This is a genomic window from Streptomyces sp. NPDC057137 (genome assembly GCF_042670825.1).
GTDB lineage: Bacteria > Actinomycetota > Actinomycetes > Streptomycetales > Streptomycetaceae > Streptomyces.
This window is the reverse complement of sequence record NZ_JBHUUW010000014.1, coordinates 1-56,058: the sequence shown is the minus strand read 5'-3', so window position 1 is coordinate 56,058 and position 56,058 is coordinate 1. Positions and strand designations below refer to the sequence as shown.

51 protein-coding genes (1 of these 51 only partly in view) are annotated in these 56,058 nt (G+C 71.2%); 28 read left to right on the top strand and 23 right to left on the bottom strand.

Annotated elements, in window-relative coordinates; genetic code table 11:
- Window positions 1–448 carry the 3' portion of a kynureninase gene (gene kynU / locus ACFT9I_RS14590; protein WP_382564132.1) on the top strand. Its footprint begins 755 nt before the window's first position, so only the last 448 of its 1,203 coding nucleotides appear in the window; its start codon lies beyond the left edge, outside the window; the stop codon is at window positions 446–448.
- 88 nt (window positions 449–536) lie between these two features.
- Here the strand turns inward: kynU and ACFT9I_RS14585 are convergent, their stop codons facing one another.
- Both ACFT9I_RS14585 and ACFT9I_RS14580 read right to left on the bottom strand, forming a co-directional pair.
- Window positions 537–1,457, bottom strand: coding sequence for a hypothetical protein (locus tag ACFT9I_RS14585; RefSeq protein WP_382564130.1), 921 nt, complete (start codon window positions 1,455–1,457; stop codon window positions 537–539).
- Window positions 1,457–1,873: a hypothetical protein gene (locus tag ACFT9I_RS14580; protein ID WP_382564128.1), complete on the bottom strand. Its 417-nt coding sequence runs from the start codon at window positions 1,871–1,873 to the stop codon at window positions 1,457–1,459. The genes ACFT9I_RS14585 and ACFT9I_RS14580 overlap by 1 nt, the downstream gene beginning before the upstream one ends.
- Window positions 1,874–1,995: 122 nt before the next feature.
- On the opposite strand from ACFT9I_RS14580, the gene ACFT9I_RS14575 reads away from it, so the two are divergent.
- The 8 genes from ACFT9I_RS14575 (at window position 1,996) to ACFT9I_RS14540 (ending at window position 14,390) form a co-directional block, all read left to right on the top strand.
- Entirely contained in the window at window positions 1,996–6,414 is a 4,419-nt protein-coding gene (locus ACFT9I_RS14575) for a CHAT domain-containing protein (RefSeq protein WP_382564126.1), read from the top strand.
- Window positions 6,415–6,530: 116 nt separating this feature from the next.
- Entirely contained in the window at window positions 6,531–7,790 is a 1,260-nt protein-coding gene (locus ACFT9I_RS14570) for a serine hydrolase domain-containing protein (protein ID WP_382564124.1), read from the top strand.
- On the top strand, window positions 7,790–8,974 hold the full coding sequence (locus tag ACFT9I_RS14565; protein ID WP_382564122.1) for a serine hydrolase domain-containing protein: 1,185 nt from the start codon (window positions 7,790–7,792) through the stop codon (window positions 8,972–8,974). The genes ACFT9I_RS14570 and ACFT9I_RS14565 overlap by 1 nt, the downstream gene beginning before the upstream one ends.
- 118 nt (window positions 8,975–9,092) lie before the next feature.
- Window positions 9,093–9,998 carry an alpha/beta hydrolase family protein gene (locus ACFT9I_RS14560; protein WP_382564120.1) on the top strand — a complete coding sequence of 302 codons (906 nt, stop codon included), beginning with the start codon at window positions 9,093–9,095 and terminating at the stop codon, window positions 9,996–9,998.
- Between the two features lie 67 nt (window positions 9,999–10,065).
- Window positions 10,066–10,917, top strand: a complete 852-nt coding sequence (locus ACFT9I_RS14555; protein WP_382564118.1) for an NmrA family NAD(P)-binding protein — start codon at window positions 10,066–10,068, stop codon at window positions 10,915–10,917.
- A 132-nt stretch (window positions 10,918–11,049) separates the two neighbouring features.
- Window positions 11,050–12,408 carry a sensor histidine kinase gene (locus ACFT9I_RS14550; RefSeq protein WP_382564116.1) on the top strand — a complete coding sequence of 453 codons (1,359 nt, stop codon included), beginning with the start codon at window positions 11,050–11,052 and terminating at the stop codon, window positions 12,406–12,408.
- Window positions 12,405–13,064, top strand: a complete 660-nt coding sequence (locus ACFT9I_RS14545; RefSeq protein ID WP_382564114.1) for a response regulator — start codon at window positions 12,405–12,407, stop codon at window positions 13,062–13,064. Before ACFT9I_RS14550 ends, ACFT9I_RS14545 begins: the two co-directional genes overlap by 4 nt.
- An 81-nt stretch (window positions 13,065–13,145) precedes the next feature.
- On the top strand, window positions 13,146–14,390 hold the full coding sequence (locus tag ACFT9I_RS14540; RefSeq protein WP_382564112.1) for a cytochrome P450: 1,245 nt from the start codon (window positions 13,146–13,148) through the stop codon (window positions 14,388–14,390).
- A 33-nt stretch (window positions 14,391–14,423) separates the two neighbouring features.
- Here the strand turns inward: ACFT9I_RS14540 and ACFT9I_RS14535 are convergent, their stop codons facing one another.
- Window positions 14,424–16,082: an ABC transporter permease gene (locus tag ACFT9I_RS14535; RefSeq protein WP_382564111.1), complete on the bottom strand. Its 1,659-nt coding sequence runs from the start codon at window positions 16,080–16,082 to the stop codon at window positions 14,424–14,426.
- Window positions 16,079–17,092: an ABC transporter ATP-binding protein gene (locus tag ACFT9I_RS14530; RefSeq protein WP_382564109.1), complete on the bottom strand. Its 1,014-nt coding sequence runs from the start codon at window positions 17,090–17,092 to the stop codon at window positions 16,079–16,081. Before ACFT9I_RS14530 ends, ACFT9I_RS14535 begins: the two co-directional genes overlap by 4 nt.
- 112 nt (window positions 17,093–17,204) lie before the next feature.
- Here ACFT9I_RS14530 and ACFT9I_RS14525 point away from each other — a divergent pair, with 112 nt between their 5' ends.
- Complete coding sequence (locus ACFT9I_RS14525; RefSeq protein WP_382564298.1) at window positions 17,205–17,687, top strand: GbsR/MarR family transcriptional regulator; 483 nt, start codon at window positions 17,205–17,207, stop codon at window positions 17,685–17,687.
- 84 nt (window positions 17,688–17,771) lie between these two features.
- Here the strand turns inward: ACFT9I_RS14525 and ACFT9I_RS14520 are convergent, their stop codons facing one another.
- Window positions 17,772–18,623, bottom strand: coding sequence for a diacylglycerol kinase (locus tag ACFT9I_RS14520; RefSeq protein ID WP_382564107.1), 852 nt, complete (start codon window positions 18,621–18,623; stop codon window positions 17,772–17,774).
- A gap of 208 nt (window positions 18,624–18,831) precedes the next feature.
- Here ACFT9I_RS14520 and ACFT9I_RS14515 point away from each other — a divergent pair, with 208 nt between their 5' ends.
- Window positions 18,832–20,115, top strand: coding sequence for an adenylosuccinate synthase (locus ACFT9I_RS14515; RefSeq protein WP_382564106.1), 1,284 nt, complete (start codon window positions 18,832–18,834; stop codon window positions 20,113–20,115).
- Between the two features lie 132 nt (window positions 20,116–20,247).
- On the opposite strand, the gene ACFT9I_RS14510 is transcribed toward ACFT9I_RS14515, so the two are convergent.
- On the bottom strand, window positions 20,248–21,774 hold the full coding sequence (locus ACFT9I_RS14510; RefSeq protein ID WP_382564104.1) for a substrate-binding domain-containing protein: 1,527 nt from the start codon (window positions 21,772–21,774) through the stop codon (window positions 20,248–20,250).
- 212 nt (window positions 21,775–21,986) lie between these two features.
- On the opposite strand from ACFT9I_RS14510, the gene ACFT9I_RS14505 reads away from it, so the two are divergent.
- The 4 genes from ACFT9I_RS14505 (at window position 21,987) to ACFT9I_RS14490 (ending at window position 25,178) form a co-directional block, all read left to right on the top strand.
- Entirely contained in the window at window positions 21,987–23,156 is a 1,170-nt protein-coding gene (locus ACFT9I_RS14505) for a permease (RefSeq protein WP_382564103.1), read from the top strand.
- A gap of 261 nt (window positions 23,157–23,417) precedes the next feature.
- Window positions 23,418–24,359 carry a hypothetical protein gene (locus ACFT9I_RS14500; RefSeq protein WP_382564102.1) on the top strand — a complete coding sequence of 314 codons (942 nt, stop codon included), beginning with the start codon at window positions 23,418–23,420 and terminating at the stop codon, window positions 24,357–24,359.
- Window positions 24,360–24,462: 103 nt separating this feature from the next.
- Complete coding sequence (locus tag ACFT9I_RS14495) at window positions 24,463–24,729, top strand: hypothetical protein (RefSeq protein ID WP_382564100.1); 267 nt, start codon at window positions 24,463–24,465, stop codon at window positions 24,727–24,729.
- Entirely contained in the window at window positions 24,726–25,178 is a 453-nt protein-coding gene (locus ACFT9I_RS14490) for a hypothetical protein (protein ID WP_382564098.1), read from the top strand. The genes ACFT9I_RS14495 and ACFT9I_RS14490 overlap by 4 nt, the downstream gene beginning before the upstream one ends.
- A 58-nt stretch (window positions 25,179–25,236) precedes the next feature.
- Here ACFT9I_RS14490 and ACFT9I_RS14485 read toward each other — a convergent pair whose 3' ends face one another.
- Genes ACFT9I_RS14485 through ACFT9I_RS14475 form a run of 3 tightly spaced genes read right to left on the bottom strand, consistent with a single transcriptional unit; the run spans window position 25,237 to window position 26,113 of the window.
- Window positions 25,237–25,446, bottom strand: coding sequence for a hypothetical protein (locus ACFT9I_RS14485; RefSeq protein WP_382564096.1), 210 nt, complete (start codon window positions 25,444–25,446; stop codon window positions 25,237–25,239).
- A complete protein-coding gene (locus ACFT9I_RS14480; protein WP_382564094.1) occupies window positions 25,443–25,709 on the bottom strand; it encodes a hypothetical protein in 267 nt (88 codons plus the stop codon). The genes ACFT9I_RS14485 and ACFT9I_RS14480 overlap by 4 nt, the downstream gene beginning before the upstream one ends.
- A 29-nt stretch (window positions 25,710–25,738) precedes the next feature.
- Window positions 25,739–26,113, bottom strand: a complete 375-nt coding sequence (locus ACFT9I_RS14475) for a PadR family transcriptional regulator (protein WP_382564092.1) — start codon at window positions 26,111–26,113, stop codon at window positions 25,739–25,741.
- Between the two features lie 338 nt (window positions 26,114–26,451).
- On the opposite strand from ACFT9I_RS14475, the gene ACFT9I_RS14470 reads away from it, so the two are divergent.
- Window positions 26,452–27,162: a hypothetical protein gene (locus tag ACFT9I_RS14470; protein ID WP_382564090.1), complete on the top strand. Its 711-nt coding sequence runs from the start codon at window positions 26,452–26,454 to the stop codon at window positions 27,160–27,162.
- A 592-nt stretch (window positions 27,163–27,754) separates the two neighbouring features.
- On the top strand, window positions 27,755–28,147 hold the full coding sequence (locus ACFT9I_RS14465) for a Dabb family protein (RefSeq protein ID WP_382564088.1): 393 nt from the start codon (window positions 27,755–27,757) through the stop codon (window positions 28,145–28,147).
- A gap of 32 nt (window positions 28,148–28,179) precedes the next feature.
- Here the strand turns inward: ACFT9I_RS14465 and ACFT9I_RS14460 are convergent, their stop codons facing one another.
- On the bottom strand, window positions 28,180–28,977 hold the full coding sequence (locus ACFT9I_RS14460) for an inositol monophosphatase family protein (protein WP_382564086.1): 798 nt from the start codon (window positions 28,975–28,977) through the stop codon (window positions 28,180–28,182).
- 357 nt (window positions 28,978–29,334) lie between these two features.
- Here ACFT9I_RS14460 and ACFT9I_RS14455 point away from each other — a divergent pair, with 357 nt between their 5' ends.
- Entirely contained in the window at window positions 29,335–29,976 is a 642-nt protein-coding gene (locus tag ACFT9I_RS14455) for a DUF4232 domain-containing protein (RefSeq protein ID WP_382564085.1), read from the top strand.
- A 72-nt stretch (window positions 29,977–30,048) separates the two neighbouring features.
- Here ACFT9I_RS14455 and ACFT9I_RS14450 read toward each other — a convergent pair whose 3' ends face one another.
- Both ACFT9I_RS14450 and ACFT9I_RS14445 read right to left on the bottom strand, forming a co-directional pair.
- On the bottom strand, window positions 30,049–30,285 hold the full coding sequence (locus ACFT9I_RS14450) for a DUF397 domain-containing protein (RefSeq protein WP_382564082.1): 237 nt from the start codon (window positions 30,283–30,285) through the stop codon (window positions 30,049–30,051).
- Window positions 30,282–31,118, bottom strand: a complete 837-nt coding sequence (locus ACFT9I_RS14445) for a helix-turn-helix domain-containing protein (RefSeq protein ID WP_382564296.1) — start codon at window positions 31,116–31,118, stop codon at window positions 30,282–30,284. Before ACFT9I_RS14445 ends, ACFT9I_RS14450 begins: the two co-directional genes overlap by 4 nt.
- A gap of 228 nt (window positions 31,119–31,346) precedes the next feature.
- Between ACFT9I_RS14445 and ACFT9I_RS14440 the strand changes: the two genes are divergently transcribed.
- Window positions 31,347–31,757 carry a hypothetical protein gene (locus tag ACFT9I_RS14440; RefSeq protein ID WP_382564080.1) on the top strand — a complete coding sequence of 137 codons (411 nt, stop codon included), beginning with the start codon at window positions 31,347–31,349 and terminating at the stop codon, window positions 31,755–31,757.
- Here the strand turns inward: ACFT9I_RS14440 and ACFT9I_RS14435 are convergent.
- Complete coding sequence (locus tag ACFT9I_RS14435; RefSeq protein ID WP_382564078.1) at window positions 31,720–32,148, bottom strand: pyridoxamine 5'-phosphate oxidase family protein; 429 nt, start codon at window positions 32,146–32,148, stop codon at window positions 31,720–31,722. The two genes, ACFT9I_RS14440 and ACFT9I_RS14435, sit on opposite strands and share 38 nt — an antisense overlap.
- On the bottom strand, window positions 32,145–32,978 hold the full coding sequence (locus ACFT9I_RS14430; RefSeq protein WP_382564076.1) for an NAD(P)H-binding protein: 834 nt from the start codon (window positions 32,976–32,978) through the stop codon (window positions 32,145–32,147). The genes ACFT9I_RS14435 and ACFT9I_RS14430 overlap by 4 nt, the downstream gene beginning before the upstream one ends.
- Before the next feature lie 95 nt (window positions 32,979–33,073).
- Here ACFT9I_RS14430 and ACFT9I_RS14425 point away from each other — a divergent pair, with 95 nt between their 5' ends.
- Both ACFT9I_RS14425 and ACFT9I_RS14420 read left to right on the top strand, forming a co-directional pair.
- A complete protein-coding gene (locus ACFT9I_RS14425; RefSeq protein ID WP_382564074.1) occupies window positions 33,074–34,048 on the top strand; it encodes an AraC family transcriptional regulator in 975 nt (324 codons plus the stop codon).
- 34 nt (window positions 34,049–34,082) lie between these two features.
- On the top strand, window positions 34,083–34,514 hold the full coding sequence (locus tag ACFT9I_RS14420) for a hypothetical protein (RefSeq protein WP_382564072.1): 432 nt from the start codon (window positions 34,083–34,085) through the stop codon (window positions 34,512–34,514).
- A 79-nt stretch (window positions 34,515–34,593) separates the two neighbouring features.
- On the opposite strand, the gene ACFT9I_RS14415 is transcribed toward ACFT9I_RS14420, so the two are convergent.
- Both ACFT9I_RS14415 and ACFT9I_RS14410 read right to left on the bottom strand, forming a co-directional pair.
- A complete protein-coding gene (locus tag ACFT9I_RS14415) occupies window positions 34,594–35,784 on the bottom strand; it encodes an RCC1 domain-containing protein (protein ID WP_382564070.1) in 1,191 nt (396 codons plus the stop codon).
- Between the two features lie 171 nt (window positions 35,785–35,955).
- Window positions 35,956–36,870 (bottom strand): helix-turn-helix transcriptional regulator, encoded by a 915-nt coding sequence (locus tag ACFT9I_RS14410; RefSeq protein ID WP_382564069.1) that lies wholly within the window; start codon window positions 36,868–36,870, stop codon window positions 35,956–35,958.
- Between ACFT9I_RS14410 and ACFT9I_RS14405 the strand changes: the two genes are divergently transcribed.
- Window positions 36,836–37,597, top strand: a complete 762-nt coding sequence (locus ACFT9I_RS14405) for an SDR family oxidoreductase (RefSeq protein ID WP_382564067.1) — start codon at window positions 36,836–36,838, stop codon at window positions 37,595–37,597. The two genes, ACFT9I_RS14410 and ACFT9I_RS14405, sit on opposite strands and share 35 nt — an antisense overlap.
- 116 nt (window positions 37,598–37,713) lie before the next feature.
- Here the strand turns inward: ACFT9I_RS14405 and ACFT9I_RS14400 are convergent, their stop codons facing one another.
- From ACFT9I_RS14400 to ACFT9I_RS14385, 4 genes are all read right to left on the bottom strand, one after another.
- Window positions 37,714–38,529: a polysaccharide lyase family 7 protein gene (locus ACFT9I_RS14400; protein WP_382564065.1), complete on the bottom strand. Its 816-nt coding sequence runs from the start codon at window positions 38,527–38,529 to the stop codon at window positions 37,714–37,716.
- Between the two features lie 336 nt (window positions 38,530–38,865).
- Window positions 38,866–40,044 carry a GDSL-type esterase/lipase family protein gene (locus ACFT9I_RS14395; protein ID WP_382564063.1) on the bottom strand — a complete coding sequence of 393 codons (1,179 nt, stop codon included), beginning with the start codon at window positions 40,042–40,044 and terminating at the stop codon, window positions 38,866–38,868.
- A 9-nt stretch (window positions 40,045–40,053) separates the two neighbouring features.
- Entirely contained in the window at window positions 40,054–40,638 is a 585-nt protein-coding gene (locus tag ACFT9I_RS14390; protein ID WP_382564061.1) for a TetR/AcrR family transcriptional regulator, read from the bottom strand.
- Window positions 40,639–40,740: 102 nt separating this feature from the next.
- Window positions 40,741–42,744 carry a serine/threonine-protein kinase gene (locus ACFT9I_RS14385; RefSeq protein WP_382564294.1) on the bottom strand — a complete coding sequence of 668 codons (2,004 nt, stop codon included), beginning with the start codon at window positions 42,742–42,744 and terminating at the stop codon, window positions 40,741–40,743.
- Window positions 42,745–42,989: 245 nt separating this feature from the next.
- On the opposite strand from ACFT9I_RS14385, the gene ACFT9I_RS14380 reads away from it, so the two are divergent.
- Window positions 42,990–43,478 (top strand): VOC family protein, encoded by a 489-nt coding sequence (locus ACFT9I_RS14380; protein ID WP_382564059.1) that lies wholly within the window; start codon window positions 42,990–42,992, stop codon window positions 43,476–43,478.
- 3 nt (window positions 43,479–43,481) lie between these two features.
- Here the strand turns inward: ACFT9I_RS14380 and ACFT9I_RS14375 are convergent, their stop codons facing one another.
- Together ACFT9I_RS14375 and ACFT9I_RS14370 are read right to left on the bottom strand one after the other, a co-directional pair.
- Complete coding sequence (locus ACFT9I_RS14375; RefSeq protein WP_382564057.1) at window positions 43,482–43,964, bottom strand: MarR family winged helix-turn-helix transcriptional regulator; 483 nt, start codon at window positions 43,962–43,964, stop codon at window positions 43,482–43,484.
- On the bottom strand, window positions 43,961–44,557 hold the full coding sequence (locus ACFT9I_RS14370) for a type 1 glutamine amidotransferase family protein (protein ID WP_382564055.1): 597 nt from the start codon (window positions 44,555–44,557) through the stop codon (window positions 43,961–43,963). Before ACFT9I_RS14370 ends, ACFT9I_RS14375 begins: the two co-directional genes overlap by 4 nt.
- A 213-nt stretch (window positions 44,558–44,770) precedes the next feature.
- On the opposite strand from ACFT9I_RS14370, the gene ACFT9I_RS14365 reads away from it, so the two are divergent.
- Entirely contained in the window at window positions 44,771–46,153 is a 1,383-nt protein-coding gene (locus tag ACFT9I_RS14365; RefSeq protein ID WP_382564054.1) for an aspartate aminotransferase family protein, read from the top strand.
- 82 nt (window positions 46,154–46,235) lie between these two features.
- Here the strand turns inward: ACFT9I_RS14365 and ACFT9I_RS14360 are convergent, their stop codons facing one another.
- A complete protein-coding gene (locus ACFT9I_RS14360; protein WP_382564052.1) occupies window positions 46,236–50,048 on the bottom strand; it encodes a hypothetical protein in 3,813 nt (1,270 codons plus the stop codon).
- Between the two features lie 319 nt (window positions 50,049–50,367).
- Between ACFT9I_RS14360 and ACFT9I_RS14355 the strand changes: the two genes are divergently transcribed.
- The 4 genes from ACFT9I_RS14355 to ACFT9I_RS14340 all read left to right on the top strand — a co-directional run bounded on the left by ACFT9I_RS14355 (window position 50,368) and on the right by ACFT9I_RS14340 (window position 56,012).
- The gene (locus ACFT9I_RS14355; protein ID WP_382564051.1) at window positions 50,368–51,858 is read left to right on the top strand and encodes a hypothetical protein; all 1,491 of its coding nucleotides are present in this window, start codon (window positions 50,368–50,370) and stop codon (window positions 51,856–51,858) included.
- Between the two features lie 98 nt (window positions 51,859–51,956).
- On the top strand, window positions 51,957–52,649 hold the full coding sequence (locus ACFT9I_RS14350; protein ID WP_382564049.1) for a GntR family transcriptional regulator: 693 nt from the start codon (window positions 51,957–51,959) through the stop codon (window positions 52,647–52,649).
- A gap of 11 nt (window positions 52,650–52,660) precedes the next feature.
- Window positions 52,661–55,186 carry a glycosyltransferase gene (locus tag ACFT9I_RS14345; RefSeq protein ID WP_382564047.1) on the top strand — a complete coding sequence of 842 codons (2,526 nt, stop codon included), beginning with the start codon at window positions 52,661–52,663 and terminating at the stop codon, window positions 55,184–55,186.
- Window positions 55,187–55,361: 175 nt separating this feature from the next.
- Window positions 55,362–56,012, top strand: a complete 651-nt coding sequence (locus ACFT9I_RS14340) for a hypothetical protein (RefSeq protein WP_382564293.1) — start codon at window positions 55,362–55,364, stop codon at window positions 56,010–56,012.
- Window positions 56,013–56,058 lie beyond the last annotated feature (46 nt).

Here is a 56,058-nt window from a genome sequence, read left to right as displayed (position 1 = left end):
GACCTCGCACGCCGACCCGTTCGGGATGACGCCCGGCTACACGGCGGCGGACGGCGCGGCGCGGGGCCGGGTCGGCACGCCGGACATCCTCTCCATGCTGGCGCTGGAAGCGGCGCTCGACGTGTGGGAGGGCGTCTCGCTGGACGCCCTGCGGGCCAAGAGCCTGGCGCTCACGGACTTCTTCCTGCGGTGCGTGGACGCGTACGCCCCGGCGGGCCGGGTCACCTCGCTGACGCCGGTGGCGCACGCGGAGCGCGGCAGCCAGGTGGCACTGCGCTGCGCGGAGGCGCCCGCGGTGATGGCGGAGCTGATCGCGCGCGGCGTGATCGGCGACCTGCGACGACCGGACGTGCTGCGGTTCGGCTTCACGCCGCTGTACGTGGGCTTCCGCGACGCGGAGCGGGCGGCGCGGGTGCTGGGGGAGGTCCTGCGGGACGTACCGGCCTGAACGTGCCGCCGGGGCGGGGGATCGCTGGTCGAGCCCTCGCTCCGGGGGCGGGCGCCGCAGGGGCCCGGCCCGGAAGCCGGTGCGGAGGTCAGGGAGGTGCGGGCGGACCGAGTCGGCGGCCGACGGCCTGCCCCAGTTCGGTGAGCTGCTCGCTGTCGGGTCGGACGCCGAGCTGGTCGGCGAGGTCGGTGAGGTGGAGGTCCACGGCGGCCTCGACCAGGGACGCCAGGACGGCCGCCGCGCCGCGGGCCCGTGCCACGGCGGTGAGCAGCACACCGGCGCCGATCAGCGCGGCGGGCCACCAGAGCACGGCCAGCGCGGCGTAGAGCAGGCCCCAACCGGCGAGGCGGGCAGCCGAGTTGTACGCCGTGTGGGCGCCGGACAGGTCGGCGCGCGGGGCGTCCGGGAGCATCGTCCAGAGCCGGGGCCAGACCAGGTCCACGTCGAGGGCGTAGCGCGTGCGCACCCGGACGGCGACCGCGTGGAAGGCGTCTCCGACGCGGGTGGGGCGATGTGGTTCCCGCTGCGCCCGCAGGCGCAGGGCACGTTCGGCGCGTGCCTGTCGGGCCCGCGCCGAGACCGGGTCCGGCGGCGGCTCACCGCGATCGGCGGTGACCGCGTGGGCGACGGCGCGTCGGGCGCGCTCCGAGTACCACCTCTCCCACCACCTCCGGCGCCACCGCAGCAGCCGGCCGAGCCCCGGCCCCGTCCCGTCGGCGCCCCACAGCCGCTGAAGCAGCGCGCCCAGCCCGCCGGCCGCCAGACCCGCGGCGCCGGCCGCGAGCAGCGCGGCGGCCACGGTCAGCAGGATGGCGGCCGGGCTGTTCCCGGCCCGGTTCGTGGCGATCTCGTCGAGCCACGTGTGAAGCCGTGCCACGTCGAACGGGTGTGACTGGCCGAGCCGCGCGGCGACGACGAGAGTCGCGACCCACAGCAGCCCGGACAGGACCACGGTCTGCAGCCATCGGTCCGCGATCCAGGTGCCGATCCCGGCGAGCAGTCCGGGCATCAGGCCGCCGGGAAGGCGCGCAGCGGTTCGTCGCCCGCCGCGCACAGGGGCGAGGACGCCCCGGCTTCGTCCGGGAGGACCACTCGTCCGCAATTGCCCCACGGACAGACCCAGGCGCTCGCCGTGCCGCCTTCCGGAGGCAGGCCGAATCCCAGGGGCAGTTGTGCGTTGCCGTACTCGCGCACGTCGAGTGCGGACAGGCCGTGCCGGACGCAGGCGTCCTCGATGGTGTCCAGCAGCTCCGTCTCGCGGGCTCCCCCGGCCGTCGCCGTTCCGCTCCGAACCAGTTCGAGCAGTTCGCGCAACTGCGGTCCCGCTCCGGCGGTGTCGATCTCCGCCGCCATCGACTCGTGCCGGGTGAGCTGGTCGCACAGCACACCCAGTCGGTTCCGCGTGCCGTTCCGCGACCTCGCCACCCTGCCACCCCCACAGCGTCTTTCGGCGTCTCTCGGCGTCTCGGCGTGTCAACTAGCCTTCATTCAGGCTGATTTGTCAATCTATCATTCAGTAGCCGGAGCAGCCTGAATCGGAGGACGGGATGGCCGATCGGGATCTGCTCGGTGACCTTCGGCGGTGTATCGGGGCAGCCGTGGACGCGGACGACGCCACCGGGTTGTTCGCGGACGGCGCGGAACGTACGGCCGCCGCCCTGACATCGGTCACCGACCCGGCGACCGATGTCGAGGCGAGCCACGTTCTGGGCGTGTACCACTGGATCCGGCTCACCGCGCTGCCGGAGGGGCCGGCGCAGGAGGAGGCGCTGATCGAGGCCGTGCGCTTTCTGGCCCCTGTGCACGACGTGGACCCGGAGGCCGTACCGGAGCCGTTGCGCTTCGTCTTCGCGAGCGGGGAGGACGGGGACGGGGAGGCCGCCGACGGCGAGGGTGAGGAATCGTTCGGCGAGGAGGCCCTGGCACTCGGCCTCGCCGTGTACCGGGCGTACGAGCGGGGCCGCCATCTTCCGTTGCTGCCCCGGGCCGTCGAGCTGTTCCGCGCGGCGATCACCGGGCCGTTCGAGCGTCCACTCGACCGGGCCATGGCCCTCAACAATCTCGGGCTCGTCCTTCGGCAGACGTACGAGCTGACCAAGGACACCGAAACGCTGGACGAGGCGCTCACGGTGTCCCGGGAGGCGGCCCGCGCCACCGACCATCCCGAACACGCCATGTTTCTCACCAACTTGGGACTCGCCCTGTTCCAGCGGCACATGCGTGACAAGAACGCGGAGACGGACACCCGGACGCTCGACGAAGCGCTCGACGCCGCCCGCGGGGCCGTCGTCACGACCTCGCCCGACCACCCCAATCTGACGATGTATCGCAACAACCTCGCCATCATCCTGCACATGTGGGCCGATGCCGAGGCCGATCCGGTGGCAGGCGCCGAGGCCATCGGGCTGACCCGGGGCGTTGTCGCCGCCATGGCCGCCGGTGACCCCGCCCGAGGCACCCAGCTCCATATCCTCCTCATCGCTCTTCAGAAGCAGTACGGGCGTACGGCGGCAGAGATCGACCAACTCCTCGAAGCGGTCGCCGTCGGGCGAGAAGCCGCCACCGTGCTCCCCACCGGCTCGCCCGCGCGCGCCGACTGTCTGGACCGGCTTGCCGGCTGCCTCAACGGGCTCTTCAAGCTCACGGGAGACCTGTCGACGCTGCGCGAAGCGATCGCCGTCTCGCGGACCGCGGTCGACGCCGCCCCGGCCGACCGCGCGCGGTATCTCCACAACCTCGGTACCGGCCTTCGTACGTTGGCCGAACACAGCACGAACCCCTCCGCGGCGGAGGAGGCGGTCGCCGTCGCGCGGGCCGCGGTCGACGCCTCCGACGACGACCGCGACAACGCCTCCCACGACGCCTCCCACGACGACCCCGAACGCCTGGGGCGGCTGAGCGGCTTGGCCGCCGCGCTCCTTCAGCGGTACGAGTACACGGGGGACGTCGGTCAACTCGTCGAGGCCGCCGCGTGCGAGCGTGCCGTCATCGAAGCCACGCCCGTCGACCACCCCGACCGTCTTCGGTCCATGAACAACCTCGGCATGGCACTGCGCCTGCGCTACGAGACCGTCGGCGGGGACGACCTTCTGGAGGAGGCGGTCGACATCGGCCGGGCGGTCGTCGCCGCGCTGCCCGACGGGCATCCGTATCTGGCGATGGCCCTGAGCAATCTCGGCAACGCCCTGTCCAGGAAGAACGGACGCGACGGCGGACTTGAGCGGGTGCCGGAGTCCGTCACGTACGCCCGTGCCGCCGTCGAGGTCACACCCGTCGGTCATCCCGACCGTCCCAAGTGGCTGAACAACTTCGGCATGGCACTCCAGACGCAGTCGAACTGGGCGGGGACACGCGAACCTCTTGAAGAGGCGGTCGCCGTCCTGCGGGAGGCCGTCGCCGCGCTGCCCGAGGGGCATCCGCATCTGGCCATGGCCCTGGGGAATCTCGGCAACGCCCTGAGCAGCCTCTTCGACCAGACCGGCGAACTCCCCTTGCTACGGGAGGCCGCCACGACGGGCCGCAGGGCCGTCGACGCCACCCCCGCCCGGAACGCGCACTACGCCGCCTCCTTGAACAATCTCGGCCTCATCCTGCAACTGCTGTCCTGGTACACAGGCGACTCCGTGCCGCTGCGGGAAGGGATCGAGGCATCCCGCGCCGCCGTCGCCGCCGTCTCCGACGACCACCCCAACCGCGGGCATTTCCTGGGGACTCTCGGGTCCGCCCTACAGATGAATTTCCAGCGCACCGGGGAGAGCGAGGACATCGCGGAGGCGGTCGCGGTCTGCCGCGAGGCCGTCGCCGCCTTCCCCTACGGCCATCCGTATCGCGCGCAGCAGTTGCTCGGGCTCTCCAGCGCCTTGTTCGCACAGGCATCGCGGGACCGGGACGCCCGAACGGCGTCCGAGGCGGTGGACATGGTCCGCCTGGTCGTCGAGGCCACCCCCGCCGACCACGCCAACCGCAACCGCGTGCTGGTCAACCTGAGCGCCGCCCTGTTGCTGCGGTTCAGCCACGACGGCGACCCCGACGGGCTGTACGAGGCGGTCGACGCCACGCGCGAGGCCGTCGCGATCACCCCGGTCGGCCTGCCGTACGCCGCGAACGCGCTCAACAACCACGCCGCCTCTCTCCACATGCTGTACACGCACACCGGTGAGGCCGGCCTGCTGGACGAGATCCTGGCCTCCTCCCGGTCGGCGGCCCTGGACGACACCGCTCCGGTCTGGACCCGGATCGCTTCCTACCGGACGATCGCCATCCTGGCGGCGAGGGACGACGCCGGGGCGCACGAAGCGCTCGCGGCGGCCGAGTCGGCCGTCGCGCTGCTCCCGCAGATCGGTCTCGGCGCGCTGGACCTCACCGACCGGGGGCACTTGATCGGCGAGGCGGGCTCGCTCGCGGGGGCCGCTGCCGCCGCCGCGCTGAACGTCGGGCGCGCGCACCGGGCCGTCGAACTGCTGGAACAGTCACGTGGGGTGCTGACGGCCGAGTCCGTCGCGGACGGGGGCACCGACTTCGACCGGTTGCGGTCGGCGGCGCCGCACCTGGCGGAGGCCGTCGGCGAGGTACGGAACCGACGCGCGGCCCTCGACCGCCAGGCCCCCACAGCCGTCGAAGCTCCCGCACCTCCCACACCTCCCACGCCTCATGCACCTCCCGCACCTTCCGAAGTACCCCCATCCGCACCCGCACGCATCGACGCCTCCATGGCCGCCGAAACCTCCGCGCCCGCCGAAGCCCGTGCCGCCGCCCGCCGCGAGGCGCAGGCCGAATGGGACCAACTGCTCACCCGCATCCGCTCCCTGGACGGCTTCTCCGGCTTCCTCACACCGCCCGGAGCCGCCGACCTCACCGCCCAGGCCGCCGACGGCCCGGTGGTGTACGTCTCCGCCGCGCCCACCCGCTGCGACGCGCTCGTCCTCACCGGTGACCCCGACGATCCCGTACATGTCGTGCCTCTGCGCGGCCTCACCGACACGGAGGCCGTGCGCCGCATCATGACGTTGGGGACGGCCATCGAGGCCACCGGCGACCCCTCCGTCGATCCGGTCGGCCGCCGCACCGCCCAGCGCGACATCCTGGGCGTACTGGCCTGGCTCTGGGACACGATCGGCGAACCGGTCCTGGCCGCCCTCGGTCTTACGGGTCCCCCACCACCGGGCGAGCCCTGGCCGCGCGTGTGGTGGTGCCCCGTCGGCATCCTCGCGTACCTGCCGCTGCACGCCGCCGGCCATCACGAGGACCTGGCCGACGACTCCGCCCGGCGCCAACTGCCGCGCACGGTCCTGGACCGGGTCGTCTCCTCGTACACCGCCACCGTGCGTGGGCTGGCCCGTGCCCGTACCCGCGAAGGCGCGACCGATCCGGGGACCCGGACCGCGATCGTCGCCGTCCCGGAGGCTCCCGGCGCGGGCCTTCTGGCGGGCGCCGCCACCGAGGCGGACCTGCTCACCGGGCTCGTCCCGGGCGCCGCGGTCCTTCCCGGCCCGACCCGGTCGTCCGTGCTCGCGGCGCTTCCCCACCACCGGGTGGCGCACTTCGCCTGCCACAGCGAGCCTCATCGGACCGACCCCTGGCGCGGCAGGCTGATCCTCCAGGACCACCGGACGGATCCACTGACCGTCGCCGACATCGGCGCGCTGCGCCTGGACGGCGGGCTCGCCTTTCTGTCCGCCTGCAACACCACCCTGACGGCCCCGCGCCTGGCCGACGAGGCGCTTCATCTGACGGGCGCGTTCCAACTCGCGGGCTATCCACATGTGGTGGGCACCCAGTGGCCCGTGGCCGACCGGGCCGCCCACCAGCTGGCGGCCGACTTCTACGCCCGCCTCACGGCCGACGGGACCACCCCGCCCCATCCGGCCCTTTCCGCCGAGGCCCTGCACCACGCCACCCGGCGCCTGCGCGCCGGCTATCCCGTCACACCCACCGTCTGGGCCGCGCATACGCACACGGGTGCCTGACGGAGCGTCGCGGGCGTCGGCCGATGAGCCCCACCCACCACCTGGGGATATCCCCACCTCGCAGATGGGTGCCTCCGTCATGGGATCGGGGCGCCCGTTCCAACAGGCTGATGACCATGAGCACATACGCCAGAACCTCACGCCGCCCGCGCCTGCCCGTGGTCACCGCGCTCGTCACCGCCGCCGTCTGCGCCGTGTCCCTCGGGGTGTCCGCCGGGCCCGCGCCCGCGCGGGGGACCGACGGTGGTGACAGGGCCTCCGCGGGGGAGGCCCTGTCGCAGAAGCAGTTGCAGCGTGAGGTGAACAGCACGCTGAAGAAGGCCGGGTACATCGGCATCTCCGTACAGGTGCGTGACGGACAGCGCCGTACGTACGCCGTCGCCGGGGAGGCCGAACTGGGCACCGGGCGGCCGGTGTCGCACGAGGCCAACTTCCGCGCGGCCAGCATCACCAAGACGTTCGTGTCGACGGTAGTCCTCCAACTCGTCGCCGAGGGGCGGCTGTCGCTGGACGACACCGTGGAGAAGTGGCTGCCCGGCGTCGTGGCGGGGAACGGCAACGACGGCAGCCGCATCACGCTGCGCCATCTCCTCCAGCACACCAGCGGCGTCTACAACTACGACTTCACCGAGGACACCGGCGACACGGCCGCCGACTTCGAGCGGACCAGGTTCGACCACCACGACCCGGAGGAGGCGGTGGCCGGGGCGATGAAGCACCAGCCGGACTTCGAACCCGCCGACCCCAACGACCCGAAGCCCGAGTGGAGTTACTCCAACACCGGCTACATGCTCGCCGGGATGATCATCGAGAAGGCCACGGGCAAGTCGTGGGATACGGAGGTCCGCGACCGTATCGTCCGCCCGTTGGGGCTCACCCAGACGTACGCCCCCGGTGACGACCCGAGCCTCAAGGGGCCGTACACGCACACGTATCAGCAGCTTCCCGGGTCCACCGCCATGACGGACACCACCATCCGTAATGTGTCGTGGGCGTCGGCCGCCGGCGAGCTGGTCTCCGGCGAGCGCGACCTGGACAAGTTCCTGACGGCCCTTCAGCGCGGCAGGCTGCTGCCGCCGGCCGAGATGGCCGAGCTGCGCAAGGTGGTTCCCGCCGGCGAGGACTTCCAGGTGGTCTTCCCCGGGCTGCACTACGGGCTCGGGGTGATGCGGCAGCCGCTGAGCTGCGGCGGATTCCGCTGGGGACACGGCGGTGACCTGGAAGGGCAGACCATCAGGACGGCCGTCAGCGAGGACGGGCAGCGGTCGGTCGTCATCAACGCGAGCGGCAAGAAGTCGGACGACGAGTGGTTGCTGGGCGCGGAGAAGGCCGTCCAGGCGCTGCTCGACCGGGCGATCTGCGGCGGCGACCGGTGATGCGGCGACGGTCCGTGACGGCGGCGCTGGGCGGGGTCGCGGTGGCGCAGGCGGTGGGCGTCGTGGGTGTGACCGGCCATGCGTGGGCGTCGTCGGGGGAGTCCGCGCCCTCCCCGTTGCAGCGGGACGCCGACGCCGTGCACCGCGCGGGGGCGATCGGCGTCGCGGCCGTGCAGCACACCCCCTCGGGCGTCACCGTCGCGTACGGCGGCGTGTCCGACCTGCGTACGGGAGCGGCGGTACGGCCCGACGCCAAGTACCGCGCGGGCAGCACGATCAAGACGCTCGTGTCGGCCGTTGTCCTCCAACTCGTCGGCGAGGGACGGCTGTCGCTCGACCACACCGTGGACCGCTGGCTGCCGGGAGTCGTGGACGGCCAGGGCAACGGGAACGACGGGCGCCGTATGACGGTCCGTCAGCTCCTCCAGCACACCAGCGGGGTGCGCAGCTACACCGGTCTGCGCGAGGTCTTCCCCGCCGGATACTCGGCCGACGGCTACTACGCGAACCGCTTCCGCCGTTACAGCGCGCGGGAGTTGGTCGCCCCGGCGGTGCGCGAGCGCCCGGTCTTCGAACCCGGCACCGGCTGGTCGTACTCCAACACCAACTACGTACTCGCCGGGATGATCATCAAGGCGGTGACGGGGAACTCCTGGCGTACGGAGGTACGTGACCGGGTCGTGCGCCCACTGAGGCTGAGCGGTACGAGCCTGCCGGGCGACGATCCGAACCTCCCGGCGCCGTACTCGCACGGCTACCACACCTTCGCGGAGGACGGCCGCCGGATCGACACCACGCTCTTCAACTCCACGGCCGCCGACGCCTCCGGGGATCTGGTCACCACTCCCGAGGACGTCAACCGTGTCTTCGCCGCGCTGATCACGGGGCGGCTGCTGCGCCCCGCGCAGCTCGCCGAGATGCGGCGGACGGTGCCGATCCCCGACGAGCCGGGGCGGGCCTACGGCCTGGGGCTGGAGACCACCGCGCTGCCCGGCGGCGGCTTCTACTGGCATCACGGGGGCAACGCGCTGGGGTACTCCAGCGAGAACGGCGTCACGGTGGACGGCGGCCGGGCGGTGACGGTGGTGGTGAACAGCTTCGACGAGGCGGACGAGGCGCGGCAGGAGAGTACGGACAAGGCGGTGAAGGCGCTGATCGCGGGGGCGCTGACGCGCGCGGACTGAGTGCGGCGGTGGCGGGGCCGTCGGCGGTGGGGCCGGGCCGTAAACCTGTGGCGTGGATGCTGATAGCGTCCCCGCTGATCAGGTCAATTCGGGTCTCTCATCGAAAGGTTGGAGCAGCGTGTCGGATTCCGCCGCCCAAGATTCCGCCGCCGACTCCACCGACGTCGGCGCGGTCGCCCGTGACCGTGCCGAGATGGCGGCGCTGTTGTCGCGCCCGAGGGTGGAGCCGGACGTCACCTCGGCGTACGGGGCGCACCCTGACCAGGTGGTCGACTTCTACGCGCCGCGCGGCGGGCGCGAGGGTGTGCCGCTGGTGGTCGTGCTGCACGGCGGGGAGTGGCGGGCGCAGTACGACAGGGCGCATCTGACGCCGTTCGCCGGCTTCCTGGCGCGGCGCGGGTTCGCCGTCGCGAACGTGGAGTACCGGCGGGGGAGCGACGGCGACGTGTCCGGCGAGCCGTTCGCCGGCCGGTGGCCCGAGACCTTCGACGACATCGCCGCCGTGATGGACGCGCTGCCCGCGCTCGTCGCCGACGCCCTCCCGCAGGCCGATCCGCGCCGGATCGTGGTCACCGGGCACTCCGCCGGTGGCCATCTCGCGCTCTGGGCGGCGGCGCGGCATGTGCTGCCCGAGGGGTCGCCGTGGCGGCTGGACTCGCCCCCGAGGCTGCGCGGTGTCGTCGCGATCGCGCCCATCGCGGACTTCACGACCGCTGTCGAGCTGGGTGTGTGCGGCGGAGCCGTCGTACAACTCCTCGGTGGGGAAGGGGAGTTGAAGGGGCGCAAGGACAGTGCGGACCCGTCGGCCCTGCTGCCCACCGGGATCGCCACCGCCGTCGTGCAGGGCCGGGACGACGACGTCGTGCCGCAGGCCGTGGCCGAGGCGTACGTCGACGCCGCCGCCAGGGCCGGGGAGATGGTCGGCATCACGCTGCTGGAGGACGTCGGGCACTACGCGCCGGTCGACCCGGGTGCGGACGCGTGCGCGGTCGTGGCGGAGGAACTGGCGCAGCTCGCGTACTGACCGCCGATGGTCGAGTGCGCCGTACTTGCGGACGGAAGCTGACCGCAAGCCCTCCTACCTTCGGCACATGACCAACAACGCGAACGTCTACCTCGTGACAGGCGCCACCGGCACCGTGGGCCGCCAGATAGTCCTCGAACTGCTCAGCCGCGGCCACTCCGTACGCGCCCTGACCCGCGACCCCGCCAAGGCGGACTTCTCCGACTTCCCCGACGGTGTCGAGGTGGTACGCGGCGACCTCGCCGATCCGGCGTCGCTCGCCCCGGCGCTGGAAGGCGTCACCGGGCTGCATCTGATCACCTTCGACGGCGGGGGTTTCGCGGCGCTGGAGACCGGCCCCGAGATCGTCGGGCTGGCGGCGGCGGCCGGTGTGCGCCGGATCACCGTGCTCAACGGCGGCGGCGACACCCCGCTCCAGGACGCGGTGACGGGGAGCGGCATTCCGTGGACCGTGCTCATGCCCGTCGAATTCATGGCCAACGCGCTGGCGTGGGCGGAGGACATCCGTGCCGAGGACACCGTGCGTGAGCCGTTCGTCGGGCGGCTGAGCGCCATGGTCCACGAGGGCGACATCGGTGCCGTCGCCGCCGTCGCGCTCAGCGAGGACGGGCACGGCGGCAAGAGGTATCTGATCACCGGGCCCGAGGCGCTGACGATCCACGACAAGGCGGACGCGCTGGCCGGTGCCCGCGGCCGGAAGATCGAGGTGGTCGAGCTGACCGAGGCGCAGGCGCTGGAGCAGTGGCGGGCGGCCGGGCAGAGCGAGGAAGTGATCGGCTTTCTGCTGGAGGTGTACGGGAACACGCCGCCCGAGGGCCGGACCCCGATCGGGACGGTGGCGGAGGTCACAGGGCGTCCCGCGCGTACGTTCGCGCAGTGGGCGGCCGAGCACGCGGACGCGTTCCGGCGTACCGCGTAGGAACCCGCACAGGGACCGCGTACGAGCCGCGTGTAGCTCTCGTGGGTGGGCTCGTAGTACCTGGGAGGGACGGGAAAGGATCCCTATCACTGGTGACGACCGGTGCCTGTCCCTCCCCTTACCTTTGAAAACGTGACGAACACGCAGACGAAGACGACGAAGACCGCGACGGGGAAAGCCCGGAGCCCCGAGTTCCGCCTGGCCGAGGGCATGCTCAAGGGCCTGCGCCAGGACCTCTTCACCGATGCCTTCGCCTACCGGCCGCTGCCGCGCATGGCGACGGACGGTGTGATCACACGCCGGCTGCCGGATTCGATACGGGAGTATGCGGGCTGGTTCCCGCACTTCGCGATCGTCTCCTGCGCGCTGTTCGCGCTGATCATCGGAATCGGCAACGGGGCGGGTGTCGACCTGCTCGCGGTGGCGCCCGTTCTGCTGGTCCTCGTCAGGCCCGTCGCGGCCTGGTGGCTGGCCCTCGCGGTCACCGCGTTCACCGGCGCGGTGGCTTCCTACTACTCCGACTGGCCTTGGACGCCCTCCGCCTTCGCCTCGTATCTGGCCGTGATGACGATCGTCGCGATACGGACGAACCCGCGCACCGCGGCCTGGATGTGGATAGTCACCCTGGCGTACGCGCTGTTCGTCGGGACACTCTTCAGCGGGGGATACGCGTACGGGTACGGCTCGACCAGCGCGCCCATGCTCTTCGTCTCCGCGCTCACCCTGCTGACGGTCTCCGCGATACATATCCGCCGTGACGCGAAGAACGAGGTGGCGGTGCAGCTGAGCGTCAACGCGGTCGAGCGCGGCCGGCGCACGCTCCTCGAAGAGCGCACCACCATCGCCCGCGAGCTGCACGACGTCGTCGCGCACCACATGTCGGTCGTCGCGATCCAGGCGGAGGCCGCGCCCTACCGCGTGGAGAATCCGCCGCCCGAGCTGGAGAAGGCGTTCGCCACCATCCGGGAGAACGCCGTCGCCGCGCTGACCGAGCTGCGCCGGGTCCTCGGAGTCGTACGGGCGGAGGACTACGACGCCCCGGACGCCCCACAGCCGACCCTCGCCGACCTCGAAGGGCTGCTCTCCAATGTCCGTGAGGCGGGCCTGACCGTGGAGAAGACGGTCACCGGAGCGGTCCGGGCACTGCCGCAGGGCGTCGAGCTGTCGGCGTACCGCATCATCCAGGAAGCGCTCAGCAACGCCCTGCGGCACGCGCCGGGGGCGACGGCGACGGTCGAGGTCTCGTACGTGCTGGGCGGGCTCGGCCTGCGGATCGTCAATACGCCGCCGCGGGGGCTGGTGAAGCCCTCACCGGGGGCCGGGCACGGGATAACGGGGATGCGGGAGCGGGTGTCCATGCTGAACGGGGAGATGACGGCGAAGCTGCTGCCGGACGGTGGCTACGAGGTGGCGGCGTACATACCGGTCGCCGCCCAGGACGAGGACGAGCGCCAGGACGCCGCCCCGGCGGCCGAGGGGGAGCGGTCATGACGATTCGGGTACTGATCGTCGACGACCAGGTGATGGTCCGCGAGGGCTTCTCGGTGCTGCTGAACGCGATGCCGGACATCGAGGTCGTGGGCGAGGCGGTGAACGGCCGCGAGGCCGTCACCCAGGTCGCGGCTCTCTCCCCCGACGTGGTCCTGATGGACATCCGGATGCCGGAGCTGAACGGCATCGAGGCGACGCGCGAGATCGTGGCGGCGAACGCGGACGCGAAGGTCCTCGTCCTGACCACGTTCGACCTGGACGAGTACGTGTACCAGGCGCTGCGGGCGGGAGCCTCCGGCTTCCTCCTCAAGGACGCGTCGGCGCGCCAACTGGCCGACGGCGTCCGTGTGGTGGCCTCCGGCGAGGCACTGCTCGCCCCCACGGTGACGCGCCGGCTGATCACGGAGTTCTCCAAACTCGCGGAGTCCCCGCGCCCGCCCGCGCTGGCCCAGATGGGAGAGCTGACGGAACGCGAGACGGAGGTCCTGGTCCTGATCGCCCAGGGCCTGTCCAACGCGGAGATCGCCGGCCACCTCGTCGTGGCGGAGTCCACGATCAAGACGCATGTGAGCCGCATCCTGGTGAAGCTGGGACTGCGCGACCGCACCCAGGCGGCGGTGTTCGCGTACGAGGCGAGGCTGGTCACTCCGGGGTGATCACGCCTTCGCGTGATCACCGGACGATGTCCGTCGGGCTTTGCTCTGGGAGTCGGGGGCGTGGCTCAGTAGCGTGCAGGCATGGCAGTTTCTTCCGATTCCTTCCGCGGGGCGTCCACTCCCGCCGTGTCCTTCGACCCGTGGTCGCTCGACTTCGTCGCCGATCCGTATCCCGCCTACGCGGAGCTGCGTGAGCGTGGCCGGCTGCACTACTTCGAGCCGTCGCGGCAGTGGCTGGTCCCGCACCACGCCGATGTGTCCGCCCTGCTGCGGGACCGGCGGCTGGGGCGGACGTATCTGCATCGCTTCACGCACGAGGAGTTCGGCCGGACGCCGCCGCCCGAGGCGCATGAGCCCTTCCATCTGCTCAACGGCAACGGTCTGCTCGACCTGGAGGCGCCGGACCACACCAGGATCCGGCGGCTGATCTCCAAGGCGTTCACGCCGCGCACCGTGGAGGTGCTGGCGCCGACCGTGCGGCGGCTTGCCGCCGAGCTGGTGGGCGGGCTGTGTGCGGCGGGCGGTGGGGATCTGCTCGCCGAGGTGGCGGAGCCGCTGCCGGTCGCCGTCATCGCCGAGATGCTGGGGGTCCCGGCGGCGGACCGGGCGCTGCTGCGGCCCTGGTCGGCCGACATGTGCGCGATGTACGAGCTGAACCCGACGGAGGACGCGGCGCGGCGGGCGGTCCGGTCGTCGCTCGAATTCACCGACTACCTGCGGGAGTTGATCGCCGCCCGGCGGGCCGCCCCCGGCGGCGACCTGCTCTCGGCGCTGATCGCGGCGCAGGACGCGGGGGACCGGCTGAGCGAGCAGGAGATGATCTCCACCTGTGCGCTCCTGCTCAACGCGGGCCACGAGGCGACGGTCAACACCACCATCAACGGATGGTGGACGCTGTTCCGGCACCCCGAGCAGCTCGCGGCGCTGCGGTCCGGTGAGGCGTCGTTGTCCACAGCTGTGGAGGAACTGCTGCGGTACGACACCCCGCTCCAGATGTTCGAGCGATGGGTGCTCGACGACATCGAGATCGACGGCACGGTCGTGCCACGCGGCGCCGAACTCGCCCTTCTCTTCGGCTCCGCCAACCGCGACCCGTCCCGTTTCGACCGCCCGGACACCGTCGATCTCACCCGGACCGACAATCCGCATGTGACGTTCGGCGCGGGCATCCACTACTGCCTGGGCGCGGCGCTCGGGCGGCTCGAACTGAGCGCGTCGTTCGGTGAGTTGCTGCGCCGCGCGCCGACACTCCGGCTCGCCGCCGAGCCGGAGTGGAAGCCGGGATATGTGATCCGGGGTGTGAAGGAGCTGCTGGTCGAGATGTGACGCCCACCCCCGTGGGGCGCCACACCCCGGCCGTCACTTCGTTTCCAGGTCCCGGCGGCGGAAGCCCGCGAGCCCCAGCCAGATCAGCCCGGCCGCGACGGCGGTGAGGACGAGCATGGGCGTCCAGCTCATGTCGGCGGCCGGGAGCTGCGGCACGTGCCCGAAGGGCGACAGGTTGTTCATCCAGTCCGGGAACTGGAGGATCGACCCGAGATACCCGACCAGGAACGCGTACACGGGCACGATCCACGCCGCCGCCCCGGCGCGCGGGTACCAGCCGAAGATCGCGACGGCCACGCCCACCGTCACCCACAGCGCCGGCGCGTACGCGAGTGCGGCGCCGACCAGTTGGAGGACGAGGCCGCCGTCCCCGACCGAGGCCGCGCCCGAGAGGCCGAAGCCAAGACCGGCCGCGAGCAGCAGCGCCGTACCCCCGGCGAGGGCGACGGCCACATGGCTGCCCACCCAGCGGTCGCGGGACAGGCCGGTGGCCAGCAGCGGTTCGGCGCGGCCCGCGCTCTCCTCGGCGCGCGGCCGGAGCGCGGCCATCACCACGTACACGGCGGCGACCACGGCGATGACGACCATGACCATCGACGCGAACGACTCCGCGATGGACGAGCCGCCGATCTTGGCCAGCGCCTCCTGGACCTGCTCGATGTCCTTCATCATGTCGGCGGCGTCGCCGAGGATGGAGCCGTACATCACGCCCATCACGAAGAGCCCCGCGCCGAAGCCCAGCAGGGTCGCCCGGTGCAGTCGCAGCGCGAAGCCGAACGGCCGGGTGAGCGCGTCGGAGGCGGTACGGCGGCCGAGCCGGGCGGAGCGCAGGCCCGCGCCGACGTCGCGCCGCGTGCTCAGCACGAAACCGGCGGCGGCGGTCAGCGCGGCGAGCGCCAGACACAGCAGCAGCGGCCACCAGCGGTTGTCGACGAAGACGTACGTGCGCTGGGCCCAGCCGATCGGTGACAGCCAGGACAGCGCGTCGTTGCCCACGTCGCCTGAGGCGCGCAGCACATAGGCGACGCCGATCACGGCGAGCGCCATGCCGGAGGCGCCGCGCGTATGGGCGGTGATCTGTACGGTGACGGCGGCGACGCCCGCGAAGACGAGACCGACGGCGGCGTGCGTGAGCCCGTACAGCAGTGCCTCGCTCGTGCCGATCCCGTCGATGCCCGTCGAGAGGACACTCAGCGTCAGCAGGGCGGCGAGCGCGAGGTTGGCGACGGTCGCGACGACCAGCGCGGCCGCGAGCTGCGCGTGGTGGCCGACGACGGTGGAGCGCACCAGTTCGGCGCGGCCGGTCTCCTCCTCGTTGCGGGTGTGCCTGGTGACGATCAGGACGCTCATGAGGCCGACGAGGACGGCCATGAAGCCGAGGAGTTGGTGGCCCATCATCGAGCCGATGTTGTAGTCGTCGAGGTAGTGGTGCGGGCCGGTCATGGCGAGCGCGGCGGGGCTGTCCATGGAGCTGACGGCCGTGGCGCGTTCCTCGGCGGTGGCGTACAGCGTCTTGAACTCGGTGACCGTGGACAGCGTGCCGAGGGTGAGGGCGAGCACCCAGACGGGGATACGGACGCGGTCCCGGCGCAGGCCGAAGCGGATCAGCGTCCCGGTGCCGGCGAGGGCGCCGGAGCCGGTCCGGTCGGGCGCGGAGGTGTGGCCGGCGGCGGGTGCCGTGACGGTGGTCATCGGGCAGCCCCACTGGTGCCGGTGCCGGTGCCGGTGCCCGAGTCGGCGGCGGCCGGGACGTCTTGGAAGTCGTCGTCGGAGTTGTCGGAGTCGTCGCCCACGCCGCCGGGGTGCCCGCCCACGGCCAGTTCGTCGCCGTAGTGCCGCAGCATCAGTTCTTCGAGCGTCGGCGGGTGGCTGATCAGGCCCCGGATGCCGAATTCGCCGAGCGTGCGGATCGCGGCGTCGAGGTGCGCGCCGTCGACGGCGAAGTGCACCCTGCGGTCGGTCAGCCGCACCCCGTGGACGCCGGGCAGGGCGTCGAGTCCGGTGGCCGGGCGCTCGGTCTCGGCCTCGACGGTCGTACGGGTGAGGTGCCGCATCTCGCTGAGCGTGCCGGACTGTACGTTCCGCCCCTGCCGGATGATGCTCACGCGGTCACAGAGCTTCTCGACCTGCGCCAGGATGTGGCTGGAGAGCAGCACGGTCTTGCCGGCGGCCTTCGCCTGGAGGATGACGTCCTGGAAGACGACCTCCATGAGCGGGTCGAGACCGGCCGTGGGCTCGTCCAGGAGCAGCAGTTCGGCGTCGGAGGCGAGCGCGGCGACGATGGCGACCTTCTGCCGGTTGCCCTTGGAGTAGGCGCGGCCCTTCTTGGTCGGGTCCAGGTCGAACCGTTCGATCAGCTCGTCCCTGCGCTGCCGGTCCAGCCCGCCGCGCAGTTTGGAGAGCAGGTCGATGGCCTCCCCGCCGGTGAGGTTGGGCCACAGCTCGACGTCGCCGGGTACGTAGGCGAGCCGCCGGTGCAGGGCGACGGCGTCCTTCCACGGGTCCTTGCCGAGCAGTTGGGCGGCGCCGGAGTCGGCGCGCAGGAGCCCGAGAAGGACGCGGATGGTGGTGGACTTGCCGGCGCCGTTGGGGCCGAGGAAGCCGTGGACCTCACCGGATTCGACGGCGAGGTCGAGGCCGTCCAGTGCGTGAGTCCGGCCGAACGACTTGTGCAGTCCGGCGACGGTGATTGCCTTCTTCATGTTTCGGAAAGTACGCTACTTTCAGAAACTTGTGAAGTTAAGGAACCGTATAAAGTGAGACCGCACTGACCAGGGAGAGGAACCAGTGGTGACCGAAGAGACCAGGGACGGCATGGGCGAGCAGCGCGACGCCGAGGTGGTCTCACGCTTCGTCGAACGCTTCGCGGCGCAGCTCGTCGAGGCCGGGATGACGAGGATGCCGGCCCGGGTGTTCGCCGCGCTGCTCTCCTCCGAGCGGGGCGTCATGAGCTCCGCCGAACTCGGCGAGCAGCTCCAGGTGAGCCCCGCCGCCGTGTCGGGCGCGATCCGCTATCTCGCCCAGGTCGACATGGTCACGCGCGAGCGCGAACCGGGCTCGCGGCGCGAGCGCTACCGGGTGCACAGCGATCAGTGGTACGAGGCGCTGACCAGCCGCAATTCGGTGCTGAAGCGGTGGGAGGGCACATTGCGCGAGGGCGTCGAGCAACTGGGCGCCGACACGGCGCCGGGGCGCAGGCTCAACGAGACGATGGCGTTCTTCCAGTTCCTGGAGGACGAGATCGTCGTGGTGATGGACCGCTGGCGCGCACACCGCCTGGAGCGGTTCGGGCACTGAGAAGGCCGGTTCGGGCACGGAGAAAGCCGGCCGGGGGCACGCCCGGCGGGCGACCACGGATCAGGCGGCCCGTCAGGCAGCCCGTCAGACGTCTGCCGGCAGCGTCAGCCCCCACGCCCCCGCCCGCAGCGTCCACGTCCGCGTCCGCACCGGCCCCGTCACCGCCGCGTCCGCCCGGTAGCGGAAGTCCGCGCCCGAGACCGTCACCGACAGCGCGCTGGCGGTGATCGGCTCGGCCGAGGCGCGCGTACGGATCACGACCTCCGCCCGGCCGCCCCGCGAGCGCACCGTCACCGTCTCGACCGGCTCGTCCAGATCGCTCAGCACGACACCGTCCGCCTCCACCCGCAACCGGTGCGTGTGGACGGCGAGCAACTGCGGCACGGGCTTGACCAGCGTCCGGACCAGGGACCGGCAGGTGTGCCACACGGACGAGCCGCCCGGCCCTCCCGCACCACCCCCGCGCCCCGACCGCTCGTCCGCCGGCGGCAGCGCCGGGATCCGCAGATCCCCCAGCACCACCCCGTCGCTGTCGTCGACGAGCAGATCCAGCCGCCGTACGACCCCGTCGAGCACCGCCCGCGCCGCCGCGACCGCGCCGGTGGGCACGCCGAGTGAGCGCGCCAGGTCGACCGACACCCCGACCGGCACCAGCGACAGCGCGCCCGCGGACAGTTCGCGCTCCCGGTGCAGCAGGGCCACCGTCCGCAGCAGGGCGCGGTCGTCGCCGATCACCACCGGCCGCCGCGCGCCTCTGCGGGCCAGCACCCGCGCGAACTCGGCGGGGCCGTCCGGCAGACAGATTTTCGCGGTCGCGCCCGCGCTCAGCACATCTTTCGCGATCCGGACTGATTCGCCGTCGGTCCGGCGGGCGACCGGGTCGATGACCACCAGAAGCTGCTGCGCACCGTTCTCGGCGGGCTCTGGAGCCGACACCTCGGTCCTTCCTCGGGTAGCATCTTTGTGCAAGAGCCCCTTGCGCTATTGCGCCAGGGGCTTGGTCTATTCCGGGGCAACCGGTTCGACGGCTCAGGCTTCGTCGTACAGCGTCTTACTGCTTCGTGCGAGCTATCGCGCGTGTGCGTCCTACGTATGTACGTCCCCTGGCCTTAGGACATGCCCCGCCCGGAAGGGGTGTACGCCTGTGCCCGCACTTGTGCTGCTCGGTGCTCAGTGGGGTGACGAAGGCAAGGGAAAGGCCACCGACCTGCTCGGTGGATCCGTGGACTATGTGGTGCGCTACCAGGGTGGCAACAACGCCGGCCACACGGTCGTCGTAGGCGACCAGAAATACGCGCTGCATCTCCTCCCTTCCGGAATCCTCTCGCCTGAATGCACGCCGGTGATCGGCAACGGCGTTGTCATCGACCCGGCCGTCCTGCTCTCCGAGCTGAGTGGGCTCAACGACCGTGGCGTCGACACGTCGAAGCTTCTGATCAGCGGAAACGCCCACCTGATCACGTCGTATCACACGACGATGGACAAGGTGACGGAACGGTTCCTCGGATCCCGGAAGATCGGCACGACGGGCCGTGGCATCGGCCCGACGTACGCCGACAAGATCAACCGGGTCGGTATCCGCGTCCAGGACCTCTACGACGAGTCGATCCTGATCCAGAAGGTCGACGCGGCGCTGGACTTCAAGAACCAGATCCTCGCCAAGCTCTACAACCGGCGCGCCATAGAGGCCGGGAAGATCGTCGAAGAACTGCTGGTCTACGCGGACAAGCTGCGTCCGTACGTCAGCGACACCACGCTCGTCCTCAACGACGCGATCGACGCCGGAAAGGTCGTCCTCTTCGAGGGCGGTCAGGGCACGCTCCTGGACGTCGACCACGGCACGTATCCCTTCGTGACCTCGTCCAACCCGACGGCGGGCGGCGCCTGTACGGGCTCCGGTGTCGGCCCCACGAAGATCAGCCGGGTCATCGGCATCCTCAAGGCGTACACGACGCGCGTCGGCGCCGGCCCGTTCCCGACGGAGCTGCTGGACGCGGACGGCGAGGCGCTGCGGCGCATCGGCGGCGAGCGGGGTGTCACGACGGGCCGCGACCGCCGCTGCGGTTGGTTCGACGCGGTGATCTCGCGGTACGCGACCCGGGTCAACGGTCTGACGGACTTCTTCCTCACGAAGCTGGACGTGCTGACGGGCTGGGAGCGGATCCCGGTGTGTGTGGCGTACGAGATCGACGGCAAGCGCGTCGAGGAACTCCCGTACAGCCAGACCGACTTCCACCACGCGACGCCGATCTACGAGTACCTGCCGGGCTGGACGGAAGACATCAGCAAGGCGAAGACGTTCGAGGATCTGCCGAAGAACGCGCGGGACTACGTGAAGGCGCTGGAGGAGATGTCGGGCGCTCCGATCTCCGCGATCGGTGTGGGTCCGGGCCGTACGGAGACGATCCAGATCAACTCGTTCCTGTAGCGATTCCTGTAGCGATTTCCTGTGGCACTCGTGTTGGCGGGTGCGTCGGCGCCCCGGCGGTCGGTGACGGCCGCCGGGGCGCTCGCGCGCCACGTTGCCCGCCCCTACTCCTGCGCGCCTACTCCTGCGCTTCTACTCCTCTGCGCAGATCTTCAGCCCCTCGGGTGTCCCGCACGGCAGATGTCCGTGCGTCCGGATGACGTCCTGTCCGCTGCCCCTGATCAGGTAGTTGAGGAAGCTGGACACGAGTGAGCTGGCGGGCGGGCGGCCGTACGTGTACGCGTACTCGATCTCGCGGTACGGGTACCCGCTCTCCGCGATGTCGTCGATCGACGGCGCCCGCCCGTCCAGCTCCAGCCGGTGCAGGCCCTTCGTGGGGGTGGCGGAGCGCAGTTCGCTGTAGCCGAGGGCGCCGGGCAGATCGGCGACGGTGTTCAGGACCTGCTCGGTGCTCTCGAACTCGCAGCGGAAGACACGGGCGTTCGGGTCGTCCTTCTTCTGGCAGTCGGTGGACGAGGCGCCCGGCTCGAAGCCCTGGAGGATACGGCGCTGGAAGGTGTCGCGGGTACCGGAGCCGGCGTTGCGGCTGACGAGACGGATGGCGAGGTCCGGGCCGCCGAGCTGCTTCCAGTTGGTGATGTCGCCGCGGTAGATCCTGTCCACGTCGGACGTGGACAGCCCGTCCAGATCCACGTCGTCGTTGACGACCAGGGCGAACGCGGACACCGCGACCCGGTTCTCCCGCAGTTGGTCGTTCCCCGTCGACTCCGGACCGTCGGAGAGGGCGACCGTCGCCGGTGAGCCCTTCTTCCGTTCCGTTCCCGCCTCGGCCAGTTCGCGGATTCCGGCCGCGCTGCCGTTGAGGTCCACGGTGATCTCCGAGCCGGGGCAGTCGTCCTCGTACTTCTTCCCCAACTCCTCGGCCACCGGCCTGAAGGCGGTCGACCCGATGACGGTCAGCTCGCCCGTCGCGCAGCCGATGGGGGGCCGGGTGTCGTCCCGCAGGACGATGATCGAGGCGAGCGTGACCACACAGACCGTCAGCAGAACCGTGATGAGGCGGGTCGCGCGGCTGAACACGGGCGGTGCCTCGTCGGGGGCGATGGCGCTGTTGACGACCACCTCGCCCTCGGAGATCCCACCGCTGACGGTGACCTCTTCGCCGACCTCGCCGCCCGTCAGCAGTACCAGCAGCTTGAAGTGCTGCCCCTTGTTGAGCGGGACCTTCGGGACGGTGAGCACACTGTCGGAGCTGCGCAGGCCCCTCGCGTGGGTGAAGTGCGACATCAGATGGCGGGCCGCGGACGGCAGCGTGACGGCGACACCCTTGATCGTGCGGCCGGTGAACGTGACGGTCAGACCGTGGATGTCGGGTGAGGTGTAGTCGTCCACCGAGATGGTCTGCGAGCCGTCGTTCTCCAGGCGCAGCAGTACGAGGGTGGCGTCGGCCATGTCCGGGTCGTCGTCGAACAGTCCGAGGCGTACGTTCGTGTGGCCGGAGCGGACGTGGCTGCCGATGGCCGTGTCCATCTGCACGCGGTAGCCGATCCGCTTACGGCGCGGCACCCTGCGCTCGTACCAGAGCACCCCGACCGAGGTCAGCAGGCCCAGCAGTGTGGAGAAGACCGCGAATATGTTCTCTCCGTCGAACCACTCCACGATCCGTCGCCCCCCGGCACTCTCCGACCTCGTGAGGTGACGGTAGGTGGGTGCGGGGCGAACAGCAGTACGGGGGCGGATTTCGATGACGGATGTTCACGAGCCGTTCGCCGGACGGCACTTGGTGTTCAGGGGAGGGCCGGCGGAGTTCCGTCGTGGCCTCCCACGTGTCGGTCCGCCCCGGGCCGCCCTCCGGTCGGAAGGCTGCGGGGATGATCCACGCCGTACTCCACGCCGTACTCCACGCCGTACTGCACGCACTGTCGATCGCCGGTTCCATGACCTGGGAGATCACCTGGGCCCTGATCCTGGGCTTCGCCCTGTCCGCCGTCGTCCAGGCGGTCGTCCGCAAGTCCACGGTCGTCGCCCTGCTGGGCGACGACCGCCCCCGTACTCTCGTCGTCGCCGCCGGGCTGGGCGCGGCATCCTCCTCGTGCTCGTACGCCGCCGTCGCTCTCGCCCGCTCCCTCTTCCTCAAGGGCGCGAACTTCACCGCCGCGATGGCCTTCGAGATCGCGTCCACCAACCTCGTCGTCGAACTCGGCGTGATCCTGGCGCTGTTGATGGGCTGGCAGTTCACGGTGGCGGAGTTCGTCGGGGGACCCGTCATGATCGTGGTCCTGGCCGTACTGTTCCGGCTGTTCCTCCGCGACGGACTCCTGCGCCGGGCTCGCGCGCAGGCCGAGCGCGGGCTGGCGGGCTCGATGGAGGGGCACGCCGCGATGGACATGTCCGTCAGGAGTGAGGGGTCCTTCGCCCGGAGGCTGTTCTCCCGCGAGGGGTTCACCGCCACCGCCCACGTGTTCGTCATGGAATGGGCGGCGATCCTGCGCGACCTGGTCATCGGCCTGCTCATCGCCGGCGCCATCGCGGCGTGGGTGCCGGACTCCTTCTGGCGCGCGTTCTTCTTCGACGGCCACCCGCTGGCGTCCAAACTGTGGGGCCCGCTCATCGGCCCGCTGGTCGCCATCGCGTCGTTCGTCTGCTCGATCGGCAACGTGCCGCTCGCGGTCGTGCTCTGGAAGGGCGGCATCAGCTTCGGCGGCGTGGTCGCGTTCATCTTCGCCGACCTGCTGATCCTGCCGATCCTCAACATCTACCGGAAGTACTACGGGGCACGGACGGCGCTCTTTCTCCTGGGGACCTTCTACGTCGCGATGGTGGTCGCCGGTTACGTCGTGGAGTTCACCTTCGGCGGGCTGGGTCTGGTCCCGGACCAGGCCGACGCGCGGATCCCGACGGAAGGGATCACCTGGAACTACACGACCTTCCTGAACATCGCCTTCCTCGTGCTGGCGGCGTCGCTCGTGGTCCGGTTCTTCAGGACCGGGGGGATGGGGATGCTGCGGATGATGGGCGGGGAGGTTCACTCCCATGGGTGAACTCCGAGAAGGGTGTGACGGGCTGTCACCGGTCGGGTGAAAGCGGACATTTACGGGAACGTCGCAGGTCGGCCCTGGCTCGGTTTCCGGGCTCCGGGTATCCCAACTCCGGGTTCGGGTCCCGGTCTTGGCATTTGCCATCGTCACGGTGTGTGGCGTTACAGTCACGGAGTCGATGCCGCGCCTGGCATCAGGGCATGAGAATGCCCCCGCGGTGCGCTAACACCCGGGGGCTCGACACCAGGAGCTAAGGGCTTCCCGATGCGCATTTACCGTACCAAGCCGACGCGTTCCTTCTCCACCTTCACCAACGCGCTGCTGCGCGATCGCAGCATCTCGTGGTGTGCGCTGGGCGTACTGCTGTACCTGCTGAGTCTGCCCAACGGGGCCCGCGCGTCGATCCGGACGCTCGCCGAGCAACGCAAGGAAGGCCGCGCGCGAATCGCCGACGCGCTGACTGACCTGGAGCGTTCCGGCTATCTGCGCCGGGTGCTGGTGAAGAACCCGGAAAGCGGCGAACTCTCCACGGTGTACGAGGTGTTCGACTGCACGTACGCGGATCGGGTGACAGCCGAATCGGCGGAGAATGGCCAGAACCTGGCCTCCGGTGACCGGGCTGCTGGTGATGCGGGCTCGCTCCCTACGGGAGTAAAGACGGGGGAACAAAAACCTCCCTCCCCGGAGCGCGAGCGCGAACCTGTGTCTGTGTCTGTGCCCGTGCCCGTGCGGAAGCGCCGGTTGCTGCCCAAGCTGACCGTCCCTGAACAGCTGCGCTCCGCGACGGAGTTGCTGCTCTCGCTGGGTGGCCGCGACCCCCGGCTCACGCTCGGTACCGCCGAGGCGGTACGGCTGGCGCCACTGGTCGGCGAGTGGCGGGAGGCCGGCGCGAGTGACGCGCAACTGCGCGAGGCGCTGACCTGCGGCCTGCCCGTACGCGTCCTCTCACCCCCCGGCCTGCTCGCGGACCGCCTGCGCCGCAAGATGCCAACCCGCCCACCACGCCCCGTCCCCCCGGCGCTGCGCGCCGAATGCCCCGACTGCGGCGCCCCGTTGGCCCCCTCGGGCACCTGCCGCGCCTGCGCCCTGCCGCCCCCGACGCCCGAGACCCGCGGCTTCGTCGCGGCGGCGCGCAGGGGTCGGGCGCTCGCCCGGGAGGCCCTGGCGGGCGGGGCTGTCGCAGGCGGGGCCTGCGCGGCGATGTGAGACTCCCGGCCCCGAGAGAGGGCCGGGTCCCCCAAGAGAACGGAGTGACATGACCGTCACACTCGTACGCCCAGAGGTGGTATACCGTCGGTATACTGTCCTCATGGCTGACACCACGATCAAGGTCGACCCCGCCGTCCGCGACCGGCTCCAGGAGCTGGCCAGGGACCGAGGTCTGTCCATGCGGGACCTGCTCACCGAGCTGGCCGGTGCCACTCCGACAAAGGAGGAGCTGGCGGCGCGGTACGCGGAGACCAGGGCGTACGTCGAGGAGCACTTCCTCGGCAGGCCGTACACCGACGAGGACGAGAAGGCCGGCGAAGCGCTGTGGGCCGCCGTCGCTTCCGGACGCATCGGAGAGATCCAGTGAGCTCAGCCGAGAACAAGTACCCGCCGGCGCGCGCCATCGTGCTCGACGACTCGGCGGCCCTCGCGCTCGGCGCGGGGAACCGGATGGCGTCCCGTTTCGTGGTCGAGGCCGAGAAGGACCCGACGCTCCGGATCTATATCCCGGCCTTGTGCCTGGCTGTCGCCGAGGCGGACCGGGCGGGCGTCGCCGAGCACATCGGCTCGCTGCCGTCCGTGGACATCACCGCGCTCGACTTCGCCGGAGCGTCGGCGGTCGGCAAGCGCCTGCGCGGGCTGATGGCCGAGTCGCCCTCCGACCCCAAGGGCGCCGCCGACGAGGGCTGGAGCGGCGCGCACGCGCTGCACCTGGCGATGCCGTCGGTGGAGTGGCCTCGCGGCCGTCCGGTCCTGACCAGGTACCCCACCCGCTACCGGGGCACGGGCGTGCGCGCGATCCAGCTGGAGAAGTAGCCGCACCGGAGGGGTGCGGGGCCGGGTGCACCCGGCCCCGCACCCTCGGTGGGTGGCGTCAGTGGCCGATCAGTCTGTCCAGCGCCAGCGTGCCCGCCCCGGACGCGGTCAGGCCCGCGAGGAGCGCGGCGGGGGTGTCGTGGGTGCTGAAGTACGTGAGGGTGCCGACGATCGTGCCGATGAACGCCGCCGTCACGAGGACCAGCGCGGCGTGTGCGCTCAGCAACGGGCCGGGCTCGGGGCCGGGGTTCGGGTCGGAGGCGGTCATGCCGCCTCCTTCTTGCGGCCCGTGCGCACCGTGTACGCGTACCGGGGCGTCCCGAGCAGCGCGGAGACGATCCAGCGGCGGCGGGCGCGACGGTCCGGGAGGTCGGTGAGGCAGGCGCGTTGCTCCTCCAGCCAGTCGGACCGGTCGGCGCCGGGGAGGAGTTGGGCCGCCAGTTGGAGCGTACGGCCGCCCGTGCGGATCGGATCCCGTCGCTTCGCCTCCCTCAAGGCCTGCTCGCGCAATTCGTAATCGCGCCGGGACATGACCGAACTCATGCTCTTCCTGAGCGGTGTCATCGGGCCCCTCCCGCCAGTCCGGGGCGGCCGGGCGCGCGGCCGGAGCGGATCGCGTCGGTCGCCGTCGCTTCGGCGAGGGCGTGCGGCGCGAGGTCGGCGCCCTTCGAGGACATCTTGTAGAAGCGACGCCTGGGGCGGCCCTCCGCCTCCGCGAGTTCGTCCTGTTCCCAGTAGCGCTCGACCCATCCCGCCTGCCGCAGCCGCTCCAGGATCGGGAAGAGCGTCCCGTTGGGGAGGTCTGTCATTCGGGAGAGTTCGAGGCCGTACAGCCCTTCGGCCAGCACCGCCGATCGACGGGTGCCGTCCGCTCCCTGCCCGAGCAGGGCGCGCAGCACCGTCCTCGCATGGGGTGTCATCCGCACTTCTGACATGGCGTCAATCTACCTAGGTAGAAACCGTTCGTCTACCTAGGTAGAGCAAACATGCCGGGCGCACCGTTTCGCGATCTTCGCAGGAGTGACACATGGGGTCCGCACCGCCTCCCGGAGTGGCCGTTAGGTTGTTGCGCGCTCGATCCTGAGTGCGGAACCAGACCGGTCGTCGGCTTCCAGACGGCGCAGTCAGCACAGAAAGATCGCGGATGGACTACTGCTCTACGTGCCGTCGGACCCTCAACGGGGTTTTCGTGTGCCCCGGTTGTGGTGCTTACGCCCCCGACATCGCACCCTCCGGCTCGCACGTTCACCACACTCCGTCGACGGTCGCGGTGATGTCCGAGATATCCCACACGCGGGAGTTCGACGCCTTCCCGGGCTTCCACGGCCCGGACGGGGACGCCGACGTGGATGTGGACGTGGACGTGCCGATCGGTCCCTCCGCCTCCTCCGCGACCGGTCGCGCCGCCCGTCGGCGGCGGATGGCGGACTGGAAGAAGCAGCGGCGCCGCGCCGTGGTCGCGTCGACCGTCGCGCTCGTCGGCGGTGGGCTGACGCTCGCCTTCATGCCGTCGTCCCGGCCCTCAGCCAGTCAGGCCCAGGCGTCTTCGACGCCGGACCCGTCCACGGCTCCGTCCACATCGTCGGCGGGTTCCGTCGACACCGGCTCGGAGACCGAGCGGCCCCGTACACGCGACCCCCAGCACTCCGAGAGCGGCACCGGCGGTACCGGCCCGTCCAAGGCCGACAACGCCCCGGGGAGCGCGACCGCGATCACCCCGGTGGACGCGCCCGCGAAGCGGAAGACCCCGCCGCCGAACGCGCCGGACGACAACTCCCGCCCCACGGCGGAGACGCAGCCCGAGTCGCCCACCACCCCTGAGACGCCCGACACCCCGCCGGCGGCCGAGGACCCGACCCAACAACCGAACGAGCCCACCACCCCGGCACCCGCACCGCCGCCCCCGGCCGCCGACCCACCGGAGGAGTCGGACCCGGGGCTCTGCCTGCTGGTCCTCTGCGTCGACCTCGACGGCGACCGCTGAGAGGAGCGGAGGAGCGAGGGGTCCCTTCCGGGTGCGGGTCTGGAGCGTGTCTCCTGACCGGGCCGTACGGCACCTCGCTGCGATTTTCATGTGGACACGGCTCTGACCGAGGGCCAGAGCCTAGGACAGCGGCAGACTGCCAAGCCCCGTCCGTCTGACGCCGCGAGGCGAGAACGTCATCGGTCCTACCCATCCCTGGCGCACGATGGTGACACCGGGTCGAGTGCCCTCCCGCGGGCCCAGTTCTCGAACAGCCCCTCGGTCGTCTCGACCGCTGACAACCTGGAACGAGAGCCATCCTTCGTTGGATGCCTCCACGCTGACGCGGTTGGCGAGGCGCTCGATCTCCCGGAGGTAGTCCAGGTCGCTGAGCTCGGGTGAGGTCATGGCCCGAAGTTTCGCACCAGGCAGCCGGTGCAGACGCAGGCCGCAGGCCACGCCCGGATCGACTGCTGCCGCTCGATCGGCCCACGAGCCCTACGCCTGGCCCCGGTTGACGCTTTTGAACCCATGGGTTCAGTCTATCCATTGAACTGGTCAGACTGGAGACTTGAACCAATTGGTTCAGTACGTGTGGAAGGGTGGGACAGGCGTGATCGTTCACATGCTGCGATTTGCGTTCAAGGAGACCGCGACCGAAGAGGAGCGCGAGCGCGTGCTCGCGGTGATACGGCGGACGGCCTCCGTCGAGTCGGTTTCGTTCTCGACGGTAGGTCAGATACTCAGCGATTCCGATGGCTTCACCCATGCCTGCTGCGTCGGCATCGCCGACCTACCGGCTCTGCGGCGGTACATGCACGATCCGGTCCACTTGGCCGGCGACCCGCAGATCATGCCCTATCTGGCCAGGATCGCCATCGGCCCGGACCTGTCCGACGACATGACGCCCAGCCTTGCCCGGGACATCCTCGCCCTGCACGAGGAGAAGGTCGCGCTCTACCCGGAGTGGGCCGCCGAACTCGGCCCGCTGTTGGCCGCCTCGTGACGTGATCCGGCGGTCACGACCGGATACAGGCTCTAGTTCCGGCTGCCGATCATCGACATCAGCAGCCCATGCGTTTCGGCGTCCGCCGCCACGACAAGTCCGCGGCCTGCCTTGCCGATCGGGGCTCCGTCGATCCCGGTGACCACACAGCCGGCGGCTCGGCACAGAGCGATGCCGGCGGCGAAATGCACGCTCGCGGAGAAGTCGCCGCCATCGGTGACGTACGCGGCGCGCTTGCCCGCCGCGACCCAGGCCAGGGCGATCGTCGTGGATACGACTCGTGGTCGGAACCGCTCGACGAACTCCGGGTCGGCCAGCAGGTCCACGGCCCGGAAGCCGGGCGCGCTCGGGAACGGCGGGTCCAGGTTGACGTCCACGAGTTGAGAGGCCGGCGTAGGGGCCAGTTGGGTATCGGCCCCGTCCTGCCGCACCCAGGCCGTCTCACCGTCGGTGAAGAAGACCTCGCCGCTGAACGGATCGGCCACCGCCGCCGCCCCGTCGCGCAGCGCCACGTTGACGGCCACCAGCATGTTGCCGACGGCGTAGTTCACCGTGCCGCACAGGGGATCCACCAACCACTGGCGCGCGGCATCGGCGGCGCCCCGCTGCCCGCCCTCCTCGCCGAGCACCGCGTCGTCGGGTCGAGCCGCACGGATGACAGCGAGGATCGCCTTCTCGGCCTCGATGTCGGCGGCGGTGGCGAAGTCCCCGGCGCCCTTGTCGATACGGGTGAGCCGTCGGCCGTACATGCCGCGCACCACGTCCGCGCCGGCACGTGCCGCGGCTATCGCGACCCCGGCATCGTCCTGGCCGGCTTGTGAGTTGGTCATGTCCCGCAGATTACCGGCGGGATGCTTGTCACCGGCTGTGGTCAAGGGCCCCCGGGTTACGGGTCTGTCCCAGCGGGTGGCGGTCGTGGGCAGGTGCGAAATGGGCGTGGGAACCGCCGTGTCGGGCCGCCGGTGGGGTGCCCGGCGGACTGGCGTTCGAGCCCTGGGTTGAGGGCCGGAAGGCGGTACGGGAGGGGGCCGGGCGGGTTGGTGCGAGGGCGGTGGTGGGGCGTGTTGTGCCTGGTTGCGCGTGTAACAGGGGTGTATTAGCGGCCGGTTGGGCGGAACGCTCCCCCGGGCCGGGCCGCTCTTGGTGATCAGAAATGCTCGCTGGTACTCACTGTTGAGGAAGAAACGATGCGCGTTCGCAAGCTCACCTTCGCCGCCCTGGCCATCGCCACCGCCCTCTCGCTCACGGCCTGTAACGACGAGGACCTCACGGGACAGGCCGACCCGTCGTCCACGTCCACCGGGTCTTCCGCGCCCGACGACGCGGGCTCGGACGGTTCGGGTGGTTCGGACGAGGAGGGCGGGAAGGGCACGGTCGCGGGGACCGGCTCCAACGAGAACGGCGAGATCGGCAAGTGCCGCACCGACGAGCTGGAGATCACCGCGTCGGACGCCACCATCGGAGGCGACACCGAGGGCACCGTCGCGGTGGAGTTCAAGAACGGCGCCGGCCGGGACTGCGCGCTGGCCGCGTACGCGGGCGTCGACCTCGGGACCGACTCAGGGATGATCTCCGCCGAGCGCGCCGGTGAGCCGGTGGACACGACCATCCTCAAGGACGGGAAGTCGATCTTCTTCGGCGTCACCTACCCGATGAACGACTCGGGCGGCTCCGGCGTCCGCGTCACGTCGCTCGTGGTGACCCCGCCGGACGAGACGAAGTCGGTCTCGATCGAGTGGCCGGGCGAAGCCACGCTGCCCGTCACGGACGGCGGCGGCTCCTCGGTGAAGGTCGGCCCGATGGGCAGCGCCGGTCAGGGCGAGGGCTGACCCGACCGAACAGCCGCGGGACCCGTTCCTGCCCGATCGCGCACGGCTGCGCGACGGGCAGGGGGTCGCGGACTATTCGGCCCAGGTGAGGAACGTCGTCCAGGCTGCTGGGGCGACCGTGAAGGTCGGGCCCTCGGTGACCTTCGAGTCGCGGACGTGGACGGCGTGGGGGCAGGTGGCCACCTCGACGCATTCGCCGCCGCTCGGGTTGCTGTAGCTCGACTTCTGCCAGTCGAGGGCGATCTCGACGCAGTCGCCGCCACTGGGGTTGCTGTAGCTCGACTTGAACCACCGCAAGGTGCTTGTCATTCCTGGTCTCCCGCCAACCGCTCGATGAGGCCCAGCGATTCGCGAGGACCCAAGGCCTGTGCTCGGATCTTCGCATAGCGCTGGGTGTAGGTGCTCGCCTTTGTCGGCTCGGAGATCAGAAGGCATTCCTCCTGCGGCTCCAGGTACACCAGGCGGTCGTGTTCTGGCGTCTCCACCAGGGTCATGTCGCCGTAGGCGCCCGCGTACTCGCCCCCCAAGCCGCAGTCCAGCGGCAGCGCCTGCAGCGTCACGTTACGGCGCTTCGCGCACTCCGCCAAGTGCGAAAGCTGGTCACGCATCACCCCCGCGTCACCGATCGTCCGGCGCAGCACCGACTCCTCCAGGATCACCTCGATCAGCGCCGTCGGTTCCCGATCGAACAGCGCCTTCCGCGCCACGCGTACCTCGACCAGCTCCTCCACCCGCTCTTCCGGCAGCGGCGGATAGCCCCCACCGATCAGCGCCCGCGCGTACGCCTCCGTCTGGAACAGGCCGTGCACCACCAGCGTCGCGTACAGGCACAGGCCCACCGCCCGTTGCTCCAGCAGCACGTAGTTCTTGAACTGCGCGGGGTACTTGTCCAGCCGTACGTACTCCCTCGCCTGCTCGAAGATGCCCAACTCGTCGCCCAGCGCCCCTCCCAGCGCCACCAGCATCTGGTCGCTCGCCGGTTGCGCGCAGGTCTCCATCGCGCTGATCGCCGCCGCCGAGAAGCCTGTTTCGACGCCGACCTGTTCCTGTGTCATCCCTTTTCGCAGTCGCATCATGCGGGCGATGTCCGCCACCAATCGCGTTGCCGGGCCCGCCGATTCCTTGTTTTCCGCTCGCGCCATTGCGATCACCGTTTCGACTCGACCGGACTCAACCGGTCACAACTGGTCTGGACCGAAAACGACCTCACGTAACGGGAGTTCATGCAGGTCAACCGGTATCCGACGGCTCCCGTCGCGCCATGGAAAACGCTAGCGGCGACTACGCAGAATGTCCGCGTGAATACACAGAATGAGCGTTCATCGCTCCCCTGGCTACCCAAGACTGGATTCCAACTCCGCAAAGCGGGCGTGCGATTCGACGCCGTGCGCGTCGACGGGGCCGAGGGGAGGCGGCTCGCCGACATGATGGACTCGATCACGGCGGGCGATCCCGGGCCCATCGCCACCGAGTCGAACGGGTGCCGGGCGGTGTACTTCTACCTCCCGGCCGGGAGCACCGCGAACCGCGTCTGGGCACCGGGCGTGACGCGGTTCAACTCCGTCAGCGGCACGGTGAGTTACGTACCGGTGCCGGCGCTCGGTGGCGACACGTGGCCGCTGTTCTGGTACTGCCCGCCCTCGTACCCCGAGCGCTTCGTGCATCCGGCGATCCTGCGCAACGCCGCTGCCGCTCTGTTCGGTCACCCGATGTCGTTCGGAGAGGGAGAGGGCGAGGGGCGGGTCAATTCACGTAGCGGCTCACCGTCTCCGGGTGGATGACGACACGCACCAGGTCTCCGGCCCGCATCGCGGCGAGTTCGGCGGCGCGTGCCGGGTCGGCGAGGTCCCAGTAGCGGGCGGCCAGGCGGGCGCACAGGTCGTCCGCTCCGTCGGGTTCCACCGTGGTGGGGCCGGCGACCGACAGCCAGCGTTCGCGTTCGCCCACGGGGGCGGCGACGACGAGCGAGGCGCGGGGGTCGTGGCTCAGGCGCCGTACCTTCAGGGTGTCCGGGCCCGTGAACAGTTGGATCGTGCCCTCGGCGGTGGCCTCGAACCACACCGGGCGCGGCTGTGGCGGGAGTGGGCCACCGGCCACGGACAGGAAGCCGTAGAGAGGGCGTTGGAGGAATTCGAGGTCTTGGGCGGTCAGTGAAGCGGCGTCGGTGCTCATCGTCCCCACGCTCCAGCCGTCGCTGCCCGCAGGGCGTACTCCTCGAAGGTACGAGGCGGGCGTCCCAGCAAGGTGGCGAGGTCGTCCGTCGTCTTGGCGAGCAGTCCGCGTTCCATCAGTACGAACATCTCGGCGACGTGGTGGGCGTCGTCCTGGCTCAAGCCCTCCTCGACCAGTGCCGCGGCGTACTCGGTGATGGAGATCTGCCGGTACGTGAGGGGGCGCCCGGAGGCGCGGGAGATCAGCTCGACGGCCTCGGCGAAGGTGAGCGCGCGGGGTCCGGTCAACTCGTAGATCCGGCCGGTGTGCCCGGTTTCCGTCAGCGCCATGGTCGCGGCGTCGGCGATGTCGTCCACGTCGATGAACGGCTCGGGAACCGTGTCGGCCGGGAGCGCCAACTCCCCGGCGAGCAGCGGGGCATGGAAGACGTCCTCGTCGAAGTTCTGATTGAAGTTCGACGCCCTCAGGACGGTCCACTCCAGCGCCGAGCCGCGTACCGCGTCCTCGGCCGACCTCATGTCCAGCCCGAACGTGGAGTCGCCCCAGGTGTCGGCGCCGCGCCCGGAGAGCAGGACCAGCCGCCGCACTCCGGCGGCCTCGGCCCGCGCCACGAACTCGTGCACCGGGCCCGGGACACCTGGGGGCACCACGTAGACGGCGGCGACACCCCGCAGGGCCGCGTCCCAGCCGTCGGGATCGGACCAGTCGAAGCGGGTGGGGCTGGACCGGGAGGCCGTACGTACCGGTGTGCCGTGCAGTCGGAGCCGGGCGGCGACGCGTCGGCCGGTCTTGCCGGTCGCGCCGAGGACAAGGGTGGTGTCGTTGGTCATGACTCCGATTGAACAGGGCCGAGTCGGACGATCCCATAGGTGAGAAGCCGGATCGCCTGCGTAATCGTCTTACGCGGTCGGCTAGCCTCGGTGGCATGGATGTGTTCAGTGACCTGATTCGTGGGGTGCGGGCGAACGGCTCGTTGTTCGGCAGCTCGACCCTGTCCGCGCCGTGGGCACTGCACTTCGTGGACGGCGCGCCGCTGACCCTGTGCACCGTGCTGAACGGGGAGGGCTGGATCGTGCCGGAGTACGGGCCTCCCGAGCGGCTTCGCGACCGCGAGACGATCGTCGTGCGCGGGCCCGGCACGTTCACCTTCGTCGACGAGGTCGGCACCCGGGCCGAACCGATCGCGTGCGGCGAGCACTGCGCGGTGCCGGAGGAGGGCGGGACCCGGCACCGGCTCGGCTGGCACGACGTCGGATGCGGTGGTGGCGAGGGGGCGACCTTGATCGTCGGCGCTTATCCGGTACGTGGCGAGATCAGCCGCCGTCTGCTGGACGCGCTGCCCGTCGTGCTGCGCGCGGAGGGCGGGGGCACGGGTGACGCCGTGCTGGACCACCTCGCCGCCGAGGCCGCCGTCGATACACCGGGCCAACAGGTCGTGCTGGACCGGCTGTTGGACTGGATGCTGGTCTGCACGCTGCGCGAGTGGTTCGACCGGCCGGGCGGCGAGCGGCCGGCCTGGTGGGCCGCGCAGCGGGACCCGGTGGTCGGCGACGCGCTGCGGCTGCTGCACGCGGAGCCGGCGGCACCGTGGACGGTCGCCGCGCTGGCCGAGCGCACGGGGGTGTCGCGCTCGACGCTGGCCAAGCGGTTCGCCGACCTGGTGGGTGAACCGCCGCTGACGTACCTCACCCGCTGGCGCATGACGCTCGCGGCGGACCTGCTGGTCGACCAGGAGGACGCGACCGTCGCGGACGTCGCCCGCACCGTGGGGTACTCCGACCCGTTCGGCTTCAGCGCGGCGTTCAAACGGGTCCGAGGCGCCAACCCGAGCGACTTCCGACGGGGCGCGGCCCCGGTCGGGGCCGAGGTCAGGGCCCCTGCCAGGGCGACAACTGGCTGACCCCGTACGGCCGGCCCCATGGGAAAGTCGCGTTGTGTCGGACGCGATGAGCGAGTTGCAGGCGGCCCTGGACGAGGCTTCGTCCCCTTCGTGGGCGCGGCGCGCTCGCGCCGGGCGGGATCTCGCCGCGTTCGCCGATGTTCCTGTAGCCGCAGATGCGTTGGCCGCTTTGCTGCTGGACGTCGCGGACACGGCGGTGACCCGGCAGACGGCGGAGGCTCTGTCCCGGGTGGGGACGGTGGCGGCCTTACGGCTCGTCGCCCGCGCGGTCGCCGGGGCCGCGGCGCGGGCGGGGGCGGGTGACAGTCACGGTGACTGGTTGCACACCGGGGTGCGGGACGCTGTCGCGGGATCGGGCAGCGGGTCGGGCAGTGAGTCGGACGTCGCGGCGGTCTGCGCGCGGCTGGCCCTGGACGCGGACGCCGATGTCCGGCGGGGCGCCGCAGAGATCCTGGAGTGGGTGTAAGCCTCCGGGCCCGGCGATGTGCCGGGCCCGGAGGCCGGTGGTGGGGCTCGGTGGATCAGTGGATCGGTGGATCGGTCGGTCAGTAGGCGTAGCTCGTGTTGCCGCCGAGGGAGGCCGCCACGTGCTGGATCGCCGGGTTCGTGTTCAGCGTGTGGACCGACTGGATGCTCGACGTGGTGCTGCTGTTGCCGAGCTGGCCCTCGGTGTTGTGGCCCCAGGCGAAGACGTCCTCGCCGAAGACCGCGATGCCGTGCTGGGCGCCGGCCGCGACCTGCTGGGCGCCTTCCAGGCGGGGGATGTCGATCGGAGCCGTACGGTTGGTGAACGTCTTGGTGCCCTTGGCGGCCGGGTCGGCCTCCAGGAGCTGGTTGTTCTGGTTGTTGCCCCAGCCCCAGACGCGGCCGTCGCCCGTCATGGCGTAGTTGTGGTTGGCGCCCGCCTCGATGTCGCTGACGTCCTTGAGCCAGTCGACGTCGACCGGCGTGACGCTGCTCTTCGTGGAGGAGTCGCCGAGCTGGCCGGAGGAGTTGTGGCCCCAGGACTTGACGGTCTTGTCGGCGGTCACGGCCAGCGCGTGGTGGCAGCCGGCGTCGATGTCGGTGATGTTCGACAGGCCCTGGACCTCACGCGGTACGGAGCTGGTGGCGCGGGTGCCGCTGGCCAGCTGGCCGTAGACGCCGCGGCCCCAGGCGTACACCTTGCCGGTCTCCGTCAGCGCGAGGCTGAAGTCGCAGCCGGCCGAGACCTGCTTGACCTTGGGCAGGCCCTGGACCGCGTTCGGGACGGCGCGGGTGTCGCCGGTGCGGTTGTTGCCGAGCTGGCCGTAGTTGTTGTCACCCCACGAGAACACCTGGCCGTTGCCGTCCAGCGCGAGCGCGTGCTCGCCGCCGGCCGCGACGTCGGTGATGTCCACCAGGCGCGCGACGGCGGTGGGGACGTTGCGGTTGGTGCGGCCGCCGTTGCCGAGCTGGCCCGAGGCGTTGTGGCCCCACGCCTTCACCGTCTCGTTCGAGAGGGCGAGCGCGAAGGAGTCGGCCGAGGAGGTGCCGCCCGCGGAGATCCGGTCGACGTCGCCCCGGAAGAGGGACGAGACGGGCACCGGGGTGGAGCTGTCCTTGGCGGTGCCGTTGCCGAGCTGGCCGGTGCCGCCCGCGCCCCAGCTCAGAACCGACGGGTTGTCCTGGGCGGGCGCGGCGGAGACCGTGGCCAGCGGGGCGAGTGCGAGACCGGCGGTGAGGGCGGCGGTCAGGAGTGCGCGACTACGGCGCATGGGGATGTTTCCTCTCGTGATGGTGCGGGCCCGTCCTTGCGGGCCCGCACCTGATCATCGATTCGCTCGTTGGCCACCTTCAGAGGCGCGACCGGCCGCACACCCGGATGGTCCCGAACAGCGACCCGAACGGGGTGCAGGTCGGCGCGTCGCGGGCACGGTCGTTGCGCCTTACGGGGTGTTCGGCGCGGCGGCGGGCTGAGGGGCCGTCCAACTGTCGAGGAGCCGTAGCGCCTCCGCCGTCGGGGAGCCGGGCTCGACGTTGTAGACGCACAGGGTCTGGTCCGCGTCGCCGGGCGGCTGCAGCGCCTCGTAACTGAAGTGCAGATCGCCGACCAGTGGGTGGCGGTAGTGCTTGACCCCGTGCGTACGGCGCAGGACCCGGTGGTCGTTCCACCAGCCGGTGAACTCCGGGCAGCGCAGCGTCAGTTCGCCCACCAGGTCGGCGAGCTGCCGGTCGTTCGGGAACCGGCCCGCCTCAAGGCGGAGCATGGCCACCGTCTCGGAGGCCATCTGTTCCCAGTCGCCGACGCGCTCGCGCGCCACCGGGTCGAGGAGGTAGTAGCGGGCGATGTTGCGGCGTGTCGCGGGCATCGCGTCGAAGTCGGTGACGACCGCGCGGGCCAACCGGTTGGACGCCAGGACGTCGGTACGACGGCCGAGGACGAAGGCCGGTACGTGGTCGAGCGTCTGGAGCATCAGGTGCAGACCGGGGCGGACGCGCTGCGGGGCGGTGGGGGTGTGGCGGGCCGGGGTGGGGCGCGCGACGAGGTCGGTGAGGTGCTCGCGCTCGTCGGTGTCCAGGCGCAGCGCGCGGGCCAGGGCGTCGATGACCTCGGGGGAGGGGTTGGTGGCCCGGCCCTGTTCGAGGCGGGTGTAGTACTCGGTGCTGACCCCGGCGAGGCGGGCCGTCTCGTCACGGCGCAGGCCGGGCACGCGGCGCGTACGGCCGTCGGCGGGCAGACCGGCCTGGTCGGGGGTAATGCGGGCGCGGCGCGAGCGCAGGAAGTCGGCGAGTTCGCTGCTGCGGGTGTTGGGGGTGCCGGGGTCCGTGTCCCTGTCCCTCGACGGACGCGTCGCCGTCATCACCGGCGGCTCCAGCGGCATCGGCTCCGCGACCGCCGAGCACCTCGCGGAGCTGGGCGCCTCGGTCGCCGTCATCGCCCGGCGCGCGGACCGGCTGGACGACCTGGTCGCCCGGATCACGAAGAACGGCGGCACCGCGATCGCCATCGCCGCCGACGTGACCGACCCCGACGCCGTACAGGCCGCGGCCGACCGCGTCGAGGCCGAACTGGGCGGCGCGGACCTGCTGTTCAACAACGCCGGGGTCATGCTGCCCGCGCCGATCGAGGAGCGGACCACGGAGCTGTGGCAGCGGCAGATCGACATCAACATCAGCGGACTGATGCATGTGATCGGCGCGTTCGTACCGCAGTTGGTGCGGGCGGCCGAGGAGCGCGGCGTCGCCGACCTGATCAACACGTCGTCGATCGCCGCGCAGAACATCTTCCAGAACTTCGCCGTCTACACGGGCACGAAGGCGTACGTCAGCCACATGTCCCGCAATCTGCGGACCGAGTTGGGGCCGAAGAACGTGCGCGTCTCGGCGCTGGAGCCGGGGCTGGTCAGGACGGAACTCCAGTCACACGTCACGGACGACGCGGCGCTGGAGTGGCTGGACGGGGTCCGGGAGTCGCTGGAGTGGCTGACGCCGGAGGACGTGGCCGGGGCGGTCGGCCATCTGGCGGGGCTGCCGGCGCGGGTGAACTTCCAGCAGCTGACGCTGATGCCGACGGGGCAACTGGGCTGAGCCGATGGTGGGTGTCGGACGGCGGGCGTGGTTCCCGGCTCCGGACCGAGTGAGACCACCCTCGGCTCCGGAGCTGGGACCCGTATCTACTCAGGCCGAGATTCGGAAGCGGCTTCTCAGCTGTGCTTGAGGGCCACCTTGTAGAGGGCGACTTCGGCGTAGTTGCTGTTGGAGCACGGCGAGGAGTTGCCGCAGTTCGCCTGCGTGTAGGCGCCGGCCTTGAAGTAGCCGCTGGAGAAGCGGGCGGTGACGGTGGCCTTGAGTGCGTCGTTGTAGTACACCTTCACCTTCCCGCCGCTGGCGACGAACTTGCCCGTGAAGCGGGTGCCCAGCTTGTAGTTGCTGTTGACGAGCTTGTAGTGGCTGTTGTTGTACGAGGTGATGTAGAGCTTGGTGCCCTCAAGCCGGAACGAGGTGACGTCGCTGGTCTCGTCGTGGATCTGGCCTGCCATGACGTGCGGCTTGTCGTTCGGCAGGTGGGTGATGGCCTCGTCGAAGGTGAGTGTGTGGGTGCCGGAAGTGGAGGGCCAGCTCTTGATCTTGGTGCCGTCGCCGCTCATCTCCCGCAGTTCCGAGCGCGGGTAGCCGGTGTTGGTGGTGGTGACGCCGTTGACCGGACCGCGGAAGAGTATGCCCTCGCAGTCAGGGGTGGTGGTGAAGTACGGAGCCTTCTTGTACGTCTTGAGCTGCGGCTGCGGGATCGTCAGCGGCTTGCTCGTCGCTGCGGGGTTCTTGATGGGGAGGTGGAGCGCCCAGGCGGAACCCAGCCCGATGGCATCGGCCGGGGATTCGCACGCGGCGGAGATCTTCGAGCCGCTGTCGGTCTGTGGGGATTCGCCGAAGGCGACAGTGCCGGCCGCCGCGATCGCGCCTGCCGTCAGTGCGGCGGCCGCGTAGATCGCGGGTCGGCGTGAGCGCGCTCTGTGGGACATGTGCTTTGTTCCTGTTCTCAGTGGGGGAGCTCCGTAACGGCGCCGCGCTCAATGCGTGGAGCCGTTCCGCCGATGCGGGAGCTGAACTCGACGGGGAGTCAGATATGCGGCTGAGGTTCAGACTTATGACCAGCCGCAAGCAGTGAGTCTTATGGATCTCGCCGCTCATGTCGAGAGCCTGCCTGTGTGCGCCATCCCACCGGTCGGCCCGGGTCCCGCCGCGTCCCTGCGCCTGTGGCCAGGGGTTTCATCCTCGTCGGGTGTCCTGCCGGGCCGTTGCGTAACGTCGAGTTTCCTGAAACGTCCCTACCTTTTACAAACCGTCTGCGCTCAGTCTCACTTGGCCGGGTTCAGGCGGGCCGGTGTGAATGCCAGGTTCGCGAAGCGTTCGCCGATGAGGCGGTGGGTGGGGGTGTCCGGGTGGAGTTCGTCCGGGAGGGGGAGTTCGGCGTAGTCCGCCTCGCCGTACAGCTCCCGGCCGTCCAGGTAGTGCAGGTTCGGGTCCTCGGCCGCCCGCTGCTTCACGATCCGGGCCAGCTCGTCCCGGATGACGTTCAGCGTCAGCTTTCCGCTCGCGCGCTCCGCCGGGTCGCCCGTCGCCAGGAACCGCACGCGCCCCTCGGCCATGCTGGAGAAGTCCGGGGCGAGGGGGCCGGGGGTGTCCTCGTGGATCGGGCAGTAGATCGCCGAGACGACCAGCAGTGGTGTCGTGGGGTGGCCCTCGCGGATGGTGTCGAGGAAGCCGTGGACGGCCGGGGTGAAGGCGCGCAGGCGCATCAGGTCGGCGTTGACCAGGTTGATGCCGATCTTGACGCTGATCAGGTCGGCCGGGGTGTCCCGCATCGTACGAGCGGTGAACGGGTCGAGCAGGGCGCTGCCGCCGAAGCCCAGGTTGATCAGCTCCACGCCGCCCAGGGACGAGGCGAGCGCGGGCCAGGTCGTGGCGGGGCTCGCGGCGTCGGAGCCGTGGCTGATCGAGCTGCCGTGGTGCAGCCAGACCGCGCGGCCCCGGTCCGGTACGGGCTCGACGGGTGCGTCGGTGCGCAGCGCGACGAGTTCGGTGGTCTCGGTGTGCGGCAGCCAGATCTCGACGTCCTTCTCGCCGTCGGGCAGCTCGTCGAAGCGGACCGTGCCGGGTGTGCCGGGCCGCTGCTCGGCGGTCCCCGCCGTCATGTCGATGATCAGGGTGTTGCCGCCCGGCACGGTGGCCCGGCCGGTCAGCCGGCCGTCGACGAGCAGGTCGTACACGCCGTCGGGGCGCGGCGGGGCCCCGACGTACTCCCGTTTGGTGGGCAGCGTGTCCAGCTCGACCGTGGTCGCCCGGGTGCGGAACGCGAGCCGTACGCCGGAGGACTGGGCCTCCGCCATCGCCAGCTGCGGATCCATGTTCTGGGCGCGGGCCCAGGCGGGCAGCCGGTGCGGGAGGAGACCCTGCGCGGTGTGCTCCAGATCGAGGGCGCCGCGCAGGATGTCGGTGGTGATGGGGGTGGTGGTCAGGTTCTGATTCGTGCTCATGGTGTCTGCCTATTGCTGGTCGTCGGGGGTGGGCCAGTTCCGGAGCAGCGCGTCGACGCGGTCCACGATCCACACCCAGGTCTCTTCCGACGCGGGTGCGCTGTGGCTGAAGCCGCCGACCGTCTCCAGGCTGATGTAGCCGTGGAAGATGCTGCCCAGGAGCCGTACCGCGTGCGTCTCGTCCGGCTCCGTCAGGCCGTACCCGCGCAGGATCGCCCGTGTCATCCGGGCGTGCCGGGGGCCGGCGCTCGCCGCGGCGGTCTCCGGGTCGAGCGTGAGCCGGGCGGCGGTGTAGCGGCCGGGGTGCTCGCGGGCGTAGTCGCGGTAGACGTTCGCGGAGGCGGCGAGGGCGTCCTTGCCCGCGCGTCCGGCGAGCGCCGTGGCCATCCGGTCGGCCATTTCCTCCAGCGAGAGCAGGGCGATCCTGGTCTTGAGGTCCTGGCTGCTTTTGACGTGCGAGTACAGACTCGCGACCTTGACGTCGAACTGCCTGGCCAGCGCCGAGACGGTCACCTGCTCGAAGCCGACCTCGTCGGCCAGCTCGGCTCCCGCCCGGACGAGGCGGTCGGTGGTCAGTCCTGCGCGGGGTGACATGGGGCTTCGGATCTCCTTCGGTATGCCTGAATCGATTATGCATTTACCTAAAGGCTTTAGGCAAGTGCGTGATCGATTCAGGCATCGGCCCCATTGGCCGGGTCAGCCGCCCTTCGTGTACGTCACCGACTCGCCGTCCGCCAGCGTCGTACGGCGCAGGCGGCCGTCCGGCAGGATCGTCAGCTCCGTGGCCGCGCCCGGCGTGCAGGAGGACATCGGGCGGCCCGTCGTGACCTTGGACGGGCCGATCTTCAGCGGGCCGGAGCCCGGGGCCCCGTCGAGCGCCGCCTCGAAGACGCACTCGTACGTCCCGCCCGTGTCGGTCGGGCCCTCCGCCGTCAGTACGAGGACGGTGTCGCCCAACTCGCCCTGCCGGATGGCGAGTTCGCGTGTGCTGACTCCCGCCGGGCCCTCGATGGTGCCGGACCAGGCGCCGAGGTACTTCTTCGGTACGTCGCCCGCCCCGGCGCCGTCCTCCGTCGCCGACGGGGAGGGGGAGTCCGTGGCCGGTGGCGCGTCCTCGGACGGGGCGTTCTCGTCCGCCGACGACTTGTCCTCGGCCGAGCTGTCCGCCTGGTTGCTCGACGAGCCGTTCTTCTCGCTGCCGCTGTCCATGAACGCGTACACCGAACCGCCCGCACCCAGCGCGACGACCAGCGCGACGGCGATCAGCGCGACCGTGCCGCGTGCGCTGCGGCGTGGCGGCTCGGGTGGCGGGGTGGGCGTCGGGGCGTACGGCGAGGGATAGCCGTAGTTGGAGGGCGGCGGGCCGTACGGCGGTGTCGCGCCCCATGGGGGGAGCGGGGGCTGGCCGGGCTGGGGGTAGCCGTACTGCTGGGGGAGGGGCGGTTGTTGGAGCTGTTGCTGGAGCTGTTGCGGTTGTTGCGGGGGTGGGGGCTGCTGCGGTTGCTGGTTCTGTGGATAGCCGTACTGCTGGGGCGGCGGCGGGGGTGGCGGTGGCTGCTGCGGTTGCGGTGCCGGCGGGGGCGTCGCGGACGGGGCCGGGGCCGGTGTGCCGATCATCGTCGGCACACCGTGTACGGCGTTGCCGCCGCCCGTCCCATGGCCACCGGGCTGAGGGGGCTGATCCGCGGGCGGGGTCGCCGGTGAGGCCGGCGGCGGTGTGAACGCCAGCGCCGTACGCGCCCCCGGCTCCTCGTGGTCCAGCAACTGCACCGCGTGGCTGCCTAGTTGGGCGAGCAGCGCGCCGGGCAGCCAGGGCTCGGTCCCGTCTCCGTCCGCCCCGTTCCCGTCCTCGTCCGGTTCGCCCACCCGGGCCAGGATCTGCGCCGGGGTCGGGCGCTCCTTCGGGTCCTTCTTCAGGCAGTCGCCCACCAACTCCCGCAAACCCTCGGGGAGTTCGGACAGGTCCGGCTCCTCCTGCGCGATGCGGAACATCAGCACGTGCACGGCGGTGTCGGCCGTACCGAACGGGAGCCGTCCCGTCGCCGCGTACGCGAGCACCGAGCCCAGGCAGAACACGTCGCACGCGGGCGTGATCGGAGTGCCCCGCACCTGCTCCGGCGCCATGAAACCGGGTGACCCGATCAGCCCGCCGGTCCGCGTCAGCGCGGCGTCGGTGACCGTCTCCAGCGCGCGGGCTATGCCGAAGTCGATGACTTTCGGGCCCTCGATGGTGATGAGGACGTTGGACGGCTTGAGGTCGCGGTGGATCAGGCCGGCGCCGTGGATGTCCTGGAGGGCGTGGGCGAGACCCGAGCCGAGTATCCGTACCGAGCGCGCGGGCAGCGGGCCGTGTGCGCCGGACCCGCTCACGCCGGTTCCGGCCGTGCCCGAGACGATCTCCTGGAGCGCGGGCCCGGCCACGTACCCCGTCGCGACCCACGGCACCGCGGCCTCCGTGTTCGCGTCGAGGACGGGCGCCGTCCACGCGCCACCGACCCGCCGGGCCGCGGCGACCTCCAGGCGGAACCGGTTGCGGAACTCGTCCTGTTCGGCCAGCTCCTTGCGTACGAGCTTCACCGCGACCGTACGGCCCCGGTCCGAGCGCGCCAGATAGACCTGCCCCATGCCCCCCGCGCCGAGGCGCGCCAACAGCCTGTACGCGCCGATGCGTTGCGGATCTTCTGCAGCCAGCTTCTCCATGGCCGTACGGCCCTCCCCCAGATGCCCCATGCCCGACCGGGCCGAGGATAGTGCCGTCGTCGTGGCGCTGCGCGGTCACGGGAAAACCAGCGGTCGGTCGGCGGTCGGTCGGCGGTCGGCCGACGGTCGGCCGTCGACTAGGACGGGAACTGGCCTAGTTGACACCTAGCGTCGGACTCAGGACAACACGCGAAGCAGAACGAAGCCGAGCGAAGCCGAACGAACCCGTACGCAAGGAGACTGGCGTGACCGTCAATCCGGTTCCCGAGGGCTACACCACCGTTACTCCCTGGATCATCTCGCACGACACCGCCGGCCTGCTCGACTACCTCAAGACAGCTTTCGGCGCCGAGGAGTTGGCCCGGATGACCGACGAGCACGGTGTCGTCGCGCACGCGGAGACGCGCATCGGCGACGCGGTCGTCATGTGCTTCGACGCGCGCCCCGACTGGCCGCCGACGCCCGCGTTCCTGCGGCTGTTCGTGCCGGACGCGGACGCCGTGCACCGCCGCGCGGTCGAGGCGGGCGGTACGTCGGTGACCGAGGTGACGCACCTCGCCTTCGGGGACCGGGTGGGGCGGGTGCGGGACCCGTTCGGCAACCTGTGGTGGATCCAGACGCGCCTGGAGGACGTCACGGAGGAAGAGCTGGGGCGGCGGATGGCCGACCCCGTCTTCACGGAGGCGATGGCGTACGTCCAGAGCGCCGACTTCTTCCCGGCGGACAGGTCCTAGGACCTAGCCCGACCGGCGGCCGATCGCGTCCATCGCCCGCGACAGCCGCTCCAGCACCCGTACGGTCTCGGCGAAGCCCTCCTCGCCCAGTTCCTCGGCGAGGCGCTTCGCGGCAGCCGCGTGGCCCGGCCGGATCTCGTGGATCGCCGCGCGGCCGTCCTCGGTCGGAGTGAGCAGCTTCGCCCGGCGGTGGGCGGGGTTCGGCTCGTACGCCGCGAGTCCGCGCTCCACCAGCAGATCCGCGATCCGCTGCACGCTCTGCCGGGTGATGCCCATCTCGCGGGCGATCCCGGAGACGGACAGCGGCTGCGGCAGTACGGCTCCGAGGACCTGCCACCAGGCGGCGGTCAGGCCCGCCGGGGCGGCCAACTCCTCGGCCACGGAGAGGAATTGGCCGTTCAGCCGGAAGACGCCGAGAGCGGTCCTGCTGAGCAGTTCAGGTGCTTCGGGGGTTTCCGGCGTACCGACGGCCTCCCGCCCGCTCATGAGTTGAGGACCTCGAACGCGCTCGCGTCCGAGTTCTTGAACAGCCGGTACCAGGCGTCCAGCTTCTCCCCCTCGTACACACCGAGCAGCGCGAAGATCTCGCGGGCGAACGCGACCGGCTCGGTCGGGCCCGCCGTGATCAGGTTGCCGTCCGTGACCGCGTCGGCCTCCCGGTAGTGCTTGCCGCCCTGATATCCGGTGGCGTCCAGGTAGTGGCTGACGGCGCTGGTGTGCGCCCGGTCGTCCAGCAGGCCCTCGCGGGCCAGTCCCGCCGTGGCGCCGCAGATCGCGGCGACGGGGAAGCCCAGGCCGATGAACCGCCGGGCGGCGCGGGCGAACGGCAGCAGGTCGTCCCCGGTGTCCCAGAGCCCGGCGCCCGGGAGGATGAACACCGCCGTGTCGCCGGGCTCGCCCAGCTGGTCGAGCGCGACGTCGGGCTGGACGCGCAGACCGCCCATGGTGGTGACGGGGTCGGTGGTGGGGCCGACGGTCCGCACGGTGAAGCCGTTCTGGGCGAGGTGCGCGGTGGCGTACCCGGTCTCCCAGTCGGCGAGGGTGTCGTACACGGCGAGATACACGGTCTTGCCGGTCATGGTGGCCTCCTGCTGCCTCGGTAGTTCCTCCATTATATTGACAGTAGGCTGTCGTGTCGACAGTTTCCTGTCAATATTTAGGGGGTGGCGCGAGCAGGTTAGGGGAGGGTCGGGGGTGGGTCCGGAGAGGGCGACAGTCTGCCGAGTCACACCGCAAACATCAGACACGGTGTTCGCTCCCGCCCCCGCCTTCCGCTCTCTACGCTGGGCGCCATGACCCCTCACCTCGACGTCAACCCCGCTGTTGACACTGTCGACCCGAAGGCCGGCGCCGCCGTCAAGGCCGCCGACCGCGCGCATGTGTTCCACTCCTGGTCCGCGCAGGAAGTGATAGACCCGCTCGCCGTCGCCGGCGCCGACGGCTCGTACTTCTGGGACTACGAGGGCAACCGCTACCTCGACTTCACCAGCGGCCTCGTCTTCACCAACATCGGCTACCAGCACCCCGTGGTCGTCGCGGCCATCCAGGAGCAGGCGGCGAAGCTCACCACCTTCGCGCCCGCCTTCGCCATCGACGTACGCTCCGAGGCCGCACGCCTCATCGCCGAGCGCACACCCGGCGACCTGGACAAGATCTTCTTCACGAACGGCGGCGCGGAGGCCGTCGAGAACGCCGTACGGATGGCCCGGCTGCACACCGGCCGTCCCAAGCTGCTCTCCGCCTACCGCTCGTACCACGGCGGTACCTCCACCGCGATCAACCTGACCGGCGACCCGCGCCGCTGGGCGTCCGACAGCGGCAACGCGGGCGTGGTGCACTTCTGGGCGCCGTTCCTCTACCGCTCGCCCTTCTACGCCACCACCGAGGCCGAGGAGTGCGCCCGCGCGCTGGAGCACCTGGAGGCGACGATCGCCTTCGAGGGGCCGCAGACCATCGCCGCGATCATCCTGGAGACGATCCCCGGCACGGCGGGCATCATGACGCCGCCGCCCGGCTACCTCGCGGGCGTACGGGAGGTGTGCGACCGGCACGGCATCGTCTTCATCCTGGACGAGGTGATGGCGGGCTTCGGCCGCACCGGCGAGTGGTTCGCCGCCGACCACTTCGACGTCGTGCCCGACCTGCTGACCTTCGCCAAGGGCGTCAACTCCGGCTACGTACCGCTCGGCGGCGTCGCGATCTCCGGCGCCATCGCGGACACCTTCGCGACCCGCCCCTACCCCGGCGGTCTCACCTACTCCGGCCACCCGCTCGCCTGCGCGGCGGCCGTCGCGACCCTGAAGGTGATGGCCGACGAGAAGATCGTCGAGCACGCGGCGCACATCGGGGAGAACGTCCTCGGCCCCGGCCTGCGCGAACTGGCCGACCGGCACCCGTCGGTGGGGGAGGTGCGCGGGCACGGTGTGTTCTGGGCGCTCGACCTCGTACGGGACCAGGAGACGCGCGAGCCGCTGGTGCCGTACAACGCGACGGGCGCGGCGAACGCGCCGATGGCCGCGTTCGCCGCCGCCTGCAAGAAGGGCGGACTGTGGCCCTTCGTGAACATGAACCGCACGCATGCCTGCCCGCCGTGCACCGTCACGGAGGCGGAGGCGAAGGAAGGGCTTGCGATCCTGGACGCGGCGCTGGCGGTGGCGGACGAGCACGTGGCGTGAGGACGGACGACGGGCTGACGGGCTGCGAATACAGTCCGTGAGTCCCGTGAGTCCCGTGAGTCCCGTGAGTTCCGTGAGTTCGTCAGCACGTCTCGCGGTAGTCGAGCGACGGGAGGTGGGTCTTCCAGGCGTCCCTGGACAGCCCGCCGCCCGCCCGCTCGCACACCGTGTCGGCGATGCGCGACGGCGCGAGCGTGAAGGTGCGCGTCGTCGCGCGCGGCGTCGTGACGCGCAGCCGGGCGCCGTCGTCGGCGAAGGCCACGGCGAGTACGGCGCCGTCGACGGTCGGCAGCGGTGAGCCCGCGCTCGTCGGCGCGGCCGTCTCCCAGAACCGCAGTGTGCCTTGGGTGTCGCCGACCGCGATCCTGCTCCCGTCGGCGGAGAAGGCGAACGACGGCCGGACGCCCTGGCCCTGGTAGGCGCCTCCCGAACCCACGTTGAGCACCGCGAGCCGCCGCCGGCCCCGGCCGTCCCACAAGGTGACGCGGCTGTCGATGTCGCTCACGGCGAGGAACCGCCCGTCCCGGCTGAAGGCGGCCTTCTCGATGAGGCCTTCGCCCGCCAGGACGCGGGTGGGGCGGTGGGTGGCGGGGTCGATCAACTCGTTGTCGTCGGTGAGGACATGACCCTTCGGGCCGACGGCCAGGACACTGCCGACGTCGGTATCGGGGCGGGTGGCCGGCTGTGCGGTCGCGGGGTCGTCATCGATCGGCCGGCGCTCCAGCACGGTATGACCCAGGTCGGAACCGGGCGGACGGACGACTCGGCTGATGACCGCGTACCGGCCGTCCGGCGCGATGCCGATGCCGTCGACTCCCTTGCCGAGGCGGGCGGTGGCCCCGTCGCCCCCTTCGCCTCCGTCGCCTCCGTCGCCTCCGTCGCCTCCGTCGGCTCCTTCGCCCCCGTCGCCCGTCACGCTCCGCACGACGGCCGTGGCGGAGTCCGTGTCGGCCCCGGCCCGGTAGGCGAAGGTGCGGCCGTCCGCGCTGAACACCAGCTGCGGCGAAGGACAGTCCTTCACGCCACAGGTCGGCTCCGGCAGCGTGGCCCTGAGCCGTCCGCTCGCACCGTCCCGGAGCTGGACACGTCCGCCCTGAGTGACGGCGAGCGTGTCGCCGTCCGGGCTGAACAGGGCTGCGGAGTAAGGCTGTTGGCGTACAGGGCTCGGAACGGCCCCCGCCAGTGAGAGCGTCCGTACGACGGTCGCCGGATCCGTCCCCTCCTCGTAGCGCAGGACGCCGCCCTCGATGTCCAGCCGCAGCCGGCTCGCGGACCCCACCGGGTGCCGCAGGACGGGTGCGGACAGGTTGTCGGTCCGCCAGACCTGTACGGCTCCGTCGGCCGCCGTCACCGCGTACGTACCGTCCGCGCTGAACGAGACCTCCGACGCCGATCGGATCGCGGGCTCGGCTCCTGTTCCCGGCTCGGTTTCGTGCGGGCGCTCCTTGCCGGAGCGCACGTCCCAGATACGCAGACCCGACTTCCCCGCCGCCGCGATGGACCGGCCGTCGGGCGTGAAGCGGAAGTGCTGGTCCTCGCACAGCTCCGTACCGACCCTGTCCGCCCACGTGGTGGGCAGCCTGCGCTGCTCGCGTACGTCCCACACCTGGAGCCGGAGAGCGGGCGTACACAGCGCCAACAGACGGTCGTCCGGGCTGACTTGGGTGTACGGCTCGTCGTCCGACGGCTGCGGGACGCTGAGCAGCACGCGGTGCTCCGCCGGATCCCAGAGCTGGACGGCAGGGCGGTGCGGGGCCCGGCGGTGGACGACGAGGGTCCGGCCGCCGGGCGTGAAGTCGACGTTGAGCGCGGCGCCGCCGAACGGCCTGTCCGTGGTGAGTTTTCCGGCCGCCAGATCCCAGATCCGTATGCCCTGCGGTGTGCCGATGGCGACCTTCCGGCCGTCGTCGCTGATGTCCACCATCTCGTCGGCCAGCTTGCCCAGGCCCTGGTGCGAGGGGAGTTGGCGGTGCGTGGTCAGGTCCCAGCGCTCCACCCGGTCCGGCCGGGTCATCGTCAGCGTCCGGCCGTCGTCGCTGATGTGGCGCCAGGTGTCGTTCGTGTCCTGCTCGAACGCGACCACGGGCGGGGCGGGGAAGGTGTCCACGTCGCGCTGCGCCCCGGCCTCGAAGAGGGCGGTACGGGTCTCGGGGAGGTCGGCGATCCGCCAGGCGGCGACGCTCAGCCGCAGGGCGGTACGCGGATCGGTGACGCTCAGGGTGCCCGCGACGGCCGCGATCCGGCGCGCCTCGGCGTCCCTGGCCTGGCGGGAGTTGACGCGGCTCTGCTGCCAGGCGGTCAGACCGGCGACGGCGGCGAGGCACAGCAGTACGGAGAGGGCGACGGTGAGGATCCGCAGCCGTCGGGTGGTGCGGGCGGCGGCACGTCGTACCCGGTCGTGGGCATCGGTCGACGCTGCGAGGAAGTCGCTCTCGGTGACGTTGAGTTCGCGACTTCCTGTATCGAATGCCTCGCGGGCGGAGGCGAGTTGGGCACCCCGGTACAGCGCGCCCGCGTCCCGCCCCAACTCCTCCCAGGTGCGCGCCGCGGCGGTGAGCCTGCGGTGCAGGCGCAGCCGGTCGCGGTCCTCGTCGATCCAGGCGCCGAGGCGGGGCCAACCGGTGATGAGGGCTTCGTGGGCGAGGTTCACGATCGTGGCGTCGGCGGTCAGGAGCCGGGCGCGCAGGAGCCGTTCGAGGACGTTTCCCGTCGTGTCGAGTTCTCCGTCGAGTTCTCCGCGGTCCACCGGGCGGCGGGTGTCCGGCGTGCCGTCGCCGGGGGAGACCAGCCGTAGCAGCAATGTCTTCGCCGCCCGCGCCTCGTCTTCGGTGAAACGCGCGAAGACCGCCTCGGCCGTGTGCGCGATCGCGCCCTGCACGCCGCCGATCGCGTTGTACGCCGCCTCGGTGAGCGTACGGCCGTTGCGGCGGCGCCAGGTTTCCAGCAGGGCGTGCGACATGAGGGGCAGGCCGCCGGGCTCGTCGGCGACGTCGGCGACGATGCGGGCGGTCAACGACCGTTCCACGATGAGCCGTTCGGCCGTCGCCGGTCCGACGACGGCCTCGCGCAGTTGGGCGGGCGACATGGGACCGACGAGCAGGGTGGCGTCCTTGAGCGCGTCCGCGAGGGCGTGGTTCTCGGCGCACCGTCCGTAGAAGTCCGCGCGTACGGCGACGATCACGCGCAGGCGTGAGCCGGGTGTACGGGCGCGGAGGAGGAGCCGGATGAACTCGGCGCGTTCGGCGGGGTCGCGGCAGAGGGTGAAGGTCTCCTCGAACTGATCGACAACGACGACGGTGTCGCCGGACTCCTCAGCCGTCCCATCGGGCCGAAGCAGGTGCGCGTGGGTCTTCGCCGGATGCTCGCCGGGCGTCAGGATCCGGATCGCCGCCGGGCGTGCGGGGCCGGTCGACTCGCGCAGGACGGGTATGAGGCCCGCCCGTAGCAGCGACGACTTTCCGCTGCCGGACGCGCCGACGACGGCGGCGAAGCGGCGGCGGCCGGCCAGCGCGACGAGATCGGCGCGCAGTTCGTCCCGGCCGAAGAAGTGCTCGCGGTCGCCGGGCCCGAAGCGCGCGAGACCGGGATACGGCGCGATGTCGTCGTCGCACGCGTGATCGGCGGGGCCGGGTACGTCGGCCATGGCCGCGCGCCAGCGCTTCTCCCACTCCTCGCGGTCCCCGCCGCAGGCGGTCGCGTAGGCGAGGGCGACGGGCAGGGACGGCAGCCGCTCACCGGCGGCGGCCGCGGACAGGGTCGGCGCCGAGTAGTCGGTCTGCCCGGCCATGTCCCGGTAGGTGGGAGTGCCCGAGGAACGGCGGAGCTCGCGCAGGTCATGGGCGAATCGCTGGACGGGCCCGGCCGCCGGATCGAGGGCTTTCTCGCGACGACCCATGTGCCACCCCCGTTCGCGCGCCCTCAAGGCGGTCCCCGGACGGAGCGTAATTGATAGGCGCGGCGGGAGGGGGCTGCCCATCAATCCGCCGGCGGGTGGAGTCGGAGCCGAAGTCGGAGTCGAAGTCGAAGTCGAAGTCGGAGTCGTACCAGATCAGCCGACGCAAGGTGAACGGAGTCCCGCCATCTCCACGCTCGTCCGCACCGCGGAGCCGCAGGCTCGCCCCCGTGCCGTCCGTCCGCCTGCCCGCCCGCCTGCCGGTCCGCGTGCCCGCCTCGCCCCGTACGCGCAACTGCTCGCGCCCGCCGTACTCGCGCTCGTGCTCGGCCTGTGGGGCATCCGGCGCGGGGGCACGCTGTGGGCCGACGAGGCGGTCACGCTGGAGATCGCGCAGCGCGACGTGTCCGAGATCTGGCAGACGCTGGGGACCGTCGACGCCGTCCACGGTCTCTACTACCTCCTCATGCACGGCGTCTTCGAGGCGTGGGGGCTGTCGGGCGACGGTCCGGGGCTGGTGGCCCTGCGGCTGCCGTCCGTCCTCGCGACGGCAGCGGCGGCGGCGGGAGTCGGCGCGCTCGGGGCCCTGCTGGCCGGGCGGCGCGTGGGGCTGCTGGCGGGGCTGGTGTTCCCGCTGCTGCCGGTGGTGCAGAGGTACGCGCAGGAGGGCCGCTCGTACGCGTTGGTGTGCGCGCTGGTCACCTGGGCGACCTGGCTCCTGCTGCGGGCGATGGACCGGCCGGGGCACCGGCGGCTGTGGGCGGGTTACGCGGCGGTGCTGCTGGTGGCCTCGCTGCTGCACGAGTTCGCGGTCCTGGCGCTGCCGGCACACGGCGTCACGGTGGCCCGCTCCGCCCTCCCCGCCGCGGCGACGCGGGCGTGGCGGGTCGCGGCCTGCGCGGTGGTGGCCGGGCTGGCGCCGCTGGGGGTGGTCAGCCTGACGCAGTCGGCCCAGGTCGACTGGATAGGCCCGCCGACGACGGCGGAACTGCTGGCGTTCTTGGGCCTGTCGGCGCTGGGTGGGGTGTGCGCGTACGTCGCGCCGGGGGGCGCGACGTCCCGTACACCTGCCGCCGTCGCTGGCGCTGTTCGCAGCGCGGCGCGTGCCGGCCTCGCGGACGCCCACGTCCGCCCTCCCGCCAGGCGCGCCCCCTCCCTCCCCGCCCTCGCGCTCCCCCTCCTCGTGCTTCCCTCCACCCTGCTCATCGCGCTCTCACCACTGCGTCAGCTCTACGTCGACCGCTACGTCCTCTTCTACGCGGTCGGCCTCGCCCTCCTCGTCGCCTCCGCCCTCGACCGGCTGACCCGTCTTCCCCGCCCCATCCCCCGCCACCGCCTCGTCTCGCGAACGACCACCGTCCTCGCCCTGGCGGCGGCGTTCGTCGCACTCGTACCCGCCGGGAGCCACCTCCGCTCACCCGACAGCCGCAAGAACGACGTCGTCGCCATCGCCGAGGCCGTCAGGGACACGGCGCGGCCGGGGGACGGGCTGATGTTCATGCCCTCGCGGCGGCGGGTCTGGACCCTCGTACGGCCCGCCGACTTCCGTGGCCTGACCGACCTGGCCCTGCGGGCCTCCCCGCGCGCCTCGCACACGCTGTACGGCACCGAGCTGCCGGCCGCCGAGATCCGTGAGCGCGTGCCGGACTTCCGGCGCATCGTCGCCGTCCACGACCTCGCGGGCCAGCCGCTGGACGACACGGACCAGGAGGCCGCGAAGCGCGCGGCGCTGCGCGAGGGCTACGAGGTGTGCGGCACCCGGCGGGTCACCGGCGCGCGGATCACGGTGTACGCAAGGCCGGGCGCCTGCTGACCCGCTGACCCGCTGCTCCGCCACCCCGGCTGTCCGGCCGAGGCCCCTCCCGATCCCTGGCTTAAGGTGTGCAAAGCCGGATGAGGGGACGAACACCAATGCCCGCCAGCGGAGCCGTGACCCGCAACACCCTGCGGCAACAGATCGCGGACGCACTGCGTGACGAGGTGTTGGCAGGGCGTTTGCTCCCGGGCGAGGAGTTCACCGTCAAGCACATCGCCGAGCAGTACGGCGTTTCGGCGACTCCCGTCAGGGAGGCGCTGGTCGACCTGTCCGCGCAGGGGCTGCTCGACTCCGACCAGCACCGGGGTTTCCACGTCCACCGGTTCACCGTCGCCGACTTCCGCGCCATGATCGACGCGCGCTCGCTGATCGCGGACGGGATCTTCCGCCGTATCGCGGTGAGCGGCCTCGGGCGGGTGCGCTCCGAGGCGCTGGTGTCGGTGCGGCGCCGCGCCGAGGAGGCCGCGCGGGCGGCCAAGGGCGGGGACCTGGACATCCTCATCGGCTACGACCTGCGGTTCTGGCGGGAGCTGGCCGCGCTCGTCGCGAATCAGTACATCTGCGACTTCCTGCACCGGATGCGGGTGCAGGCGTGGGTGTTCTCCGTGCCGTTCCTGCGCGCTGACGACGACTGCCGGGACTGGCTGTGGAACGGGCACGAGCAGCTGGTCGACGCGATCACGCTCGGCGACACGGACGCCGCGCGCGTGGTCGTGGACGACTGCCACGCGCACTCGCTGGCGTGGGCTGACCGGCTGGATCCGGAGCTGGGACGTCCGCGGCGGTGAGCGGGTACGCGATGAGTGGACGCACGGACGCGACGCCAGGCATACCCGGCCCACCCGGTACACCCGGTTCACCCGGTACCGGTACGGCGGCGGACCTGACCGTCGTCGTCCCCGCGTACAACGAGGAACACCGGCTGCGCCCCACCCTCGACGCGATCTGCGCGTATCTGCGCGCCGACCCGGAGCGCTGGGGCGACTGGGAGCTGATCGTCGTCGACGACGGCTCGACGGACGGCACCGCCGCGGTGGCGTCGCGGGCCGCCGCGGACGAGCCCCGTGTCCACGTCCTGACGAGCGACGAGAACCGCGGCAAGGGGCACGCCCTGCGGCTGGGCGTTCTCGCGTCGTACGGCAGGCGGGTGCTGGTCACGGACGCGGACCTGGCGACGCCGATAGAGGAACTGGACGCGCTCGACGCGCTGCTGCCGGACGACAACGGCGACGACGCTGACGACGCTGACGACGACGTGTACGAACCCGCCGCCGCGATAGGCTCCCGCGCCCTCCCCGACTCCCGCATAGACGTGCACCAACGCCCCCTGCGCGAACGGCTCGGCCGCCTCGGCAACCGCCTCATCCGGCTCGTCGCCGTACGCGGCATACACGACACCCAGTGCGGCTTCAAACTCTTCGACGGCGACAAGGCGCGCGCCGCCTTCGCCGCCTCCCGCCTCGACGGCTGGGGCATAGACGTCGAGATCCTGCGCCACTTCCGCCGCGCCGGCTGGCCCGTCGCCGAGGTGCCGGTGCGCTGGTCGCACCAGAGCGGGTCGAAGGTGCGGCCGGCGGACTACGGCCGCGTACTGCTGGAACTCGTACGGCTGCGCACCCGTATCCGCCCCGTGGACCTCGCCGTCGCCGGTCTCTTCCTCCTCTCCTCCGTCCTCCTCTACAAGGGCCTGTGGGCGGACCTGGACCGCGCGTATCTCGCCGACGCTATGCAGGACCAGAACCAGTGGGAGTGGTTCTTCGGCGTCACCGCCGACAACGTCGCCCATCTGCGCAATCCGCTCTTCACCACGTACCAGGGCCATCCCGACGGCGTGAACCTGATGGCGAACACCGTCATGCTCGGCCTGTCCGTCCCCCTGACGCCCGTCACGCTCCTCTTCGGGCCGACGGTGACGTGGGCGCTGGTCCTCACGCTCGGACTGACGGCGACGGCCGTCGCCTGGTACTGGCTGTTCGTACGCCGCGTCACCCGCGTCCGGCCGGCGGCGGCCGTCGGCGCGGCGCTCGCCGCGTTCGCGCCGCCGATGATGTCGCACGGCACGGCACACCCCAACTTCCTTGTGCTGTTCATGATCCCGGTGATCATCGACCGGGCGCTGTCCCTCTGCGAGGGGCGACGGGTCGTCCGCGACGGCGTCCTGCTCGGCCTTTTCGCGACGTACCAGATCTTCCTCGGCGAAGAACCGTTGCTGCTCGCCGCGATGGGGATGCTGATCTTCGCCCTGTCGTACGCGCTCGCCCGCCCCGACGTCGCGCGCGCCGCCTGGCGACCGCTGCTGCGGGGGCTCGGCGTCGCGCTGGCGGTGTGTCTGCCGCTGGTGGCGTTCCCGCTGTACTGGCAGTTCTTCGGCCCGCAGAGCTACCACAGCGTCCTGCACGGGGACAACGCCGGCAACAGCCCGCTCTCCTTCCTGGAGTTCTCGGGCCGCGCGCTGTTCGGCGACGAGGCGCGCGCCGACACGCTCGCGATGAACCGCACCGAGCAGAACGCCTTCTACGGCTGGCCGTTGACCGCGCTCGCCTTCGGGATCGTGGTGTGGCTGGGGCGTTCACCGCTGGTGAAGGCGCTGACCGGCACGGTGCTCGTGGCCGCGCTGCTGTCGCTGGGGCAGAAGATCCGTATCCCTTTCACGGACGTGGTGTTGCCGGGCCCATGGCGTGCGCTGGCGCATCAGCCGCTCTTCGAGTCGGTGATCGAGTCGCGGGTGGCGATGATCTGCGCCCCGGCGCTCGGCGTCCTGGTCGCGCTCGCGGCGGCCCGGATCGCGCACCTCGAATTCCGTACCCACCGGGTGGTGGGGCTGGTCGCGGTCGCCGCCGCGCTGCTGCCGATCCTGCCGACGCCGCAGCCGGTACGGGAGCGGGCGGAGGTGCCGCGGTTCATCACGGACGGCATGTACCGGGACTACGTCGCCGAGGGCGAGAGCGTCGTCCCCGTACCGCTGCCGAGCCCGGCCGAGGCGGAGGCGCTGCACTGGCAGTCGGCGACGGGCTTCGGCTTCTCCGTGCCCGGGGGCTACTTCAACGGGCCCTGGGGCCCTGACCGGATGGGCATCTACGGCGCGGCGCCGCGCTACACCTCCAACCTGCTGAGCGACGTCCGTTACGGCGGCCGGATCCCGGACATCGGCACGCGCTGGCGCGAGCAGGCCAAGCTCGACCTGGCGTTCTGGAAGGCGGGCGTGGTGGTGCTCGCTCCGCAGGACAACGACGAGGCGCTGTACGAGGTCGTGGCGAAACTGCTGGGGCGGCCGGGGGAGCGATTGGGGGGTGCGTGGGTATGGGACATGCCGAGAGTGCGTTGACAACGACGGTCACGCCGGTCCCGCCGGCCGTGCCGCTCGGGCCGGCCATGTCGGTCGTCTTCGCTGATCGCGTTCGCCGCATTACGCTGACCCGACGGTCGGGTTCGTACGTACGTGTATGAACCTGACGCAACCCGACGGAATCCGTTCGAACTCGTTGGAGAGCGAGCCTCCCTTGGCCTGTGACCTGTGGTTGGTCCCCCTCGTCGACGTGCTGTGCCACAGCCCCGACAACCCCTTCGCCGAAGAGATCGCGGTCTACGACAAGGCACTCGGCGACGCCGGGCTGCCGTCCGTTCCCGTCTTCGCCTACATGCCCGGCCTCTCCGGTGACGTCGCACCCGTCGCCGGCTTCGACTACGACGCGCTGCACTTCCTGCGCCGGGCGTATCTGCTCCAGATGTGCGGCCTGGCGGTGACGCCGGTGGGCGAACTGGGCGGTGACTACGAGCAGTTGCTGGAGATGTTCGAGGCGACGGCCCAGCAGTCGCATCTGGTCTGGCACTACGACCATGCGGGCGCGTACGTGCCCGTGGACTACGCGTCCCCGCTCTCCAACGAGGAACTCCTCGCGGGCGGCGGCCCGCTGGGCTCGACGCAGGGACTGCTGCGCGAACTGGAACTGGTGGCCCGTTCGATCGGCATCGACCCGACCAACCCCCCGACCGCCCCGGCCCCGCCCCAGGGCCCCACATCCCTGGAGGAACCGGCGGGCCCGATCCCGTACGACGACAGCCCGTTCGCCCGCGAACGGCACGTCTGGCTGGGCCTGCACGCGGCGGCGACACGGAGCCTGGGCCAAGGCTCGATGATCATCTTCAGCTGACCGGTCCGCGCCTGGTCCTCAATCGCCGGACGGGCTCATTGGAGCC

Excerpts from the sequence above, each read along its gene's own strand:
- ACFT9I_RS14585 (WP_382564130.1), bottom strand. The coding sequence starts at position 1,457 with ATGCCCGGACTGCTCGCCGGGATCGGCACCTGGATCGCGGACCGATGG.
- ACFT9I_RS14575 (WP_382564126.1), top strand. The coding sequence starts at position 1,996 with ATGGCCGATCGGGATCTGCTCGGTGACCTTCGGCGGTGTATCGGGGCA.
- ACFT9I_RS14570 (WP_382564124.1), top strand. The coding sequence starts at position 6,531 with ATGAGCACATACGCCAGAACCTCACGCCGCCCGCGCCTGCCCGTGGTC.
- ACFT9I_RS14565 (WP_382564122.1), top strand. The coding sequence starts at position 7,790 with ATGCGGCGACGGTCCGTGACGGCGGCGCTGGGCGGGGTCGCGGTGGCG.
- ACFT9I_RS14555 (WP_382564118.1), top strand. The coding sequence starts at position 10,066 with ATGACCAACAACGCGAACGTCTACCTCGTGACAGGCGCCACCGGCACC.
- ACFT9I_RS14545 (WP_382564114.1), top strand. The coding sequence starts at position 12,405 with ATGACGATTCGGGTACTGATCGTCGACGACCAGGTGATGGTCCGCGAG.
- ACFT9I_RS14540 (WP_382564112.1), top strand. The coding sequence starts at position 13,146 with ATGGCAGTTTCTTCCGATTCCTTCCGCGGGGCGTCCACTCCCGCCGTG.
- ACFT9I_RS14535 (WP_382564111.1), bottom strand. The coding sequence starts at position 16,082 with ATGACCACCGTCACGGCACCCGCCGCCGGCCACACCTCCGCGCCCGAC.
- ACFT9I_RS14530 (WP_382564109.1), bottom strand. The coding sequence starts at position 17,092 with ATGAAGAAGGCAATCACCGTCGCCGGACTGCACAAGTCGTTCGGCCGG.
- ACFT9I_RS14525 (WP_382564298.1), top strand. The coding sequence starts at position 17,205 with ATGGGCGAGCAGCGCGACGCCGAGGTGGTCTCACGCTTCGTCGAACGC.
- ACFT9I_RS14505 (WP_382564103.1), top strand. The coding sequence starts at position 21,987 with ATGATCCACGCCGTACTCCACGCCGTACTCCACGCCGTACTGCACGCA.
- ACFT9I_RS14500 (WP_382564102.1), top strand. The coding sequence starts at position 23,418 with ATGCGCATTTACCGTACCAAGCCGACGCGTTCCTTCTCCACCTTCACC.
- ACFT9I_RS14495 (WP_382564100.1), top strand. The coding sequence starts at position 24,463 with ATGGCTGACACCACGATCAAGGTCGACCCCGCCGTCCGCGACCGGCTC.
- ACFT9I_RS14485 (WP_382564096.1), bottom strand. The coding sequence starts at position 25,446 with ATGACCGCCTCCGACCCGAACCCCGGCCCCGAGCCCGGCCCGTTGCTG.
- ACFT9I_RS14480 (WP_382564094.1), bottom strand. The coding sequence starts at position 25,709 with ATGTCCCGGCGCGATTACGAATTGCGCGAGCAGGCCTTGAGGGAGGCG.
- ACFT9I_RS14475 (WP_382564092.1), bottom strand. The coding sequence starts at position 26,113 with ATGTCAGAAGTGCGGATGACACCCCATGCGAGGACGGTGCTGCGCGCC.
- ACFT9I_RS14470 (WP_382564090.1), top strand. The coding sequence starts at position 26,452 with ATGTCCGAGATATCCCACACGCGGGAGTTCGACGCCTTCCCGGGCTTC.
- ACFT9I_RS14460 (WP_382564086.1), bottom strand. The coding sequence starts at position 28,977 with ATGACCAACTCACAAGCCGGCCAGGACGATGCCGGGGTCGCGATAGCC.
- ACFT9I_RS14455 (WP_382564085.1), top strand. The coding sequence starts at position 29,335 with ATGCGCGTTCGCAAGCTCACCTTCGCCGCCCTGGCCATCGCCACCGCC.
- ACFT9I_RS14450 (WP_382564082.1), bottom strand. The coding sequence starts at position 30,285 with ATGACAAGCACCTTGCGGTGGTTCAAGTCGAGCTACAGCAACCCCAGT.
- ACFT9I_RS14445 (WP_382564296.1), bottom strand. The coding sequence starts at position 31,118 with ATGGCGCGAGCGGAAAACAAGGAATCGGCGGGCCCGGCAACGCGATTG.
- ACFT9I_RS14435 (WP_382564078.1), bottom strand. The coding sequence starts at position 32,148 with ATGAGCACCGACGCCGCTTCACTGACCGCCCAAGACCTCGAATTCCTC.
- ACFT9I_RS14430 (WP_382564076.1), bottom strand. The coding sequence starts at position 32,978 with ATGACCAACGACACCACCCTTGTCCTCGGCGCGACCGGCAAGACCGGC.
- ACFT9I_RS14425 (WP_382564074.1), top strand. The coding sequence starts at position 33,074 with ATGGATGTGTTCAGTGACCTGATTCGTGGGGTGCGGGCGAACGGCTCG.
- ACFT9I_RS14415 (WP_382564070.1), bottom strand. The coding sequence starts at position 35,784 with ATGCGCCGTAGTCGCGCACTCCTGACCGCCGCCCTCACCGCCGGTCTC.
- ACFT9I_RS14410 (WP_382564069.1), bottom strand. The coding sequence starts at position 36,870 with ATGACGGCGACGCGTCCGTCGAGGGACAGGGACACGGACCCCGGCACC.
- ACFT9I_RS14400 (WP_382564065.1), bottom strand. The coding sequence starts at position 38,529 with ATGTCCCACAGAGCGCGCTCACGCCGACCCGCGATCTACGCGGCCGCC.
- ACFT9I_RS14395 (WP_382564063.1), bottom strand. The coding sequence starts at position 40,044 with ATGAGCACGAATCAGAACCTGACCACCACCCCCATCACCACCGACATC.
- ACFT9I_RS14390 (WP_382564061.1), bottom strand. The coding sequence starts at position 40,638 with ATGTCACCCCGCGCAGGACTGACCACCGACCGCCTCGTCCGGGCGGGA.
- ACFT9I_RS14385 (WP_382564294.1), bottom strand. The coding sequence starts at position 42,744 with ATGGAGAAGCTGGCTGCAGAAGATCCGCAACGCATCGGCGCGTACAGG.
- ACFT9I_RS14375 (WP_382564057.1), bottom strand. The coding sequence starts at position 43,964 with ATGAGCGGGCGGGAGGCCGTCGGTACGCCGGAAACCCCCGAAGCACCT.
- ACFT9I_RS14370 (WP_382564055.1), bottom strand. The coding sequence starts at position 44,557 with ATGACCGGCAAGACCGTGTATCTCGCCGTGTACGACACCCTCGCCGAC.
- ACFT9I_RS14365 (WP_382564054.1), top strand. The coding sequence starts at position 44,771 with ATGACCCCTCACCTCGACGTCAACCCCGCTGTTGACACTGTCGACCCG.
- ACFT9I_RS14360 (WP_382564052.1), bottom strand. The coding sequence starts at position 50,048 with ATGGGTCGTCGCGAGAAAGCCCTCGATCCGGCGGCCGGGCCCGTCCAG.
- ACFT9I_RS14350 (WP_382564049.1), top strand. The coding sequence starts at position 51,957 with ATGCCCGCCAGCGGAGCCGTGACCCGCAACACCCTGCGGCAACAGATC.
- ACFT9I_RS14345 (WP_382564047.1), top strand. The coding sequence starts at position 52,661 with ATGAGTGGACGCACGGACGCGACGCCAGGCATACCCGGCCCACCCGGT.